The sequence below is a fragment of the Ensifer sesbaniae genome (assembly GCF_013283665.1).
GTDB lineage: Bacteria > Pseudomonadota > Alphaproteobacteria > Rhizobiales > Rhizobiaceae > Ensifer > Ensifer sesbaniae.
Genome location: NZ_JABEKU010000004.1, coordinates 173,015 through 230,685, shown reverse-complemented (window position 1 = coordinate 230,685; position 57,671 = coordinate 173,015). Strand labels below are relative to the sequence as shown.

Annotated in this window: 51 protein-coding genes and 2 pseudogenes (2 of these 53 running past the window's edge); 21 read left to right on the top strand and 32 right to left on the bottom strand. The window is 58.0% G+C overall.

Annotated features, from left to right (window positions below; all coding sequences use genetic code 11):
• From BHMPCIPO_RS32105 to BHMPCIPO_RS32050, 11 genes are all read right to left on the bottom strand, one after another.
• Window positions 1-578, bottom strand: the 5' portion of a protein-coding gene (locus BHMPCIPO_RS32105; protein ID WP_173520810.1) for a beta-ketoacyl-[acyl-carrier-protein] synthase family protein. 631 nt of this gene lie to the left of the window's left edge; only the first 578 of its 1,209 coding nucleotides appear in the window; it begins with the start codon at window positions 576-578; the stop codon falls past the left edge of the window.
• Entirely contained in the window at window positions 579-860 is a 282-nt protein-coding gene (locus tag BHMPCIPO_RS32100; protein ID WP_173520809.1) for an acyl carrier protein, read from the bottom strand.
• Between the two features lie 445 nt (window positions 861-1,305).
• Window positions 1,306-2,511 (bottom strand): glycosyltransferase family protein, encoded by a 1,206-nt coding sequence (locus tag BHMPCIPO_RS32095; RefSeq protein WP_173520808.1) that lies wholly within the window; start codon window positions 2,509-2,511, stop codon window positions 1,306-1,308.
• Window positions 2,508-3,245 (bottom strand): SDR family oxidoreductase, encoded by a 738-nt coding sequence (locus tag BHMPCIPO_RS32090; RefSeq protein WP_173520807.1) that lies wholly within the window; start codon window positions 3,243-3,245, stop codon window positions 2,508-2,510. The genes BHMPCIPO_RS32095 and BHMPCIPO_RS32090 overlap by 4 nt, the downstream gene beginning before the upstream one ends.
• Complete coding sequence (locus BHMPCIPO_RS32085) at window positions 3,242-4,567, bottom strand: FAD-binding oxidoreductase (RefSeq protein ID WP_173520806.1); 1,326 nt, start codon at window positions 4,565-4,567, stop codon at window positions 3,242-3,244. Before BHMPCIPO_RS32085 ends, BHMPCIPO_RS32090 begins: the two co-directional genes overlap by 4 nt.
• Entirely contained in the window at window positions 4,564-4,986 is a 423-nt protein-coding gene (locus tag BHMPCIPO_RS32080; RefSeq protein ID WP_312033093.1) for a GtrA family protein, read from the bottom strand. Before BHMPCIPO_RS32080 ends, BHMPCIPO_RS32085 begins: the two co-directional genes overlap by 4 nt.
• The gene (locus BHMPCIPO_RS32075; protein ID WP_173520804.1) at window positions 4,983-6,146 is read right to left on the bottom strand and encodes a UbiA family prenyltransferase; all 1,164 of its coding nucleotides are present in this window, start codon (window positions 6,144-6,146) and stop codon (window positions 4,983-4,985) included. Before BHMPCIPO_RS32075 ends, BHMPCIPO_RS32080 begins: the two co-directional genes overlap by 4 nt.
• A 1,485-nt stretch (window positions 6,147-7,631) precedes the next feature.
• Window positions 7,632-9,620 carry an acyltransferase family protein gene (locus BHMPCIPO_RS32065; RefSeq protein ID WP_173520803.1) on the bottom strand — a complete coding sequence of 663 codons (1,989 nt, stop codon included), beginning with the start codon at window positions 9,618-9,620 and terminating at the stop codon, window positions 7,632-7,634.
• Window positions 9,621-9,713: 93 nt separating this feature from the next.
• On the bottom strand, window positions 9,714-10,637 hold the full coding sequence (locus BHMPCIPO_RS32060; RefSeq protein WP_173520850.1) for a LysR family transcriptional regulator: 924 nt from the start codon (window positions 10,635-10,637) through the stop codon (window positions 9,714-9,716).
• Window positions 10,638-11,364: 727 nt separating this feature from the next.
• Entirely contained in the window at window positions 11,365-11,799 is a 435-nt protein-coding gene (locus tag BHMPCIPO_RS32055) for a DoxX family protein (RefSeq protein ID WP_173520802.1), read from the bottom strand.
• Window positions 11,800-11,827: 28 nt separating this feature from the next.
• On the bottom strand, window positions 11,828-12,436 hold the full coding sequence (locus BHMPCIPO_RS32050) for an FMN-dependent NADH-azoreductase (RefSeq protein ID WP_173520801.1): 609 nt from the start codon (window positions 12,434-12,436) through the stop codon (window positions 11,828-11,830).
• Window positions 12,437-12,548: 112 nt separating this feature from the next.
• On the opposite strand from BHMPCIPO_RS32050, the gene BHMPCIPO_RS32045 reads away from it, so the two are divergent.
• Window positions 12,549-13,442, top strand: coding sequence for a LysR family transcriptional regulator (locus BHMPCIPO_RS32045; protein ID WP_173520800.1), 894 nt, complete (start codon window positions 12,549-12,551; stop codon window positions 13,440-13,442).
• Window positions 13,443-13,499: 57 nt separating this feature from the next.
• On the opposite strand, the gene BHMPCIPO_RS32040 is transcribed toward BHMPCIPO_RS32045, so the two are convergent.
• From BHMPCIPO_RS32040 to BHMPCIPO_RS32000, 9 genes are all read right to left on the bottom strand, one after another.
• The gene (locus tag BHMPCIPO_RS32040) at window positions 13,500-14,543 is read right to left on the bottom strand and encodes a GlxA family transcriptional regulator (RefSeq protein WP_173520849.1); all 1,044 of its coding nucleotides are present in this window, start codon (window positions 14,541-14,543) and stop codon (window positions 13,500-13,502) included.
• Between the two features lie 103 nt (window positions 14,544-14,646).
• Window positions 14,647-15,324, bottom strand: coding sequence for an energy-coupling factor ABC transporter permease (locus BHMPCIPO_RS32035; protein WP_173520799.1), 678 nt, complete (start codon window positions 15,322-15,324; stop codon window positions 14,647-14,649).
• Window positions 15,325-15,346: 22 nt separating this feature from the next.
• Window positions 15,347-15,691 (bottom strand): nitrile hydratase accessory protein, encoded by a 345-nt coding sequence (locus BHMPCIPO_RS32030; RefSeq protein WP_173520798.1) that lies wholly within the window; start codon window positions 15,689-15,691, stop codon window positions 15,347-15,349.
• Between the two features lie 8 nt (window positions 15,692-15,699).
• Window positions 15,700-16,317 carry a nitrile hydratase subunit alpha gene (gene nthA / locus BHMPCIPO_RS32025; RefSeq protein ID WP_173520797.1) on the bottom strand — a complete coding sequence of 206 codons (618 nt, stop codon included), beginning with the start codon at window positions 16,315-16,317 and terminating at the stop codon, window positions 15,700-15,702.
• 20 nt (window positions 16,318-16,337) lie between these two features.
• A complete protein-coding gene (gene nthB, locus BHMPCIPO_RS32020) occupies window positions 16,338-17,081 on the bottom strand; it encodes a nitrile hydratase subunit beta (protein ID WP_173520796.1) in 744 nt (247 codons plus the stop codon).
• Between the two features lie 33 nt (window positions 17,082-17,114).
• Window positions 17,115-17,615, bottom strand: a complete 501-nt coding sequence (locus BHMPCIPO_RS32015) for a DUF1097 domain-containing protein (protein WP_173520795.1) — start codon at window positions 17,613-17,615, stop codon at window positions 17,115-17,117.
• Between the two features lie 31 nt (window positions 17,616-17,646).
• A complete protein-coding gene (locus tag BHMPCIPO_RS32010) occupies window positions 17,647-18,618 on the bottom strand; it encodes a CobW family GTP-binding protein (protein WP_173520794.1) in 972 nt (323 codons plus the stop codon).
• Window positions 18,619-18,963: 345 nt separating this feature from the next.
• Window positions 18,964-20,586 (bottom strand): MFS transporter, encoded by a 1,623-nt coding sequence (locus BHMPCIPO_RS32005; protein ID WP_173520793.1) that lies wholly within the window; start codon window positions 20,584-20,586, stop codon window positions 18,964-18,966.
• Window positions 20,587-20,598: 12 nt separating this feature from the next.
• Window positions 20,599-21,426, bottom strand: coding sequence for an alpha/beta fold hydrolase (locus tag BHMPCIPO_RS32000; RefSeq protein ID WP_173520792.1), 828 nt, complete (start codon window positions 21,424-21,426; stop codon window positions 20,599-20,601).
• A gap of 259 nt (window positions 21,427-21,685) precedes the next feature.
• On the opposite strand from BHMPCIPO_RS32000, the gene BHMPCIPO_RS31995 reads away from it, so the two are divergent.
• Complete coding sequence (locus BHMPCIPO_RS31995; protein WP_173520791.1) at window positions 21,686-23,038, top strand: sigma-54 interaction domain-containing protein; 1,353 nt, start codon at window positions 21,686-21,688, stop codon at window positions 23,036-23,038.
• 76 nt (window positions 23,039-23,114) lie between these two features.
• Here BHMPCIPO_RS31995 and BHMPCIPO_RS31990 read toward each other — a convergent pair whose 3' ends face one another.
• Together BHMPCIPO_RS31990 and BHMPCIPO_RS31985 are read right to left on the bottom strand one after the other, a co-directional pair.
• Complete coding sequence (locus BHMPCIPO_RS31990; RefSeq protein WP_173520790.1) at window positions 23,115-24,311, bottom strand: trans-sulfuration enzyme family protein; 1,197 nt, start codon at window positions 24,309-24,311, stop codon at window positions 23,115-23,117.
• Window positions 24,312-24,332: 21 nt separating this feature from the next.
• Window positions 24,333-24,956 carry a helix-turn-helix domain-containing protein gene (locus tag BHMPCIPO_RS31985; RefSeq protein ID WP_173520789.1) on the bottom strand — a complete coding sequence of 208 codons (624 nt, stop codon included), beginning with the start codon at window positions 24,954-24,956 and terminating at the stop codon, window positions 24,333-24,335.
• Between the two features lie 43 nt (window positions 24,957-24,999).
• Here BHMPCIPO_RS31985 and BHMPCIPO_RS31980 point away from each other — a divergent pair, with 43 nt between their 5' ends.
• The 14 genes from BHMPCIPO_RS31980 to BHMPCIPO_RS31915 all read left to right on the top strand — a co-directional run bounded on the left by BHMPCIPO_RS31980 (window position 25,000) and on the right by BHMPCIPO_RS31915 (window position 37,901).
• Window positions 25,000-25,686: a B3/B4 domain-containing protein gene (locus BHMPCIPO_RS31980; protein WP_173520788.1), complete on the top strand. Its 687-nt coding sequence runs from the start codon at window positions 25,000-25,002 to the stop codon at window positions 25,684-25,686.
• Between the two features lie 185 nt (window positions 25,687-25,871).
• Window positions 25,872-26,654, top strand: a complete 783-nt coding sequence (locus BHMPCIPO_RS31975; protein ID WP_066868702.1) for an ABC transporter ATP-binding protein — start codon at window positions 25,872-25,874, stop codon at window positions 26,652-26,654.
• 37 nt (window positions 26,655-26,691) lie between these two features.
• On the top strand, window positions 26,692-27,453 hold the full coding sequence (locus tag BHMPCIPO_RS31970) for a transporter substrate-binding domain-containing protein (protein ID WP_173520787.1): 762 nt from the start codon (window positions 26,692-26,694) through the stop codon (window positions 27,451-27,453).
• A 67-nt stretch (window positions 27,454-27,520) separates the two neighbouring features.
• A complete protein-coding gene (locus BHMPCIPO_RS31965) occupies window positions 27,521-28,243 on the top strand; it encodes an ABC transporter permease (RefSeq protein ID WP_173520786.1) in 723 nt (240 codons plus the stop codon).
• 11 nt (window positions 28,244-28,254) lie between these two features.
• A complete protein-coding gene (locus BHMPCIPO_RS31960) occupies window positions 28,255-28,944 on the top strand; it encodes an ABC transporter permease (RefSeq protein WP_173520785.1) in 690 nt (229 codons plus the stop codon).
• 38 nt (window positions 28,945-28,982) lie between these two features.
• Entirely contained in the window at window positions 28,983-30,194 is a 1,212-nt protein-coding gene (locus BHMPCIPO_RS31955; protein WP_022557279.1) for a trans-sulfuration enzyme family protein, read from the top strand.
• Between the two features lie 90 nt (window positions 30,195-30,284).
• Window positions 30,285-30,605: a DMT family transporter gene (locus tag BHMPCIPO_RS31950; protein ID WP_022557280.1), complete on the top strand. Its 321-nt coding sequence runs from the start codon at window positions 30,285-30,287 to the stop codon at window positions 30,603-30,605.
• A gap of 109 nt (window positions 30,606-30,714) precedes the next feature.
• Window positions 30,715-31,626 (top strand): ArgP/LysG family DNA-binding transcriptional regulator, encoded by a 912-nt coding sequence (locus BHMPCIPO_RS31945; RefSeq protein ID WP_173520784.1) that lies wholly within the window; start codon window positions 30,715-30,717, stop codon window positions 31,624-31,626.
• 194 nt (window positions 31,627-31,820) lie between these two features.
• Window positions 31,821-32,882, top strand: a complete 1,062-nt coding sequence (locus BHMPCIPO_RS31940; protein ID WP_173520783.1) for a homoserine dehydrogenase — start codon at window positions 31,821-31,823, stop codon at window positions 32,880-32,882.
• Complete coding sequence (locus tag BHMPCIPO_RS31935; protein WP_173520782.1) at window positions 32,879-34,300, top strand: aldehyde dehydrogenase family protein; 1,422 nt, start codon at window positions 32,879-32,881, stop codon at window positions 34,298-34,300. The genes BHMPCIPO_RS31940 and BHMPCIPO_RS31935 overlap by 4 nt, the downstream gene beginning before the upstream one ends.
• A gap of 43 nt (window positions 34,301-34,343) precedes the next feature.
• Window positions 34,344-35,222 (top strand): 4-hydroxy-tetrahydrodipicolinate synthase, encoded by an 879-nt coding sequence (dapA, locus tag BHMPCIPO_RS31930; RefSeq protein ID WP_173520781.1) that lies wholly within the window; start codon window positions 34,344-34,346, stop codon window positions 35,220-35,222.
• Window positions 35,223-35,230: 8 nt separating this feature from the next.
• Window positions 35,231-36,646 carry an aspartate ammonia-lyase gene (locus BHMPCIPO_RS31925; protein WP_173520780.1) on the top strand — a complete coding sequence of 472 codons (1,416 nt, stop codon included), beginning with the start codon at window positions 35,231-35,233 and terminating at the stop codon, window positions 36,644-36,646.
• A 9-nt stretch (window positions 36,647-36,655) separates the two neighbouring features.
• Window positions 36,656-37,441, top strand: a complete 786-nt coding sequence (locus BHMPCIPO_RS31920; protein ID WP_173520779.1) for a homoserine kinase — start codon at window positions 36,656-36,658, stop codon at window positions 37,439-37,441.
• 13 nt (window positions 37,442-37,454) lie between these two features.
• A complete protein-coding gene (locus BHMPCIPO_RS31915; protein WP_173520778.1) occupies window positions 37,455-37,901 on the top strand; it encodes an Lrp/AsnC family transcriptional regulator in 447 nt (148 codons plus the stop codon).
• Between the two features lie 200 nt (window positions 37,902-38,101).
• Here the strand turns inward: BHMPCIPO_RS31915 and BHMPCIPO_RS31910 are convergent, their stop codons facing one another.
• The 4 genes from BHMPCIPO_RS31910 to BHMPCIPO_RS31895 form a co-directional block, all read right to left on the bottom strand.
• The gene (locus BHMPCIPO_RS31910; protein WP_173520777.1) at window positions 38,102-38,731 is read right to left on the bottom strand and encodes a glutathione S-transferase family protein; all 630 of its coding nucleotides are present in this window, start codon (window positions 38,729-38,731) and stop codon (window positions 38,102-38,104) included.
• A gap of 97 nt (window positions 38,732-38,828) precedes the next feature.
• On the bottom strand, window positions 38,829-40,292 hold the full coding sequence (locus BHMPCIPO_RS31905) for an L-lactate permease (protein WP_173520776.1): 1,464 nt from the start codon (window positions 40,290-40,292) through the stop codon (window positions 38,829-38,831).
• 41 nt (window positions 40,293-40,333) lie between these two features.
• Entirely contained in the window at window positions 40,334-41,233 is a 900-nt protein-coding gene (locus BHMPCIPO_RS31900) for a dihydrodipicolinate synthase family protein (RefSeq protein WP_173520775.1), read from the bottom strand.
• A 50-nt stretch (window positions 41,234-41,283) separates the two neighbouring features.
• Window positions 41,284-42,519 carry a trans-sulfuration enzyme family protein gene (locus BHMPCIPO_RS31895; protein ID WP_173520774.1) on the bottom strand — a complete coding sequence of 412 codons (1,236 nt, stop codon included), beginning with the start codon at window positions 42,517-42,519 and terminating at the stop codon, window positions 41,284-41,286.
• An 81-nt stretch (window positions 42,520-42,600) separates the two neighbouring features.
• On the opposite strand from BHMPCIPO_RS31895, the gene pdxR reads away from it, so the two are divergent.
• From pdxR to BHMPCIPO_RS33345, 5 genes and pseudogenes are all read left to right on the top strand, one after another.
• Window positions 42,601-44,088: a MocR-like pyridoxine biosynthesis transcription factor PdxR gene (pdxR, locus tag BHMPCIPO_RS31890; protein ID WP_173520773.1), complete on the top strand. Its 1,488-nt coding sequence runs from the start codon at window positions 42,601-42,603 to the stop codon at window positions 44,086-44,088.
• A gap of 215 nt (window positions 44,089-44,303) precedes the next feature.
• The gene (locus BHMPCIPO_RS31885; protein ID WP_173520772.1) at window positions 44,304-44,795 is read left to right on the top strand and encodes an MOSC domain-containing protein; all 492 of its coding nucleotides are present in this window, start codon (window positions 44,304-44,306) and stop codon (window positions 44,793-44,795) included.
• A 27-nt stretch (window positions 44,796-44,822) separates the two neighbouring features.
• On the top strand, window positions 44,823-45,752 hold the full coding sequence (locus tag BHMPCIPO_RS31880; RefSeq protein ID WP_312033092.1) for a PDR/VanB family oxidoreductase: 930 nt from the start codon (window positions 44,823-44,825) through the stop codon (window positions 45,750-45,752).
• A 13-nt stretch (window positions 45,753-45,765) separates the two neighbouring features.
• Window positions 45,766-48,162 (top strand): thiamine pyrophosphate-binding protein, encoded by a 2,397-nt coding sequence (locus tag BHMPCIPO_RS31875; RefSeq protein ID WP_173520770.1) that lies wholly within the window; start codon window positions 45,766-45,768, stop codon window positions 48,160-48,162.
• A gap of 663 nt (window positions 48,163-48,825) precedes the next feature.
• A pseudogene (locus BHMPCIPO_RS33345) lies at window positions 48,826-49,013 on the top strand (helix-turn-helix domain-containing protein).
• A gap of 159 nt (window positions 49,014-49,172) precedes the next feature.
• Here the strand turns inward: BHMPCIPO_RS33345 and BHMPCIPO_RS31870 are convergent.
• From BHMPCIPO_RS31870 to BHMPCIPO_RS31845, 6 genes and pseudogenes are all read right to left on the bottom strand, one after another.
• Window positions 49,173-49,787: a hypothetical protein gene (locus tag BHMPCIPO_RS31870; protein ID WP_173520769.1), complete on the bottom strand. Its 615-nt coding sequence runs from the start codon at window positions 49,785-49,787 to the stop codon at window positions 49,173-49,175.
• Window positions 49,788-50,035: 248 nt separating this feature from the next.
• A pseudogene (locus BHMPCIPO_RS31865) lies at window positions 50,036-50,492 on the bottom strand (transposase).
• Window positions 50,493-50,871: 379 nt separating this feature from the next.
• Complete coding sequence (locus BHMPCIPO_RS31860) at window positions 50,872-51,039, bottom strand: transposase (RefSeq protein ID WP_312033091.1); 168 nt, start codon at window positions 51,037-51,039, stop codon at window positions 50,872-50,874.
• Between the two features lie 116 nt (window positions 51,040-51,155).
• Window positions 51,156-51,833, bottom strand: a complete 678-nt coding sequence (locus tag BHMPCIPO_RS31855; protein WP_312033090.1) for a 4'-phosphopantetheinyl transferase family protein — start codon at window positions 51,831-51,833, stop codon at window positions 51,156-51,158.
• A 119-nt stretch (window positions 51,834-51,952) separates the two neighbouring features.
• Entirely contained in the window at window positions 51,953-53,305 is a 1,353-nt protein-coding gene (locus tag BHMPCIPO_RS31850) for an MATE family efflux transporter (protein WP_312033089.1), read from the bottom strand.
• Between the two features lie 17 nt (window positions 53,306-53,322).
• Window positions 53,323-57,671, bottom strand: partial view of a non-ribosomal peptide synthetase gene (locus BHMPCIPO_RS31845; protein ID WP_173520766.1) — the 3' portion only. 2,122 nt of this gene lie beyond the right edge of the window; the window shows 4,349 of its 6,471 coding nt (coding positions 2,123-6,471); its start codon lies off the right edge, out of view; the stop codon is at window positions 53,323-53,325.

Genomic DNA, 57,671 nt, shown 5'->3' with positions numbered 1-57,671 from the left:
AGCGGCGCATCGCTGCCGCCGGCAAGCATGATGTCGGCCCGTCCGAGCCTGATCTGATCTACGGCCAAAGCAATTGCGTGATTAGCCGACGCACAGGCGGACGTGGCGCCAAAAACTGGACCGCGCAGACCGAAATGCATGCTGACCTGACCGGCAGCTGCGCCAGGCATTACCCTTGGCGCCGTGAGGACTTCAGCCCGTTTCGCGCCATTCAAAAGGAGTGCGCGGTAATTCTTTTCGATCGCGTCCCAGCCGCAGACACCGACACCCACGGCGGCACCAAAGCGGTACGGATTTTCTTCATCACCGGAGAGCCCGGCCTGTCGCATCGCTTCGCGCGCGGCAAGCACTGCGAGAAGGCTGAATCGGTCCATGGAGGCGAGCTGCCTTCGACTGATGTCGTGCTCCGGCAGCGTCTTGATCTCGGAGCCAATCACACCCGCCAGCTCGTGCAGCTCAGGATTGGCGATCGGCCCGATGGCAGAAACGCCTGTGCACATCTCACGCCAGATAGAGGCGACATCGGTACCGAGTCCGCACAACCCACCAATTCCGGTGATAACGACGCGCCCATCCATTCAAGCCTCCTTGGCCAGCAAGCTTCGGACAGCCACGACCACATCGCCGACCGTCTGTAGGTTCGACCAAGCATCCGCCGTATTCATCTCGATCTTGATGTTGTAGGCTTGCTCAAGGTCCCAGAGGATATCAGCGAACGCAAGAGAATCGAGGCCGAGCGAAGTCAACTCCGTTGCCATAGTCAATTCGGCGCTAGGAGTCGCGGTTGTCGACTCACCTTGCTCCGCTAGCGCCCGATTGTTGATTGTGGCAATAACCTCCCTAGTAAGTTGATCAGACATACTGTTCCTTTCATCATAGGTTTCAATTTAGACGCCGCCTGATCCTGAACTCGTTGCTGAATTGCACCCAGCAAGCTTGTGCCGCCGATCAAGCCGATTGTGAATGGAAATCGGATGTGAGCCGGCCGGATCTTGGCTGAGCATCGAGAACATCGAGGGTTGCCATCGCCCTGAGCGTCAGTTGCTGTTGCTATGCAGCATTGATTGGTATGAGAAAAATCTATTGTTTCGATTGCAGCCATCCATGCCCTGGATGGAAGGATCTCTTTGTTGAGGCGGATGGAGCGGATGCGCGCATGCTAATAGTCGCTTGGTTTGCATTAGCTGTCACGGCGGCAAAACGTGACGGCGACATACGGCAACAAAAGCCTCTCCTTTCGCCCAAGCTGCGGTTCCCGACGGAAGATGGCCCAACTCATCAACGCCGAGGCGTCAAAGCCACAAGTTACTCCAAATGACCTTCTAGTGGCTCAATTAGTCTCCTTGACATCGCCAGAACGATCCATATTCCCAAGACAACCAAGGCTATAGTGGGATGTCCATAGTCGGGAAACTGAGCAAAGAAGCCTGAGATGTCCTTATTCGGCCCTTCGGAGATCGGCTGTTCATACTTGTGGAGCATGTGATTTGTGAGCAGCCAGCCAAAGCAGGAAAGAACAAACGATGTCAGGCTTGATACTCTGAAGCACTTGATCAACAAAGGTACATAAAAAGGGAGAAAACTATAAAATATCCTGGTCACGTCCGATCCGCCAACTATTGATAAAAATCCAGAGTATACTGATGCTACTATCGAAAATATCAAAGTGTCGTCCGATTTAATGCTTTTAAATGTCTGCTTATCCAAAACAACGTATAGGGGTCCGAGGGTAAGCGATATAGCAGCGAGCGAGCCCAAGACATGAGCAGGCTCAGATAGAAAGCGATAGAACCAAAAGAGTGCCGTAATGAGTTGCGATTGGGACTCGCAATCAGTTATAAAAAGCATCAGCTCTTTTAGAGCGTACCCATACATGAGAATAGATATAGATGTCACCCAAGCAACGTTGCTTCTTTGTGCGTCTTTGATATAGAATCCTAGAAGCAATGGTAGAAGATAAAAACTAGCTTCCCTGAATGGAATTCCTGCCATGCATATAATGCTTGCGAGAAGATAGTTCTTTTTTATGATGAAAACTAGGCAAAACGAAAGGATAAGGAGAAAAGGGGGATCCATGTAAGCCGGATAGAAGTTTGCAAACTTTATCGGCGCAAAATAGAGGAAGGACGACGCAGCAATCACTGCTGTCAGTCCTTTTATGCTCCCTTGCCAGAGTGAGTGTGTTGCAAGAAGCAAAGTGGCGGAGAACAACCCCGAGGCGACCAAGTTGAACCCATAAAAGCCGACGCGATTGTGGAAAACGTTTACGAGGATCCAAGGTGTGCCGACGCGAGCACAATATGGAAAGGCTATGCGCGACCCCAGGCTATCCTCAGCAGCTAAGAACCGAAGAAGTCTTTCATAGTATACCGCATCCCATCCCGAGCCATTAGGCATCCGGAACGGTTCCTGGGCAATGAAAATCCACATCACGCCGAACATTCCTGCAATGATGAAAGATCCAGCAATAAAGTATTCTATTTGCTTTTTTGTAGGAACGAAGCGGATCACAATCTTAGCCTCTTGAAAAACCCCTCCGGGATAAGTCTGATGATCAGCATGGTCATACGCCAGACCGGCCGAACGTAGATGACGTCGTTCTTTCGCTTGACGGCGACCACGATCCTTTCAGCAACGTCACTTGGTTGCGCCGTGAGCCTTGCGGGCAGATTCATGCCTTCAGTCATCTTGGTCGCAACATAACCCGGTAGCACAGTCACAACATGTACGCCGCGTTTCGCCAAACGATTGCGAAGCCCGGACAGAAAGGCGGTGAAGCCCGCCTTCGCGGAGCCGTAGACGTAGTTCGTCGCGCGTCCGCGCTCTCCAGCGACCGAACTGAGCCCAACCAGAGTGCCGGATCCGCGTTCTTCGAACCGGTTGGCCAACAATGCCAGGATATTGGCAGGCCCTTCGTAGTTGCTACGCATGATGCAACTGGCGAGGAGATGGTCGCGCTCGCTTCGTTCCTGGCTTCCCATCAAGCCGACGACGCTTACGGCGACCTCGGGCAACTCGGGCAACATGGCCAGGAACTGGGCGTGAGTTTCCATCAGAAGTGCGTCGAATTCGTGTAGGGTTACTGGGACTCCATATCGGAGCTGCAAATCAGTCTTTTCGGCGTCGAGTGTTTCTGATTGCCGCGCGGCTAATTGGATCGGGTGGCCGAGCGCTGCAAACTTGTGTGCCACGGCTTTGCCTATATCCGAACGTGCACCCAAGATGAGAACGGACCGCTTCGTCACAGGACAAGTCTTTCCGCTTGCGCCGATTGAAATGAGCTTTTCCAGCCGCTCTCCGCCCTCATTTGGACAAAGCTTCCGACCCGGTCATCGGAGGCACGTAGTGTTTCAGCAGACATGCGGCTGTCCTTGGCGAGATAGAAGCGGCCGCCGTGCTCGATTGTAATTCGGTCAAGGTTTGGCCAAAGGTGGGAGTTTTTGGTCGTGATGGGAAAATCAAGAGCAAGGGAGTAGCCTTCCATCGGGAATGAAAAGCGGCTCTCCTGCGGACCGAACCGCTTGAGAACGGCCAAGAACGATCCAGCGCCTGCCTTGGCGACTGTCTGGAGCAAGGCCGAGAGCCCTTCTTCCGAGCGGTTTAAGGGAATAGCGCACTGGAACTGGGCGAACCCCTTGCGACCGTAGATCCGATGCCAGTCGGCAACCGCGTCAAGGGGATAAAAGTAGCTATCCCAGTCAACGAGTTGCTGACCTCGATTCCAAACGCCAACCCGATAGTATAGCGAGTTGAAGGCCCGGAGGCTAAACCGATTGAGAGCAAAGCATGGAAAATTGAAGGGAACCGAAAGTTTGCGTTTTGCCGGAGTAGCGAAAGGGTGCAGAGAGCGATAAGTTGGAAGATCAGAGGCGTTCGCGTGATCTCCCAGGAAGACAAGGGAGCGCCCCAGGTTTCCCCCCGTCCCAAGGCAGTCAATCCACGCTACTGAATAAGTCGAATCTTGTGCCCGTTCTAGAGCTGTCATCGCTGATTTGAGGTTCGGCGCGGGTATTGTTGTCTGGCGGATCCATCCGGTTTCGACTGCGCGCAATCGGACCGCCGCCCGCAAAATGATTCCGGTCAGCCCCATGCCGCCGAGAGTGTGCTCAAAGAGCTCTACGTGGCTTTTGCTTGAGCAGCGCTGGATTGAGCCATCGGCCCCAATTACATCGATCCAGTCCACGCATCCCCGAAAACTTCCATGCTTGCGATGGTTCTTGCCATGAACGTCGGCGGCTATCATGCCGCCCAACGTCACGAACTTCGTGCCCGGTGTGACCATCGGGAACCAACCTCGGGGCAGGAAAGCCGCGATGATGTCGCAAAGGACAACTCCAGCTTCCGCGATCAACTGCCCCGTTTTCGGATCAAAGGCCAACATTCGGTTCAAACGCCGCATATCAATTGTTGCAGATGAATTGATGGCGCTGTCCCCATAGGCCCTACCGCAGCCGCGCGCGATCACACTCGGCTTTGAAGCTAAAAGCTTCTGGAGGGCTTCGAGGTCACGGGGCACAGAGACTTGCGCGTCCACGAGCGGAGACCTTCCCCAACCCGAGAGCTTCATGGGGCAATCCTCAATCGGTGACCTGCAAACACGAAGCGTTTATCTAGCTGGTACTTGACCAGATAGCCGATTGTCAGACCAATGGCAGCACCCAAGTCACGCATCAGCTCAGTTCTCCAGACCCACCAGGAAGCCGCCTCAGCACTCCAGAAAATGATTGTGGTGAGGGCGCCCACTGCCGTATAGAGTGAGAACTTCCGCCCATCGTTTTTGAGGCCGATTTCCTGATCGTCGAAAATCCAAAACTTGTCGAGCAGGTATTTGATCATCAGCCCGGCAATGGTGCCCAGGCTCATGGCAAGCACAAAAATGGCGCTCGTATTCCCGAACTGAAGGACGGAATGTTGCATGGTGACATTGACCACCATTGCGATGGCGGCGAATGCCGCATAGCGTAACGCTAGACCCTGCCGTTTCACCTCAGCACTCCGCCTGCAACGAAGACCAGAATAATCGCTAGGCATACCTGGCTGGTCCGATCCTTCGCGGCGTAGATCACCGGGTCGTCATGCATGTTGCCACGGTGCGACACCATCACTGTGCGGGTGATCCAATAGAGCAGGATTGCACAGACACCCCACAGCATTTGAGGATGGGGATAGAGCTCCATTACGACAGGCGAATTCACATAATATGTCATCACCAGCACAGATACGTATCCCGCCCCAACCGCGATCATGGAGATGATTGGCAGGTCGTTGACGTGGTAACCTCGGCCCGTGGCCTGCAGACTGCCACGCTCGGCGCCGTCAACCAATTCGCTTTGTCGCTTCACCGCGGCTAATGACAGAAAAAAGAACACTGAAAAGGCAATGAGCAAGACCGATAACGGAGTTGATGTCGCGATTCCACCGGCAACGATGCGAATGGTGTAGAGACCTGCGAGAATACAGATATCGATGACGATGCGTCGTTTCAAATGCATGGAATAGGCCGTGGTCACAAGGAAATAGCCCGCCACCACCAGGAAAAAGCCCCAGCCGATGAACATTGCTATCAGTCCGCCTGGAAGAATGAGCCCCGCTGCCATCCAGGTTCCGTGTGCGGTGGGGATGCTGTGTGAGGCAAACGGACGGTACCGCTTGCGCGGATGCGCCCGATCTGCGCAGACATCAAGGAGATCGTTCATGACATAAACGCTAGAAGCCACCAAGCTGAAGCAGACGAACGCTTCCAGTGATAAGAGGAGCGTCGGCCAATCGATTTTATGTGCAGCGAGGGCCGGCAAGAACACCAACACATTCTTTAGCCATTGGTGCGGCCGAAATGCATTGAAGTAGTGCTTGAAGGAGCTCGCTTCAGCTATAGGCGTTTCCGACACTGTCTGGCCACCCTCGCAATGGGTATCGGCGAACCCATCGCAGGCATCAGACTTACCGTCGAGCGTTGCGGCAACATCATTTGGCCGGGCGTTCTCAAGACCATAGGGCGCGACGGTAAACACCCGCGGCCGAACTGTTCTCCTGAATACCGTGGAGTCAAATGCGTGGTGGGTGATGCGGGGCTCGAACCCGATGGTCCCAGTGTCACCTGGACTCGGGTGTACATGAGCCTTCTCGTCTTTGCTGCCGCCACTCATAGTATCCTCTTACTTTGAGCCAAAATGGCATCAAACTGGCTTGCAAAAAACATCCAGTTGAGCACCATAGAAATGGTCCAGTCGGAAGGCCGATCCGAACTCAGTATCTGCCTGGTTGCGATGAGACCAACTGGTTCGACGGGGCGGCCTCACCACATTAGAAGCTTCTGCTATGCAAGATTGAACAGAATCAGGAAAATTGATTGTTTGGATGCTTGGCATTCATACTATGGATACGATCGAATTGTTTTCAGCACGGAACTAGCAGTTGAAGGGAGCGAAAATGGCCAGCGACCGAGACCACTGGACTACTTGATCTGGCGGATCTTCGGATTGATCAGTTCGGCAACCGGGCCAGCGGGGCCGGAAGTTCTAAGAGTTTGCTCAATCAATAGTGATCCTTTCTGGGCTCGCGCGATTTGCTCTTGCCGTTTGCCGGATTGATGCGATCAAGAGCCAAGCCTCGGATGGGCGATTGACGCTTCCCAGTCCTCGTCGAGCTGCAGGCACGGCCCAGCCATGCGAAGTCCGCTCCACGATCCAGCGCTCGGGCAAAACGGCGAACTCCTTGGCCTTGTCCGAGCGCTTCACGATTTCAAGGACCAAGCCCTCGATGGGGCAGCGCGGTTTTCCGGATCTCGCTGCATAGCGCTGTCGGCAAAGAGCTTTTCCACCGTGGAAAGCTCGTTGTGGCAATCTCGATCGGGCCGGGTGCGCCGTCGGAGTCCTGAACGCTCGCCTCGTGCGCGATCCCCCTCGAGTGTTGGCCGCCGTAACGGTGACGAGTGGCGCTTGCGCCCCTTGATCTTCTTGCCTGCATCAAGGCCGCGCGCGCCGCCGCCAGTCGCCTTCACCGAGTGGCTGTCGATAATGCCGGCGTCGGCTCGCATTTCCAGCCCTCAAGCAAGCGGCTAGCGACAACCGGTGACTTGTTGACCAACGCAAGCAGACCGCAGTCGCGGCCAGCGCTAGAAACGGCGCTGCACCGTCGTAAACGGCGGAAAATCCCTGGGCAGAAGCCGCCATTGACAGCCCGACGCGGCAAGACACTGAATTGAATTCCATATCTTACCCAAATCGTCCCACACACACATAGACGTCCGACCTTGCAGCAGCGTGCCAGAAAAGGGGCGGCGATCGCCATGTCCCGTGGGTGCAGTCACTTGCACGACATAGTTCGCGCTTGTCTTATGAGGCAGAGTGGTTTCGGGTCCAGGGCATCCGATTCCCCGCAGTCTTTGCTAACCGCAGCGAATTCCCACCAGCCGAAATCACTCACTTTAATTTTCGGTCAGGCTCTAACGATCCAATGGACACTTCCACTTCCCTCTCAAAGCACGGCGACGCGGCGGGAAGGGTGTGCAGACGAGCCGGAGCCCGATGTTGCCTGATCTACGACCGCCTCATCCGCACCGGGAGGAGAAACAGCCCAACTACGGCGGCCAGCACCCGCGGCTCTCGACCGCAGGCTGCGTGTCCCCTGCCTCAGTTGATCGGTGTGCCGGCATTCATCGTTCCAAAGAGCGCCCGCTGAAGCGGCGTGGCAAGCGTCGCCGCAAAAGGGGTCGCGATGTGGTGGCGGTCGCGGAAAGTCAGCTTGCCGCCAATCATGGCGGGGCAGGTCGTTCTGTTGCAGAATAGGTCGGTGATGTCGACGTAAGAGGCATTCCCGATATCCGAAATCGCCTTCCTTTCCGCGTCCGGGATCGTCTCTTCCATCGCCCCGCTGCGCGGCGTGTCACAGGCCTCAGTCCCCCTTTTTTGCCAGAGCGCGCGCGCAACGCATTTGTCGAGATAGGTCTTGTGCACGGGCCCATCCCGGAGCACGACGATCTTGGTGACAGGGCTTCCCAGGGCGTCCACGGTCCTGCGGAGCCCCCGAGCCCACGCGCCGGCGTCGATCTGGTGGGCAGATATGACGTTGATGTCATTCTTGACGTAGGCCGAGGAATATTCCGAAATGATCACCAAGTCGGGCTTCCGTGTGGCAATCTCGCGCATCGCGAGCTGCCGCCACCGATCGCATTCCTCGTAATTCCGCACGAGCATAGAATTCCAGATCGTGACGTCCGCCGCCGGGCAGGAAGATTTCAGATAGGTGACGAGTTGCCACCGGTTGCTTTTGACGATGCTGATCAGCGGCGTCGACCAGTGGTCGGCGTGTGAATCCCCGAAGAGAACGATCGTCTTACCGGGGTTTTTGGCGCCGAATTCACAGGCTTTGGGCTGCACGTGTTGGGCGTTGAGAAGACAGCCATCGTCGAACTGCCGGGCGGACGAATCGCGCTCAGCGCTTCGGAGGATAAGATTCTGCTGGGGATCGATGTTGTGATTGGCCACCCGCGCGCTTCCATAGGCTGCCGCTGCGCCACACGCGGTCAAAAGCGCGGCAAAACCGAGGGAGCGGCTCGTCCTTGCCAACAGCCAGGGATTCCTCCGCATCGGGTTTTCGACGACCCGGTAGCTGAAGACTGAGAGGCCTATGACAAGCACGAGGCAAAGGAACCATTCGAAGATAGTGAGCTCGGGCTTCAACATGCCGGAATAGACGATCACCGGCCAATGCCAGAGGTAAAGCGAATAGGATATCCGTCCGAGCCACTGCAGCGGCGGTAGCGAAAGAAGGACTTGCGGTCCCGCCGGGCTCGGCCGTGTACCGCTGAGAAGCACCATTACCGTGCCGGCCACCGGAACCAGAGCAGTCAGTCCTGGAAAGGGCACGTCCTCTGACATGCCGAGATAGGCCGTCACGATCAGGCCGATTCCGGTCCAGCCGAAGACGGGCGTCAGCCGAAAGCGCTTGGCCGCTTCTTCGGAGATGATCAAAGCGAGTCCTCCGCAGGCGAACTCCCACGCCCGGAACGGTGAAAAGTAAAATGCCCACGGTTGGGATATGGCGGTATAGCGCCAGCAGAAGGCGAAGGAGATGACGCCCACTAGCACCATTGGGAGGAAAAGCCCGTATCTGCCGGGGCGGAACCGCGCGAAAAGCAGCAACAGGGCCGGCCAGACGAGATAGAATTGCTCCTCGATCGAGAGCGACCAGAAATGGATGAACGGATTGTTAAGCGCGTCCGGAGCGAAATAGTCGGCGGCCCTGCTGATAAGCCACATATTAATCAAATAGGCGGACGCGTAGAACGACTCCTTGGAATAGAGCTGCTGCTCGGGCGGCGAAAGAATGAAGTAGCCGAAGAAGAGCGTCGCCAGGATGACGAAACAGGATGCAGGAAGAAGCCGGCGAGCTCGTCGCGCGTAAAACCGCAGGAGGTCGAGCGAGCCGGTTTGCTCGATTTCCAGCTGGATGTGCCTGGTGATGAGATAGCCAGATATGACGAAGAAGATATCGACACCGACAAACCCGCCGGGCACACTGGTCATGCCAAAGTGAAATGCGATTACTCCCGAAACGGCAAGGGCACGCAGCCCCTCGATATCCATTCGGAAATGATGTGGTTCAGTTGGTGTAGCCATATCGAAATTTGAATGCCGTATGTTGCGGTCTCACCGGATCAGTACCGACAAAAAGTACAGATCTCGATGGCCAGCATGTGAAGGCAGGCTCCCCTATGCATTATCCGGAACCGCCATGCGTGACGCCTCCTCGACCAAAATCTGGCGCATCCAGATACTGGCCGGATCACCGTTATGAAGTGCGGGCCACTGAACTGCTTCCGTGAAAGCAGGAAGCGGCAGCGGAAGATTCATGATCCGCAAGGGTATCGTTTTCGCAAAATACTCGACTAATCGTAGGGGCATAGTGGCGATGCGGTTTGTGCCGCTCAGCACCTGTGGTATCAAGCTAAAACCTTGCACAACGACTTCGACGCGTCTCTTGATCCCATGTTCGAGCAGGTACCATTCTTCGATCGAGGGCCTCAACGAACGCCCGAACATAACTGCGGCGTGTCCCATCGACATGTATTGCTCGAATGTGAGCTCCCGCGTGGCCGCGTTATTGGTTGGACAACTCACGCATACGAGTTTCTCATCGAAGAGCTTCGCGGTAGGATGCGCGTTCGCCATAAACAGATCTGGTAGCAGGAGAAAATCAACTTCACCGCGCCGGAGGAGCTCGTTCGGGTCATTATCGAGAGACAGAAGTTCGAAACTGACGGCAGGTGCTTCACGAGCTACACGGGCGATGACTCTATCAAGAAAGACAAGCGTCATGAAATCCGAAAGAAGGATCCTGAACCGACGGTCGGATTGAGCTGGGTTGAATGGCTCCCAAGAAATAATTGAGCATCGAATTTTCAGGAGAACGTCGCGGACCACCGGGGCGAGTCCTTCGGCTCGCGGTGTGAGGCAAAGTTCGCGACCGTTCATCGTGAACAGGTCATCGCGAAAATATTCTCTTAGCCGGCCGACGGCCGCGCTCATGGCGGGCTGACTCAGATTGATGCTGCGTGCCGCCACCGTAAGATTCCGTTCGGTCATCAGCGCGTCGAGCGCGACGAGAAGATTTAGATCAAGGCCTTTGAATCGCACGTTTGAAACCATCCATGTTGTGGATCTTTTTCGGCTACCAATTTCATGGAGATGCCATTGACAGCAGTCGCTGTTGGCCAGCGCTCCGAACGCGACCGAAAACAAATGCGACGACCACGGCTCCCGTTACAAAGTCATGGTGGATGCCGGCCCCAGCCGCACGTCGATCGTCTCCTCTCTGCTTTGGCCCAGATTGGCATCATACTGGCTGGCAAGAAACATCCAGTTCGGCAGAAAGAAGATGGTCCAGTCGGAAAAGCAAGTGGCGACCGGGCGCGCGTCCGCGGGTGACGGCATTGTAGCTGCGACAGCGCCCGCGAGACATTAAGGCTGCCGCTCTCGCGTTTGATATGCTCACGGCGCGCTTGATAACACTCCATGCTCGTACACTCAATTCTGGGTACAGGCGCTCTTCACCTCTGGTCGCTCGATCACACCCCTCGTGATCTCCCGCACCTGCAGCTCGCTGATGAGGTCCAGGCGCCTCTGCATCCACTGTCATCCACTGGAAACGGTCTGATCCCGATCGGCCACACGCTGCATGATCGCCGACCTCAGTCAGCCATCGAATGTGTTGATCTGCAGATCAACACGCACGGGCGTAAAGGCTAGTCCGGCTTCGCGAAGGACAGTATGCGAGGCAAGCGAGCAAACGCCGGGGGAAACGCGAAATAATAGCTGCGATGATGGCATCGAGCACGAGAATGTTTCCGTTCAGGCATGTCACTTATCCGCGCGTCGCGAAGGGCGCTCTCTTGCCGCGGCCCCACAGGATGAAGGCCACGAGAGGAAGCAGAATAAAGTTGAGCGGCAGGGCAGCAAATTCACCGCGCGTGGCATGGAAGATGATGGCGCAGATTTGCAGTATGGTGCAGCCCAGCGCCGCAAGCACGGTGAGGCGCGGCTGGATGCGGGTAAGAGCAGGCAAGATCATGCCGATCCCACCCGCCACATCGATCAATCCGGTGAAGCGCAGTAGCGTTGGATACTCGACAGGCCATTGAGTCTGCCACATCGAGGCGAGCGCCTCAGCGGGCATGAAGAGCTTCTGTGAACCGAACAGAATGAAGGCGGCGAAGATCAGCGTCTGAACGCTCCAGAGGCTGATCTGCAGTGTTTTGCCGGCAGGCTGGTTCGAAGTGGAGACGATGTCTGCTTGCATGTAAGACTCCTGTTCCAGTGAGGCGGTTTCAGGCGGCGATCCGTGCGATCTGCGCCCGCGCGGCGGTGACGGCATTCGCGGCGCCATCGGGGCCACGGTTCACGCCTTCGACACGGATTACATCGACGTCTGTGATTCCGATGAAGGCAAGCACCGACTTCAGGTAGGGCGTGGCATGATCGAGAGCCGCCGCCGGGCCTTCGGAATAGATCCCGCCCGAGGCCAGCACGATGTAAGCCTTCTTGCCTTTGGCCAGCCCCTCGGGGCCGTTCGCGGTGTATCTAAAGGTCTTGCCGACCCGGCCGATATGATCGATCCAGGATTTCAGGTTCGAGGTGATGTTGAAGTTGATAAAGGCGGTGCCGATCACCAGCGTATCCGCCGCCAGAATTTCTGCCACCAGTTCATCCGACAGGCGGATTGCAGCGGCTTCCGCAGCGTTCAGGGCTTCGGCGGGTTTGTGGATTCCGGCCGCGAAGCCGCTATCCATATGCGGCAACGGGTTGGCGGCGAGGTCACGGTGGACCAGGGCACCTACAGGATTGGTTGCCCGTAGCCGCTCGGCAAGCTCGACGGCGATCTGGGTCGAGAAAGAGCCGGGGCGGGGGCTGGCGGTGAGAAGCAGGATGGATGACATGCAGTTCCCTTCGAAAGAATGCGGCAAGTGAGTTGGCGAAGACATAAAGCTTGAGAGTCATCGCGAAAACTGGAATAAGTTCGAACAAACATATCGATAGGATCGATGAGATATGCAGCCCCATCCGACCTTGGATCAATTTCAGGTATTCCTTGCCGTAGCGGAGAAAGGCAGTTTCTCGGCCGCGTCGCGCGCGCTCAATCGCACGCAATCGGTCGTCAGCTATACGATCGCCAATCTCGAGGCGCAGCTCGGAGTGGCGCTCTTCGGCCGTTCCGGGACGAAACGGCCGCAACTTACCGAGGCTGGCAGGTCCGTCCTCGAGGATGCGCGCCGGCTGCTTGGCGATCTCGACTTGATGCGGGCACGCGTGAAGGCGCTGAACGACGGGCTTGAGGGAGAACTGCCCATTGCCATCAGCAGCGCCGTGCCTTCGGACATCGTTGTCGATGTGCTGCGCGCCTTCCGAAGCGTCTATCCGACCGTGTCCTTGAATGTCACGGTCGGCACACTTGGGATCGTGATGGATGCGGTCATCAGCGGGAGGGCGACCGTCGGCTTCGGCGGTTCGATGGCGACGGGCAACAATCAGATCATTTCGGAACGGATCGGCCATTCGGCGATGATACCAGTCGCGGCCCCGGAACATCACCTTGGAATGCTGGGCCGCACAATAAGCCTTGCCGACGTCAGGGACGAGACGCAACTCGTCGTTTATGACGCGTCGGGGCTGACGAAGGGACGGGACTTCAACGTGTTTTCATTGAAGACCTGGCGGGTCAGCGACAACGCGACGAAGCATCTGTTTATCCGAGGGGGATTGGGCTGGGGCGGTCTCCCGGCATCCTTGGTGAGGGATGACCTCGCCAGTGGCCGCCTTGTCCCCCTTGCCTTTCCCGCTTTCGACCAGGGCGAGTATCCGATCTACGCCATTCACAACGTCGCCAATCCGCTGGGGCCTGCTGGCAGGTGGCTTACCTCCGAGGTGCGCGCAAGGCTGTCCTAAGAAATCCTCGGATCGAGTGGTTTCAGTTTCGATGCGTGACGCCAGGCTGCTTGCTTCTTAGCCCACAACAGCAGGTTTCGCCAGTTTGTTAGCGCCAAGAAGCTGCGCTGCAAGAGCCTTGTCCGATGTGCGGAAGGCAGACCTATGGTCGCGCAAAATTTGAAATCGGGCGCGGTACTCGTTGGGCGTGACCCCGATAGTTTTGGCGAAGGCCCGTCGCATGGCTGCGAGATCTCCAAAACCGCATGTCTTGGCGATTGCCTGAAGCGGCCGATCGGTGTCCTCCAGGAGCCGGCGGGCAGCATCGGTCCTCGCAGCGATGATGAAGTCGAGCGGGGTGATCCCGAGTTCATGTCTGAATACGCGACCAAAATTCCGTGTGCTCATGCCTACGCTCTTGGCGATTGCATCGACATGCAGGTCCCTTTCAAGGTTGGCCAGTATGAAGTCTTGCGCTTTTTGGATAAATGTCGTTTCCGACATCTGGCCGGCAAGATGTGCGCTAAACTGAGACTGTCCCCCCGGCCTCTTCACGAACATTACCATATATCTGGCCACGGCTAGGGCGATTTCGCGCCCAAGATCCTCCTCCACAAGTGCGAGAGCAAGGTCGATGCCAGCTGTTACACCGGCGGCAGTGATAAGCTTGCCGTCACGGATGTAAATTGCATCCGGTTCCAACTCTATCTGAGGATATTGCTTGCTGAATCTCCCCGCACATTCCCAGTGGGTCGTCACGCGCTTGCCCTCGAGTAGCCCAGCGGCGGCAAGCAGAAAGACGCCGGTACAAATCGAACCATAGCGCTTGACCGTGGGTACTCGGCGACGAAGCCATGAGATGACACTCGTATCGATGACCTGGAAGGAAGGGTCACCGGCTACCAGCAGGGTATGGATGGGCTCATCCTTGTCGAAGATAGTCCGGTCGGCCAAGAAGCGCAAATGACCGGTTCCGCCGATCGAGGCCTGACCAGTCGACATGATTTGAATATCGTATCGGCTCAAATCCCCGCAGCGGCGAGCGGCCTCCCAAAAGACTTCAGCTGGACCAACAATATCCAAGGACTGAACACCAGGCGGTGCAAGAATGACAACGCGCATCGACATACCCTCGTGGTGAACGGTGGCCTTTGCTTTAGAAGAATGCAAGATACCTGTCAGGTCGATCACCATGTCAAGACGCATGCTGGTCGACCATATAGGCTCAAGCCGCTGACATCAGCCGACCGGTGAACAGGCCGCTGCGTGCTATGTCTCTGGCTGATTTTGCGGCCGCGAGCACCATGACATCGACGAGCGGTTCCACCACGATTACTGCCATGTAAGCAAAACCGAAGCTACCGATGGACAGCAAGTTCTCAACCGTGAAGCCATGACCGTAAAGCGCCCAGAACGCGACCCAGGAAACGATACTACCCTGATAGGCCGCAGATAGCGCCAGCGTCTGCCGATATTTCAAGTCGACATAGGGTGTATTCGGCGCGACGACCTTGCTTGAAATGACTTGCAGCGCAAAGAGCGGCACGAGCAGGGTAGTGACATTCATACCATATTGGGGCAGGTCGAACGGCGCGAAGAAGATTCCCTGGAGCAGCAAGCCTGCCGGAAGCCCCATTGGCGCCGGTGCAACACCGAACAGCAGGAAGAGCGTCGAACCGAGGATCAGATGCACCTCTGACACGCCGACCGGGTAATGCGGAAGGATTTCGAAGAAGGAGAATACGAGGCCCGTAGCAAAGGCGCTTCGTCCGAGAAGCGAGGACAGGCCCCGACGCCGGAACTCGTCGCGCGCAGAGTTGAGGGTGAACAGCGCGGCGCCTGAGGCGGTGGCATAACTCAGGACGATCTTGGCGCCGTCCACGATACCAGGTTCGATATGCATGTGGATGTCTCCGAGAAAGCTGTTACTGGCTGGCTTGATTGCCGAGATCGAAGATCTCCCGCAATTCCGAAGTGGTCAGCAGGTTCGTCTTGACGACGGCGCTCTCAAGCGCCGTCAGAAACTGTTCGTAGTAGTTCCATGATGAATAATCCGAGGGATGATCGTCTTCCCAGGCTCTGATCGAGGCGATCAGTTCATCGCGAAAGTCGTCCCATTCGAAATAGCCCTCCTTGGCGAGCGCAAGAGCAATGCCGAAAGAGGTGCGCTCCCAGTCGGAACCGAAACAAAGGGTGCCGTTTGCCCGAGGTGGACTGTCAGGCTTGCCCATCATCTCTGTGACCGCGAAATGCTCGAATTGCGTAAGCATGATCTATCTCACGCCGCCTTGGCGACGGCGACGCCCATCATGGCTTCAGGTGTGACAAGAGCCTCAAGCTCCGTCTCCGAAAGGCCCTCGGTCCCCGCCGGCCGCTCAGGCACGACGAACCAGCGGATCTGAGCGCTCGAATCCCAGACCTTGACCTCGACGTCCTTCGAGATCGGCAGGCCGAACTCGGCAAGCACTGCACGCGGCTCGCGGGCGGCGCGGCTGCGGAAAGTTGGATCCTTGTACCAATAGGGCGGCAGCCCAAGAACCGGCCAGGGATAGCAGGAGCATAGTGTGCAGATGATCAGATTGTGGAGCCCTGGAGCGTTAGCGACGGCACGCATGTGCTCACCTTCGGCGCCGGCCATACCGTCAGGCAGGTCCAGTTCGGCGATCGCCTTTGGCGTATCCGCGACAAGCCGTTCCTTGAAGGCCGGATCGACCCAGGCGCGGGCGACGATCTTTGCACCGTTGAAGGGGCCCATCTTGGTCTCGAAAAACTCGAGCACCGTATCGACGGTCCGGTCGGTGATGATGCCCTTCTTGATGAGCAAGGCTTCGAGAGCCCGCACCCGCGCGGCACTGTAAACTTCGCGGTCCTCGCGATATTTGAAGCGTTCAGACATTGGTCTCTCCCGATGGTTGATTAGGCAGCCTTGACGGACACCGAAACGTCCGCTGAGGCGACGTAGCGGGCATAGAGGTCGGCATAGAGGCTGAAGTTCGGTTCTGCATTGCCCGGCCACAGATCGTTCGGGTCGAAGCGGACGCAATAGACGGTCATCGCCGGACCAATACCGTCCGGGCCGGTGTCGCAGAGATAAGTGTAAGCGCCGGGATAGACGGTCTCGATGACCCCCGTCTTGTTGCGCAGGAAGCCAGGCAGGCGGGTGTGCTCGACGCTCGGCACGTCCTCGATCCTGACCAGATCCCCGACGGAGAATTCGGCTGTCACGGCTGCGTCGCGCTTCGGACTGTCGCCTTCCACCAGATACTGAACGACACGGTCGTCGATTGCTGCGTCGCCGGCACTTGGTAGGGACTTCGAGGGGTCCCGATAACACTCCTCCGTCAGAGCATCGAGCTCCTCTTTGGTAATGTAGCCATGCTGAATAAAATAGCCCGAAATCCCGCCCAGCCACTTCTCGTAGTAGCGATACTTGAAATAGTCGAAGGGATTAAGGCTTTCGGCCCCCTTGCGCAGATCGGCCCAAGTCCAGATCGTATGGAAGGCCGATGGCGTTTGGGGAAGCGGCAATTGAGCCGATAGAGCCATCATCGCCGTGTGGATCCCGAAAATTCGCGTTTCCCAGGGTTCAACAAAGACCCTTGTTTCGGTACTGACCGGACCCAGTCCTTCCAGTCCGCCGAGATAATGCTGGAGTTTCATGGTGATCTTTTCCTTATTTGAGAAGGCGATGAGTTAGGCTGCCATCGCCTTTGGGCCGGTGAGCAGGCGCGTGCAAAGCTCCGAGACGAACCCGAAGATTCCTCCGAAGAGCATGGCGGCCATCGTCACCAACGTTAGATGGGACAGCCCGGACGTGACGATGGTGGTGTCGGTTGCAGCCGACGTACCGACGAGGCATGCAAAGCCGAACACGACAGCAGGCGTAAAATTCAGGATAGGCACCGCGGAGGCGAGAACCATGACGGACGTTCCAGCACCGACGAGGATGGCTGCGAACAGGGGATGGGCGGGGCCAAACTCAACGATCAGCAGGGTGATGGAGGCAATTGCGATGCCCGTCCAGTTAGAGGCGACCGATTTGATCAGTCCTGCTTGACCGCCTCCACAGACGAAGAAGGATGCCCAGGCAATAAAGGTGACCCAGACGGGCACCGGGAACAGGGTTGCCGTGATGTAAGTGTCGAGCGCACCAAGAACACCGAGACTGATCATCGCAGCGACAAGAGGTAGCATGAGGCGTCTCCTTGTTGTGGTGACGGACTTCTCAGGTGGCCACGGCCAGGCCGCAAAGAGCACAACTTTCGAGGCCGCGGCGAAGCTCGGCCTCATCGAGGTTTCGGCCGATGAAGACGATCTCGCTCAGGCGGGGATCGCCCATCCATGGCTTGCCCGGACGGCCCTCAAGCGTCATATGGACGCCGTGGAACACATAGCGGCGCGGTTCGCCGGCGAAGTTCACCACCCCCTTCATCCGTAGGACGTCGGCACCCCTGGCCTGTACGAGGCGGTGCAGCCAGCTATTGAAGGCTGCCGGGTCCAGAGGTTCTGCACGCCACAACGCGACGCAGGAAATGGACTGGTCATGTTCATGCTCATGGTCTTCCAGGATGGCCGGGTCGATCGACAGAATGTTCTTGAGGTCAAAGGCGCCGAGATCGAGAACCGTGCTCATCGGAACAGCGCAGTCTTTGGTGTGAACGAGCCGAGCCAGCGGGTTGAGCTGCCGGACACGTCTCTCCGCCACGGCCAGCTCATCGACGGACACCAGATCGGTTTTGTTGAGCAGGATGAGATCGGCAAAGCTGATCTGCTCGACGGCTTCAGCCTGATCGAGCTGCTGCTCGACGTGACGGGCATCGACTACGGTGACGATCGCGTCCAGTTGAACATGGCTCGACAAGACCTCGTCCAGGACGAAAGACTGGATGACAGGCGCGGGATCGGCAAGACCCGACGTTTCGATGACGATGCGATCGACGACGCGATCTGACGCCAGAAGATCGCGAAGTGCGCCGATCAGGTCGTCGCGCACCGTGCAGCAAATGCAGCCGTTGTTCAGTTCGACGATGTTCTCTTTTGTTTCGATGACGAGCTTACCGTCGATCCCGACTTCGCCGAACTCATTGATAATGACTGCGATGCGTTCGTCATTGAGTTCCGTCAGAAGACGGTTGAGCAGCGTTGTTTTGCCGGCCCCTAGAAAGCCGGTCAGAATGGTCGCTTTGAGTTTCTTCATGATCGTCTCCAAGCTGAAGGCAACACACGACGAGCCAGATCCTGACGGATCTGGAAAAATGGGTTCGCCGCGTTGCGGGGCAAGATGATTACAATACGGAGCCGTACGGCTTACAACGGCCACATCAGTGCAGTTTCAGCCAAATCACCTGCAGAACGCGCCAAAATATGAACACAATATAGGCAAGCTCAAATCTTAGGCATATGCTGGCGAATTGGCATCTTCATCGATCACCACAGAGGCCGCGGCATGTTTTACGTCTCGGGGCCTGATGCGTTCAAGGAGCCTGGGGAAGGTGCCCGGGCTCCTCAGGTCCGCGTCGCAGAATGGCGCAGTCTCCGTGGCTCAAGTGCTCAGATCGCGACCGCGTGTCTCGGGCAGGAGAAGCGCACCGATCACGGCGGTCAGTCCGGCAAATGCTACGGTATACCAAAGCCCACCGAAGATGTTGCCGGTTGCGATCACCATGGCCGTCGCGACGAAGGGCGCGAACCCTCCGATCCATCCATTCCCGAGCTGCAAGGCAACGGAAACACCGCTGTAGCGTATGCGGACTGGAAAGAGCTCGACAAGAAGCGCTCCGAGGGGTCCATAGACCATCGTGGCCAGGAACACCAGGCAGAACAGAATGCCAATCACCAGAGGCCCGTTCGGTTTGACGGGTGCTTTGGGATCGGGCATTCCGCTTGCGGTCAGAGCCGCGAGCAGCTCAGCTTCGTTGTATGGCTTCGCCTCGCCACCGTTTAGTTGAACACGCAGGGGTTCCGCGTCGGTCTTGACCGCGTACGGAACTGCCCGGGCAGTCAGAAGCGCCTTCACCTTCTGGCATTCAGTGGTCGCCTGCGGGCTGAACAACTGCCCAACGAACGATTGGTCGTGGTCGCAGTCGTTTCCAACGAGCGTGACCGAAGTCTTTGCACGGAACTCGGCAAGGACAGGGTTGCCGTAGGTCCCCAGCGCCTGGAACAACGGCATGATCAGCAACGCCGACAGTGCGCAACCAGTCACGACGATCCCTTTGCGTCCGATCCGGTCGGAAAGCCAGCCGAAGAACAGGAAGAAGGGCGTACCGAGCGTCAGCGCGATCAGGAGGTAGAAGTTGGCCTGATCATGCGTCATCTTCAGTGTCGTCGTCATGAAATAGAGACTGTAAAAGTGGCCCGTGTACCAAATGACAGCCTGACCCGCGACGACACCAAAGATCGCGACCAGAATCAGACGCAAATTGCGGGAATCGCCGAGCGTCTCGGCGATCGGGTTCTTCGAGCCCTTACCCTGTGCCTTCATCTCTTGGAACACAGGCGATTCATGCAGCTTCAGCCGGATATAGAGGGAAAGAACCAGAAGAATGATCGAACCGACAAAGGGCAGGCGCCAACCCCAGCTTGCGAAGGCCTCCGGCGACATCGAGCTGCGGCACAGGACGATCACGATGAGCGATAGGAAGAGACCCAGCGTCGCTGTGATCTGGATCCAACTGGTCGTCAAACCCCGGTGATCGTGATCGGAGTGCTCGGCAACATAGGTAACGGCACCGCCGAACTCACCACCCACAGCTAGTCCTTGGAGGAGGCGCAATGCCACGAGCAACGCAGGAGCTGCCCAGCCGATCGTTTCGTAGGTCGGTAAAAGGCCGATGGCAGCCGTTGCAAGGCCCATGACCAGCATGGTCACAAGGAAGGTCTTCTTCCGGCCGACAAGGTCGCCCAGCCGTCCAAAGACAACGGCACCGAAGGGTCGAAGGACAAAACCGGCACCAAAAGTCGCAAGTGCCGCAAGAAGTGCCGCGGTCTCGTTGCCCTTCGGGAAGAACAGCGTGCTGAAGAATGCGGCCAGCGACCCGTAGATGAAGAAGTCGTACCACTCGAATACAGTCCCGAGCGCTGCAGCGAAGACCGTACGTTTTGTGTTGCGGTCGAGGCCTTCGGTACGCGCAATGGTTCCGGATGAAATTTCATGAACAGACATGTCGTACCCTCCCTAGATCGCGTGTTGCGAAAGGCCTTGGCCCCTCGCCTGAGAAACAGGATCCGCGCAAGCAAGCAGGAATGCCGCTAGCGTTTCATTGAATTTGTGAGGCTGCTCAAGCATCGGGAAGTGCCCTGCATCCGCGACCACCTCCAATTTGCTGTCGGGGATGCCTTCAGCCAGTACCACCGACTCCGCCGGCGGCGTGATGATATCCTCGTTTCCGACGACCACCAGGGTCGGGACCTTGATGTCACCAAGTCGCGCACGACTATCGGATGCATTCAAAGACGCGATCGCTTCGCGCGCCACGAAATCGGGGGTCTGCGCGACCTCCTGCCTGGCAAAGTCCAGGAGTTCCTGGCTGGCCGCACTGCCGAAAGATCGATCGATGACGTTCTGGCTGGCCTGGACAACGCCGAGATCGTCGACCGCCTTCAGAACGTTATCGACATTGACGTCCTCACCGAGCCCGTGCGGTGTCGCTCCGACGAGCACCAGGGCCTGCACGCGCTCCGGATGCGCCAGCGTGAAGCTTTGCGCGATCGTTCCTCCCATGGATAGGCCGACGAGGACTGCCTGTTGAATGTCAAGTCTGCGGAAGACTTCCAGCACGTCGTTTGCGAAGGCTTCGATCGTATAGCTGCGGCCGGAAGGCCTTGGCGACACGCCATGTCCTGGCAGGTTGATGCGGATGACTTTGTGGCTGGACGAGAAGGCCTCGACCTGCTCGCGCCAGAATTCGGCGGTCGTCGTAAATCCGTGCACGAAGACGAGCGGTTCGCCTGCGCCTGACACCCGGACGATCATATGGCCAACCTCTATTGTTTCTGTATGCATGATATCTGCTCCCCTTTTCGGTTTTTGCGTTAAGGACCATCGCAAACCATGGGCCAGATCTCCGCACGCAAGCGCTGCGGCACGTAATGTTATGAAACAGCAACGGTTTATAGGAGGCCCCTGAAGCGCTCGACAGTTTCGAGAGCGGCCTGTCTCTCGACAGACGTCTCGAATCTGCTACATGTTGTGTCTCGTATCTGAGACAAAACGCCGTATGATGCGATCTGACGATGACCCAGGAACAATCAGGCAGATTGAGATGACGCTTCCGGAATGGCTTGCAGGCTCCTCAGAAGAAGCTGGATTTCTCCGGCTTGTCCTCGACCATGTTTCCGACTGCCTTGTTGCTGTCGATACGGAAGGAACGATCGTCCTGATCAACGAACCGTATTGCCGCCTGCTTGGCGGTGAGGCCGAGGAATTTCTCGGGCGGCATATAACCGACGTGGTTGGGCCGCAGACTAAACTTCATTTCGTAGCGCGCGGTATCGGCACCCATGTCGGCTATCCGCTCGAAGTGCGTGGCCACAAGCTGGTGACGAAACAGGTCCCGGTGCACAAGGATGGAAGGATCATTGGCGCGGTGGGTCTGGCGCTGTTCTCCGACTATGACGCCTTGAAGAAGACCTATAGCCGGATTTCCAAAGCGGAACTCGCCATCCCCTCGAAACCGAGAGCCTGGCAGTCGAAATTCGGCCTCGACGACATCATCGGGACCGGCCCGGTGATGGAAGCGCATCGTGATACCCTCAAACTGGCGGCCGCCTATGATCTGCCTGTCCTGATCTGCGGTGAGACAGGCGCTGGCAAGGAATTGGCCGCTCAGGCAATCCATTCCTTGTCGGAGCGCAGTGCCGGGCCCTTCGTGTGGGTCAACTGCGCATCTATTCCAAGCGAACTTATCGAAGCCGAGCTTTTCGGCTATGAGGGCGGTGCTTTCACGGGCGCTCGCAGCCAGGGCAAGCCCGGAAAGTTCGAGCTGGCGGGAGGCGGCGTGCTCTTCCTTGACGAGATCGGCGACATGCCGCTTGCCCTGCAGGGCAGTCTGCTGCGCGTGCTCCAGACCGGCGAGATCGTCCGCGTCGGTGGCACCAACCCGATTGGCATTGAGCTGCGCATCATCTGCGCGACCAACAAGGCACTCGTCGAACTGGTGCGAGCGGGGCGTTTTCGAGAAGACCTCTATCATCGGCTGAGCGTGCTGCCGATCGAGGTACCGGCCCTGAGAGAAAGAGACAATCTGGCTCGATTTGCTGAACAACTCCTTGGGCGCATCGCCAGCCGGCTCTCAATGCCGGCACCAGCGCTGACGCCCGAGGATCGCGAGCTGCTTGTCGCTCATAGGTGGCCAGGCAACGTTCGGGAGTTGGAAAACGCCCTGACGCGGATGATTGTGACGGGAAAACTGTCCATTCCGTCGCTGGATGATACCCACCTACCACCCTCTGCGAAGGTGGGGAGTGACTTGAAGAGCCGCGTGCAGTCCGAAACCCATGCCGTCCTGCGCAACGCCCTCCAGCAGGCGGGAGGTAACAAGCGGCGTGCAGCCGAGATGCTTGGCATTAGCCGGGCCCAACTCTATCGGCTATTGAAAGAGCGAAGCTCCGCGTAGGAAACAGCATTTGTGCCGCGCAAGAGGTTAAGCCGCTGACCAGCTATTTTGCGCCCGAGATCTGGTCGGCAACACTCTATGCAAAGTCGAGAGCCACAAGAAGATCTTCAACGAGATCCTCGGCGTCCTCGAGGCCGACCGAGCATCGTATGAAGTCCTCGCCAAGGCTGGCGCAGAATTCACTCCCGGCAAGCGACAGATGACGGGCATGCGTGAGACGGGCCGAGCCGCAAATGAAGCTGCCGATTTCTGCAAGATTCCCGCCCGACTTGATCAGCCTCAATCTCCTCGTCATTGCCGTGGCGCCTTCTGCGCCCTTGTGCAGTCCAAAGGCAAGCATCCCAGACCCGCCCGACATCTGACGGCGCGCAATTTCATGATCTGGATGGGAATCAAGGAAGGGATATCTCACCCAGGCCACGTATGGATGGGCCTCCAGCGTCAGAGCAAGCGCGTGTGCGGCATTGCAATGCTGATCCATTCTGAGCGCCAAAGTATTCAGGCCGCGCAGGATCAGGAACGAGGCTTGCGGTGAAATAGCCGTTTCGTGACGATGGCGAAAGGCTTCTTCCCGCAATTGTCGAATAACCGCAGCCTTCCCAAGCAGCGCCCCGCCAACCGTGTCACCGTGGCCGTTTATGTATTTCGACAGCGAGTGGAGAACGATGTCGGCCCCGTGCTCAAGCGGGCGTTGAAGGGCCGGCGTTGCAAATGTGCTGTCGACCGCCACCATCAGACCGTGCGCGTGCGCGCGTTCGGCGATCGCCGCAATATCCAATATATTGTTCAGGGGGTTAGTAGGGGTATCAAGGTAGACAATCCTCGCCCGAGCCGTGATCAAACGGCCGATGACTTCTGGATCCGAAAGATCCACCGGCATCAGCCTTGCACCGACCGCCGAAACGATCTCCCGGATCAGGTGAGCTGTGTCGGTACAGACCGGCCTGTGAATGATCATTTCGTCTCCGGCGGCGAGAAATGATCGGACAAGAGTGCGAAAGGCGGCCAAGCCCGACGAGAGGACAAGGCCTGCCTCCGCTCCTTCGAGGCGAGCAAGTTTGTTTTCAAGCTGCCAGGTCGGGGACAAATCTCCGTCCGCACCGCTCGGCCGCGGGGTGCGGCCACAATTTGACGATTGCCGCGCGCTATGGACGACACCGGCCGGAGTTGACGGGAATGGCTCATGGATTGTTCGGGTTGAAAAACCGAAATGGTTGAAGTCTGCCTCGACTCCTCTTGCATCCGGCCTGCCCTGTGTTGGCTTACTGTTCATCGGCACACCGATCGACGATCGCTAGAGACCCGTTCGCACCCGCGGCCGCTGCAGTTCCGCGACCGCCATGACAAAACGCAGTTCATCTTTTCCGCAATTCATGTAGGCGTGCTTGTCCTCGGTCCGCGCCAGAACGGACGAGCCCGCCTGCACCAAGTGCTCGCTATCTCCAAGCTTCAGCGTGAGCTCACCCGTTTCGACGTTAAGGAGCTCGAGTGTGCCGGGCGAATGGCCGGGAGATTCAAAAATCTCGCCTGGGAAAAGCGTCCAGCGCCACAGCTCGATCTCGTCCGGCCCGTTGGTTCCCACCAGAAGTGTGGCGCTTCCGCCCTTCGGACCGTGCCACAGGGTCGATGCGTCTTGCGGTGGGACGATGCGAACAGGAACACTCGACGCGACGCCAACGAAATCTGCAACCGACACGCCCAAGGCGGTGGCGGCCCGGCAGAGCGTGGCGATGCTGGGATTGGCGCTTCCCTTCTCAATCTCGACAAGCATGCCCTTGCTCACACCGGACTTGCGGGACAGTTCATCGAGCGTCAGGCCGCTCTGGCGCCTGAAGGTTTTCAGGTTCTGCGAGACGGTGGCGCTGACGCGCTCGACATCAGCGACCGCTTCGGTCGATATATTGACTTTCTTTTCCATGGTCGGTATTATAGACTAAATTGGTCAATAGGAGCTAGAGGGTATGTTGGATTTTCCGCTCGTCGACAGGTCTGTCGCAGAAATAGCGCCGGATTTTCGTGCTATCAGCATCTTGGTTGATGCCAGCGATCCAACCCGCGGGCCAATGGCGCGCGACGTCCTTGGGGAAACCTGTGACTTCGTCCGCGCCGGTGGACCACAATGGGGCGACGCGCATCTTGCCAGTTGGGCAGACGTCTATAGCCGTTTCGGGGCCAAGCCCAACCGGACGCCATGCTCTGCACAGGCGCTGAAGAAGCGGGTTGAAAAGGACGGTCGCCTACCCTCCATCAATCCGTTGGTCGACCTCTATAATGCCGTCAGCCTGCGTTTTGCTGTGCCCGTCGGCGGCGAGAATTTTGATGCCTATGTCGGCAAGCCGCGGCTGTCGATTGCCGACGGCACGGAAGCCTTTGACACGGTCGCGAATGGCGAGGCGATCATCGAGCATCCGTCCGTTGGTGAGGTGATCTGGCGCGACGATATCGGCGTGACATGCCGCCGGTGGAATTGGCGGCAGGGAACGCGCACGCGGCTGGATTCCATCGGTGGTCGGATGTGGTTCATCCTGGAGAGCCTCGAAACGATGCCGGAGGAGGCGCTTGAGGAGGCGGCCAACATGCTGGTGAATGGTCTTCGGCAACTGGCGCCGGGGTGCGAAGTATATAGGCAAAACCTTCTGGCGGCGTAGGTAGCGCCCGCAGAGCAAGTGACGAAAGTCAGTATATTGACTGCTTACCCCAGACTGTGGGCAAGCGCCAGCTAACAAGTGGCGTCATTCGCTGACAGATCGGACAATTTTTCGTCGCGGCGACGCGGCGGCGGCGAAGCTTTGCCCGGAGGAGCGGGCGTTCACCGTATCGCAAAGGAGGAACAATGCGCACTGAGAAACACGCGCCCGCTCTGGTCGTGAGTGATGTTCACAAGAGCTACGGAGCCCACAAGGTCCTGAAGGGCATTTCCCTGTCGGCCGAGAAGGGCGATGTCGTCTCGATTATTGGATCGTCAGGTTCGGGCAAGAGCACCTTCCTGCGCTGCATCAACTTCCTTGAGATTCCGGATTGTGGTTCCTTCCGCATCAATGGCGAAGAAGTCGCGTTCCGAAGCGGGCGCGGCGGAAAATCGCAACCCGCGAACTGGCGCCAGATCGAAAGGCTGAGAACCGGCCTGGGCATGGTCTTCCAGAGTTTCAACCTGTGGCAGCACATGACCATCCTTGAGAACGTCATCGAAGCGCCGGTACATGTGCTCGGGGTCGAGCGGGTCGTAGCCATCGAGAAGGCCGAAGCACTACTGGCCAAGGTCGGTCTTTACGACAAAAAGGACGCCTACCCGGCCTTCCTGTCAGGCGGACAACAGCAACGCGCGTCCATCGCTCGCGCACTCTGCGTTGATCCCGCCGTCATGCTGTTTGATGAGCCGACATCGGCTCTTGATCCCGAGCTTGTCGGGGAGGTGCTGAAGGTCATCCGCGGCCTCGCCGAGGAGGGCCGCACCATGATCATGGTCACCCACGAGATGAAGTTCGCTCGCGATGTCTCGACACGCGTCATGTTTCTGCACCAGGGCCAGGTTGAGGAGGAAGGTTCCCCCGCACAGGTCTTCGGCGCGCCCACGAGCGCTCGCTGCAAAGAATTCGTTGCAGCCGGTTCGCACTAACCACTCAATCTTTTCAACAGCAAAAAGGGGAATGCAAATGAAGCATCTGGGAAAAGCTCTGGCTATCGGCATGTTCATGATGGCGGCAAATGCGCATGCCGACATCCGCTTTGGCATCGTCAACGAGGCTTATCCGCCTTACACGACCAAGGACGCCTCCGGCAAGGCGATCGGCTGGGAGATCGACCTGATGGACGCCGTCTGTGAGGAGCTGAAGGAGAAGTGCACGATCGTCGACGTTGCCTGGGATGGCCTCATCCCGGCGCTGGAAAGCAAGAAGATCGACGTGATCTGGTCCTCCATGTCGATCACCGACGAGCGCAAGAAGCGGATTGATTTTACCGAAAAGTACTATTCGGCGCTGGCGGGGATGATCGGCCCGAAGGACGGCGCCATGGGGGTCACGGCCAAGGAGCTGAAGGACAAGACGGTGGGCATTGCCGTCTCGACCACCCAATCCGCCTATTTCAAGAAACACTTTGCCGACGTCGCGAGCGAGAAGAGCTATGCGACGGTCGATGAGTCCTTCCAGGACCTTGCCTCCGGACGCATCGACTACGTCTTTGCCGACACCGGCCCGCTCAAGGAGTTCCTGAAGACCGACCTCGGAGAGGAGTGCTGCGAGTACAAGGGCAATGTCGAGCCGGACGACACCATCCTCGGAGCGGGAGTCGGCGGTGGTGTGCGTAAGGGCGACGACGCGTTGCGCGAAAGACTGAACGCTGCCATCAAGGCCGTCAGGGACAGCGGCAAGTATGCCGAATTCAGCAAGAAGTACTTCGACTACGACCCCTATTGAGAGCGAAGCGGCTGCAGATCGCCACACAGCTGTGTGGCGATCCCCTGCCCTGACTGGAAGGCTTCCCATGAACCCCACACATTCAGCGCTGGATCTTCTGTCCATCGCTCCTCCCGGCTGGGGAGGCGTGCTCCTTGCGGGTGCCCTGGCCACTGTCCTGATCTCGTCCGGAGCATATCTGGTCGGGATGCTAATCGGACTGTTCGGCGCGCTCGGAAAACTGAGTGGGTTTCGGCCGCTCCAATTCCTGCTCAATGCCTATACCACGATCATTCGTGCCGTACCCGAGCTGATACTCATCGTTGCCCTCTATTACGCTGGAACTGACGGCCTGAACCGTATCCTCGCCTGGGCGGGACTGGGACCTATCGAAATCAACGGTCTTGTCGCGGCTGTTGCGGTCCTTGGCTTTGTGCAAGGTGCCTACATGACCGAGGTGCTGCGCGGCGCAATCCTTGCAATCCCTGTCGGGCAACTGGAAGCCGCCAAGGCTTTCGGAATGCGTCCGGCGTTGCGATTCCGCAGGATCGTTCTGCCGGGTCTCATCCCGAACGCGCTGCCGGGCTTTGCCAATCTATGGATGTCGGTCATCAAGGACAGCGCATTGATCGCCGTCGTCGGCTACCAGGAACTGGCGCTTGCCGCGCGCGTCGCAGCAAGCAACACCAAGGAATACATGGTGTTCTTTCTGGCTGCTGCGGTGCTCTACCTCGTAATCACCATAGTCTCGAACATGCTCTTCGCTACGCTGGAAGCCTACTTCCGTCGCGGACAAAGACCGGTTGTGTAAGGGAGCCAGACATGGATTTCAGCTGGATTTTCCCCTACCGCGATCTCATCCTGCAGGGTGCTTTCCTCACCTGCCTGCTGCTCGTGATCTCGGTGACCTGCGGCTTTGGCCTGGCGATCTTCCTTGCGATCGCCCAGGTGGGCAAGAACCCCGTCGCACGCTGGCTTGCGAAGGGGTACTGCACGTTCTTCCGCGGCACACCGCTTCTGATTCAGCTCTGGCTCATTTACTACGGCCTGGGCACGTATCTGCCTTACGTACCGGGACTGAGGACAAGTTTCCTGTGGCCGATATTGCGAGAAGGCCTGTTCTTCGCCGCCCTTGCGCTGACGCTGAATTTTGCAGCCTATCAAGGTGAGATCCTCAGAGGCGCCATGTTGGCGGTTCCGAAGGGTGAATTGGAGGCTGCTCGCGCCGTTGGCATGTCGCCTGCCATGATCCTGCGCCGGATCTGGCTTCCCCGTGCAATCCGCATCGGCTTGCCGACCTTCGCCGGAGAAGTGGTCCTTCAGCTCAAGGCCACGCCGATCGTGTTTTCGGTGACGGTCATGGACCTCTATGGCGCCGCCTACAAGATCCGCCAGGACACGCTGCTCGTCTATGAACCGCTGCTCCTCGTCACCCTCTTCTATGTCGGTCTGACCTTTCTCATCACCCAGGCCTTCCAGAAGCTCGAAAACGCTGTGCCGACTCGCCGCTAGCGCGGCCCTCAAACCCAGAAAAATCAGAGGCCCACGACATGTCCAGACCAGACAAACACGAGCTTTCAACGCTCTCCTTCAACACGCTTTCGGTGCATGGTGGCAACGAGATCGACAAGACCTCCGGCGCGATCCGCACACCGATCGTCATGGCCAATTCCTATCTTCTGCCCTACGACCCCTCGACTATGGACTGGTCGGACACGGAGGCGCCTTCCTATACACGCAATTCCGGTCATAACCAGATCTGCCTGCAGCGCAAGCTGGCGGCCATGGAAGGTGGAGAGGACGCAGCCGTCTTCGCAACCGGTGTCGCTGCCCTCCACGCCGTGTTCTTCACCTTTCTGAAAAGCGGCGATCATGTGATCGTCGGCGATGTCACGTATGAAGCCGTCTGGCGGCTCTTCGCCGAGCTCTTGCCTCAGCGCTACAAGATTGAGGCAACCTTCGTCGACATGGGCGACATGGAGGCAGTCAGAGCCGCTGTTCGGCCTAACACGAAGCTGATCCATACGGAAACGATCGCCAATCCGACCACAAAGGTCGCCGATATCGCGACACTGGTCTCCATAGCCAGGCAGGCTGGCGCGCTTCTGTCGGTCGACTCCACCTTTACGCCTCCCCCCTTTTTCCGGCCGCTGGCGCTCGGCGCCGATCTCGTCATCCACTCCCTGACCAAGTACATCAATGGCCATGGTGATGCGATGGGCGGTGTGGTGGTCGGTTCCAAGGAGCTCATCCATCATGTCAAGGCGGACGCCCTTGTCGATCTCGGCGGAACGATCTCCCCCTTCAATGCCTGGCTGATCACCCGCGGCTCAGTCACGCTTCCATTGCGCCTCAAGCAGCAGTTCGCGACCGCACAGGTCGTTGCGGATAACCTTGCGCGGGACGAGCGGGTTGCCTACGTCACTTATCCCGGGCTCGAAAGCCACGACCAGCACCAACTCGCACAGGCTCAATTTGCAGGCAAGGGTTATGGCGGCGTCATGGCCTTCGCGGTCGAGGGGGACCCGGACGCCCAGAACCGTTTCGTTTCCAATCTGAAGGTGATCACCTCAGCGGTCTCGCTCGGCCACGACGAAACCCTGATCGTGCACGTCGGGGGGAGCGGCCGCGGAGGCGCCGAACGCTATCCGCTGAATTTCCAGAAATATGGACATCTGCGTCTTTCCATCGGCTTGGAGGATCCCGAGGACCTCATCGCCGATATCAAAAACGCTCTCGACGAGACCTTCGGCCAGTCCTGAAGACGCGAATTCAGACGCCCCGGTGCAGCGGGAAGCCCTCTCCTTGGGATCTTCTCGCTGTATCAGCGACGTTCTCAAGGAAGACACACTATGCATTGGATTATTCTGCTCATCGCCGGGCTGCTCGAAGTGGTCTGGGCCTTCTATATGAAAAAGTCCGAAGGCTTCACACTGCTTGTTCCGTCGGCAATCACGGTCGCCGCAATGATCGCAAGTGGTGTGCTGCTTTCATTCTCGATGCGCGTTCTTCCGCTTGGCACGGCCTACACTGTCTGGACTGGCATTGGAGCCATCGGGTCGTTCCTGCTTGGCGTCCTGGTCTTGAACGAGCCAGCTGCCCCAATGCGCATTCTCGCCGGCGCCATGATACTCTCCGGTCTTCTGATGATGAAGCTGTCGAACGCCGGATGAAAGAAGGTTTGCGACGGTCGATCGCGCGCTCCGGTGTCAGCGATTTTGCGCGCCAAGCCCAGACAAGAACACACTTCGCCAACCATCAAACGCAGACTGGACTCGAGCCATGATAGACTACCAGGCAGTCAAGGCCGTCGTTTCTGTCATCAGGTTGGGCAGCTTCGACAGAGCTGCGCGCGAACTGAAGGTTACGCAATCAGCTGTGTCGCAGCGGGTCAAGCAGTTGGAGCAACGTCTCGGCGTCGCGTTGATCGTCAGAGGAAGCCCGTGTTCCGCCACCACGGCGGGTGCTCAGCTCGTCCACCATTTCGAGCGCGTCGAACTGCTCGAGCGCCAATTGGCCTCCAGAATGCCCGGTCTCATCGGTCCTGGCTCACTGCCTGAACGCATGACCATCAGGATTGCCGCCAATCCGGAATGGCTCGGGAGCTGGATCCTGGATGCTGTCTCCAACTTCGTACGATCCGCACCGTTTCTCGTCGACCTGGTTCTGAATGAGACCATCCCGACGCTAGAAAGGCTGCGAGCCGGCGAGGTTGTCGCTGCGGTCACCTTAGGCGAGGAACGGCTTGAGGATCACGACAGCTGTTCGTTGGGCAGCCTGCGCCTGGTAGCCGTGGCAACACCGGGCTTTAGCAGCCGCCATTTCCCACAAGGCGCAAGCCCCGAGGCGATGGCCAAAGCGCCTGGTCTGGCCATGGGGTCGACGGACCCCTTTCCGAAGCGATGGGTCAAAGTTGCGCTCGGCGATGGTGTCGAGTCTCCGGTGCATCGGCTACCCTCGCGCGCAAGCATCTTCGATGCAGCCCTCGCAGGCATTGGATGGGGCGTTGTCCCGGCTCACCTTGCGGCGGCCCATCTCAAGTCCGGCACTCTGACAGAATTGATCAAAGGGACAGGCGTCGACTTGCCGGTGCAATGGCAGGTTCATCGCGTAGCGGTCCAACCGCTGGAGGGGCTGACTGCGGCCATCATCCGCCTTGCGCAGCAAAGCCTCAAACTGGACGGAATTTCATAGATGTCAGTGTTGTTGCAGGACCTCCAGCAGCTCGCCGGATTGCTCGCAAGAGAAGCAATGAGCGCAAGCATCGTCACGCAGGCACTTTGGGCGAAATGCCTCCTCCTTTGGCCGATTTGCGCCGTTCCCACTGAGCGGTCTGCCTCCCATTCTCGGCAAGCAGAGAACATCATTGGTGTCATTGGAGGATTGTCATGACCGTCTACAACATTGCCCTCATCGGCTTTGGCGGCGTAAACCGCGCTTTGGCCGAGCTTATCGCAACAAGGAACACGCTGTGGGAGCGGGAGCTCGGGTTCCGTCTGAACATTGTCGCTGTGAGCGATCTTTATCTGGGCTCCGTGATCTCACCAAACGGGCTCGACGCGAAGACGCTGATTGACGCCAAGTTCACCAAAGGGGGGTTCGGCCAACTCTCAGGCGGCAGTGCGGAAGCGGACAACGAAACGATCATCAGGACCGCGCCGGCAGACATTGTCGTAGAGGCAACGTTCACCAACCCAACGGACGGCGAGCCCGCAGTCTCCCATTGCCGTTGGGCGCTTGCAAGCGGCAAGCATGTGGTCACGACAAACAAGGGCCCGGTGGCACTCGCCGCGTTGGAGCTGAAAGCTCTCGCTGAGGCAAATGGCGTCCGGTTTGAGTACGAGGGTTCCGTGATGAGCGGAACGCCGGTGATCCGAATGGCCGCGAAGACGCTCGCGGGCGCTGAGGTCGATGGTTTCGAGGGAATCCTGAACGGCACTTCCAACTTCGTTCTGGGACGCATGGAAAGTGGCCTGGATTTCGATACCGCCGTCCGGCAAGCACAGGAGCTCGGCTACGCGGAAGCCGACCCCACGGCGGATGTGGAAGGCTTCGACGTCCGCCTCAAGGTCGTCATCCTTGCCAATGAGCTGCTTGGTGCGCAGCTCAAGCCGGATGACGTCACCTGCAAAGGCATTTCGCAGCTTTCGCCTTCTGACATCGGGGATGCAGCCAAGACCAACAGCCGCTGGAAACTCATTGGTTCCGCCTCCCGGGGGGCAGACGGCCGCGTCGTCGGAAGCGTCATGCCGAAGCAACTGCCGTTGGAGCATCCTCTCGCCGCCGTCAACGGTCCAACCAATGCAGTTTCGTTCAACACGAAGCTGCTCGGTTCTGTGACGGTTACCGGACCAGGTGCGGGGCGAATTGAGACCGCCTATGCTCTTCTGTCCGACATCGTGGCAATTCACACCCAAAGCACCTCCGCCATTGCAAAGGAGGCCGCATGATGCACGGCCTCGCCCTGAACGCACCCTTTTCAAGCGACGAGATCGTCGTGCGCAACCCTTTCGACGGATCGGTCGTCGGAACCGTTCCAAGCAGCGATGCTTCTTGCGTGAGCAGCCTTATTGAACGCGCGCACCGCGGAGCGCAGGCCGCCAAAGCTTTGCCGCGCCACAAGCGAGCTGCAATCCTCGAAAAGGCAGCCGCCTGCATTGAGGCGGCGCATGAAGAATTCGCGCTTCTGATCGTCAACGAGGCCGGCAAAACGATAACGCAAGCCCGCAAAGAGGCGACCCGATGCGTCAACACGCTAAAACTCTCGGCCGATGAGGCCAAACGCAATGCCGGCGAAGTCATTCCGTTCGAGTCCTATGCTGGGTCCGAAGCCCGGCAGGGCTGGTACACGCGAGAGCCGCTCGGGATCATTACGGCAATCACCCCTTATAATGATCCGCTGAACCTGGTCGCCCATAAACTTGGGCCGGCGATTGCCGGTGGAAACGCCGTGCTCCTGAAGCCGTCTGAGCTTGCTCCCCTGTCGGCGCTCAAACTGGTCGACGTTCTGGTGCAAAGCGGCCTTCCGGAAGAGATCGTTACGGTTGTCATTGGTGGCGCGGATCTTGGCAAGGCACTCGTCGTGGCAAGAGACGTGCGAATGATTTCGTTCACGGGCGGGTTTGCCACGGGGGAGGCAATCGCCAAGGCTGCAGGCATCAAGAAGCTGGCGATGGATCTGGGAGGCAATGCACCAGTCATCGTCATGGAGGACTGCAATTTTGTCGCTGCGGTCGACGGCTGCGTGTCTGGAGCCTACTGGGCGGCCGGTCAGAACTGCATTGGCACCCAGAGGATCCTGATCCAGCGCTCCATTTATGAGCGGTTCAAGTCGGAGTTCGTTGCAGCCACAAAAATGCTCAAGACCGGAAACCCACTTGAGCCTGACACTGATGTCGGCCCGATGATTTCGGAACGTGCCGTTCAACGCGCAGCGGCGATGGTCGACCGCGCCATTGCTTCTGGCGCCGACCTTCTTTGCGGCCACAGCCCGGCGGGCACCCTTTACCCGCCGACGGTCTTGGAAAATGTTCCCTTCGGTTGCGACCTATGGAGCGAAGAGGTGTTCGCCCCGATCGTAATCCTCGAACCCTTCGATGCGCTCTGGGATGCCATCCGCCTTGCGAATGCGCCAGACTACAGTCTGCACGCCGGTATATTCACTAATGACCTCGAGGGAGCCCTCGAGGCGGCCAGCGGGATTGATGCCGGAGGGATCATGATCAACGACTCTTCCGACTACCGGTTCGACGCTATGCCGTTCGGCGGCTTCAAGTATGGCAGCATGGGCCGCGAAGGGGTGCGCTTTGCTTTTGAAGACATGACCCAACCAAAGGTCGTCTGCATCAACAGGCTGAAACGGCAATAGATCACCAGCCAACAAGCCCATCAGCAACATCAGGAGTACCATTTTGTTCAAAGGTTCCATCACCGCACTTGTTACACCCTTTGCTGATGGGCGTGTCGATGAAGGCGCGCTGCGCGCCCTTATCGACTGGCAGATCGAGGAGGGATCATCCGGGCTGGTCCCATGTGGAACGACAGGCGAAAGTCCGACACTCACGCATGCCGAGCACAAACAAGTTGTCGAGATTACGGTCAAAACGGTCGGCGGCCGCATCCCGGTCATTGCAGGGGCAGGCTCGAACAGCACGGCGGAGGCAATCGACTTCGTTCGCCATGCACAGGAAGCCGGCGCCGATGGATTGCTGGTCGTCTCGCCCTATTATAACAAGCCGACGCAGGAGGGCATCTATCAGCATTTCAAAGCCATAGATGCCGAGGCCGAGATCCCGATCATCGTCTACAATATTCCGGGTCGCAGTGTGATCGACATTCAGGTCGAGACGCTGGCGCGCATTTTTAGCGACTGCAAAAATGTGAGCGGCGTCAAGGACGCCACCGGCAATCTCCTGCGACCTTCACTGGAGCGCATGGCCTGCGGCAAGGACTTCAACCTGCTGACCGGGGAAGACGGCACAGCCCTCGGCTACATGGCCCATGGCGGGCACGGGTGCATTTCTGTGACCGCCAACATTGCACCGCGCCTGTGCGCTGAATTCCAGCGCGCCTGCCTTGGAGGCGACTTCGCCTCGGCTTTGGAGATCCAGGATCGTCTGATGCCATTGCACCGGGCGCTCTTCCTGGAAACAAACCCCGCTGGACCAAAATATGCCCTGGAGCGGCTGGGACGCATCCGTGGAGACCTGCGATTGCCTCTTGTTCCCGTAAGCAGCTCGGTTCGCGAACAGATCGACCGGGCGATGCTCCACGCTGGCATTTTGAGTTGAGGTCACCGATGAAGATCGATCGCATAGAAACTGACCTCATCGGGCCTCTCTCCATTCCTGCGGGTAAGCTGTTTGGCGTGCATACTCAGCGCGCGGAGGAGAATTTCAACGTCACAGGCTTCCGCCTGAGAGACTTTCCCGAGCTAATCCAGTCGATGGCGATGGTGAAGCAGGCTGCGGCGCTGACCAATATGGAGCTTGGACTGCTGTCTTCTGAAAAAGCTCATGCGATCGCAGAGGCGTGCGACGATCTCATCGAACTAAGAGCGATTGATGACAATTTCCCAGTAGACATGATGCAGGGCGGAGCGGGCACCTCGACCAACATGAACGTCAACGAGGTTGTGGCCAATCTTGCTCTTCTCAAGCTGGGCGCCAGCGTCGGAGACTATTCCACGCTTCACCCGAACGACGACGTCAACCTCTCGCAGTCGACTAACGATGTCTACCCGACAGCGATCCGGTTGACCCTGTTGCGCACCTGCGACGCGCTCATCGCCGCGCAGGTCAATCTTCGGGACACATTCCGTCGGAAAGGTGCTGAATTCGCGGATGTCATAAAGGTTGGACGCACTCAGCTCCAGGACGCCGTGCCCATGACTGTCGGCCAGGAGTTCGAAGCCTTTGCGGAGCTGATCGACGAGGACATCATCCAGGTGCAGTCTGCCAAGAAAATTCTTCAGGAGGTCAATCTCGGCGGTTCTGCAATCGGGACCTCGATCAATGTGCCGCCGGCCTTTCCGAGCGTTGCGTGCAGGAAGCTCTCCGAGATCTCCGGTCTGCCGCTCATGACAGCTCGTAACCTGGTGGAAGCGACGTCGGATACAGGCGGGTTTGTCGCCTTCTCAGGCATTCTCAAACGGATTGCCGTCAAGATGACGAAGATCTGCAACGATCTGCGGCTCTTGAGCAGTGGCCCAATCGGGGGATTGGGTGAGATTCGGCTGCCGGCGATGCAGGCTGGCTCCTCAATCATGCCCGGCAAGGTCAATCCGGTCATCCCGGAAATGATGAATCAGATCGGATTTCAGGTGATCGGCAATGATCTGACGGTGACGCTTGCCGCAAGCGCCGGACAACTGCAACTCAATGCGATGGAGCCGGTCATTGTCCTGAACATCCTGCTGTCAATACGCATGCTGACCAGAGGGATGGAAATCTTCGCCAACCGATGTGTGGCGGGGATCGAGGTCGATAAGGATCGTTGCAGGGCGTTGTTGGACCAGTCTCTCGTTCTGGCCACCCCGCTAGCAAAGCTGATTGGCTACTCCAAGGCGGCTTTGCTGTCGAAGAGAGCACTATCTGAAAAGAAAAGTCTGCGCTCCATCGTCGAGGACGACGGATGCCTGACCAAACGGCAGATCGAGGAAATCTTCAGCGACTACGCGGCGTTTGCGAACGTCCCGCAGCGCACGTCCGCTTGAGGGGAAGCCATGGCGGTATTTACCGAACTGTCTGACGAAGACCGCCACGCGATCGTGGAAGCTTACGGCTTGACAGGTTTGTCCTCCGTGATCGGCATCGCCGACGGCGATCGTGAAACGACCTATCTGTTCAGGTCTGCCGAAGGGGAGTTCATCGTGACCCTGTTTGAAAACGGGGCTGAGCCGCTTGATCTCGAACGCGCTTTCACGACGATGGAAACGCTGCATCGGGCGGGCGTCCCCTGCCCCGAACCCAGGCGCACTGTCGACGGCAATGCCACGTTTCAGGCTGCGGGTCGGCTCGTAGCCATCGTAAGCTTCGTGTCAGGATCATCGACGAGTGACCCGTCGCCAGCCAAATGTGCGAGTGTGGGCCGCGTTATGGGCCAGATACACAGGAGCTTGCAGGGTGGGCTCAACCGCCAGCCCGACTTACCATCAGGCCCCATACATGGTGCATTGGTCTTTGCGAATGTCTTTTTTCTTGGCGAGGAAGTCAGCGGTGTCATCAATTTCAGGCTTCGCCATGATGACGCCCTCATCACTGAGATAGCCGACGTTCTCGTTGACTGGACAGGCGGGCTCGACGGCGGTTTGGACCGGCGCAAAGCCCATGCGCTCTTGAGCGGTTATCAAACCATCAGAAAGCTTTCGGGAGCAGAAAAAGCAGCTCTGCCTGCGTTTGTTCTTGCCTCAACAGCCAAGCGCGCCGCTGCGGGCGCGCGAATGACTTCGGCCCCTGAGTGCGCCCTTGTTGCCTATCATTCGGTCACGCCAGATATCTTCGACCAATAGAGGCGGCAACGGGATGAAATATCTTCTGGATCGAATAGATGAACTGGTACTTGCCGAACTTAAAAACAACGCCCGCATTTCGCACGCGGAATTGTCGGCAAAGGTGAATCTGTCCCGAAACGCCGTGCGGGTGCGCATCGAACGGCTCGAACGAGAAGGTTTCATCAAAGGTTACACGATCGTTACCGGTGAAGGCGGAAACGCTCAACAGGTCACCACCGCACTCATGTTCGTTTATCGCCATGACCGCATGCGAGGCGGTGACGTCGTCAACGTTCTGCGTAGAATCCCGGAGGTTGTCGCCTGTGACGTGATGACCGGCGATTTCGACCTGGTGGTCAGAGTCGAGTCTTTGCAACCGGACCGTATTCGCCAGATCTGGCAGCAAATATCCGAGCTCCCAGGCGTACGTGACACACTGACCGCGTTCGCCCTTTCTTCCATCGTTCGAAAGGCCTGACCGGACCCAACAAGGGCAGGTTGATTTCTGTCTCAAGCGAGTAGAAAGCCCACCAACAAGAAATCAGGAACTGGATCGCAACTAACCTCGCCACCAGGGGGATCGAGGTCGCGAGCGGTAGTTCAAGCCATAGGGTTGCGTCAGGCTTCGCAGAGGCCTTAGCCTCGGCAGGCGAGCTGCGCCTCGATCGGGACGGTGCGCTATAGGGATGTTGAACCAGGCATCAGATCATATGGGTGCCGCCATCCCGACAAGTTTCGGATCCTGTCCTTCCACTTTGCGATGTGGGAAAACTCACTCTCGGGCATGCCGGTCTCCTCCGGCATATAGACGTAGCCCGCAAGTGAAAGGTCCGCAATTGTGGGACGCCCGGCCACAAGGAACGGTGTTTTTCGCAAGTGGTCGTCTACGATGCGGTATGCGGCGATCGCGCGCTCCCTTAAGAAGGCCGTCACGGGCGTCTCTCCGGTCTGCTTGATGCCATAAAGAAAGCGTAAGGTGGCATAATAGCTCGTAAATTTGTGGTTATCGAACAACATCCACCGCCAGATCTCCTGACGCTCCTCGGGATTGTTGGGACCGAATTTGCCGGTCGTTTCGGCCAGATAGTCGAGAATGAGCGCTGACTGGCTCAGCTTTGTCCCTTTGTGCTCGAGAACCGGTACTTCTCCCACTTCGTTAACCTCCTGCCGCCATTGCTCTTGGTGCGTTTGCCCACCGAAGTAGTCGACGAAAACCGGCTCCCAATCTTCTTCCGCCAGAGCGAGGAACAATGCGACTTTGTACGAGTTGCCCGACATTGCGAAGCAATGCAGCTTGAATTCTGACATACGGATCTCCTTGACTAGATTTTCAATTGGCCGTCTTGTCGCCTTCGCTGCCTTCGAAGTTGGGCTGCGCCCGCGAACAAGGGGACAGGCTCTCCCACTAAAGCACACGATGAGTGATCATCAGCGAGCCCATCAGCAACACGGCGACGACCGCGGCCGCAAACGGCAACATGGCGCGGTAGATTGCTCCCTCCCGGCCGCGGAACCCTGTTAGGCTGCAAACGATTGACATCCGAACTGGCGAGATCAGGTTGAGCGCCAGAGCGGCCGTGTGTTGCAAGGCGATCACTGCTGCGACATTGAGGCCCGCTTCTCTCGCAAGACTGACCTGAGAAGCCATGAACAGACCGTTTGCAGCGTTACCACTGTTTGCAAGTGCTCCGAACATTGCCGAAATGAGGGCGAGACATGTTATCGCGCCTCTGCCGAACGTGGAATTCATACCCTCTCCCAATGCCGCAGCGATCCCGGAGCTTGAGATCAGCTCCGCCATCATGGAAAAGATCATGATGGCGAGAACCGCAAGCCGACCGGTTTTCCAGGCTGCCGCCACTTGCGCTCCCAAGCTGGAAACATGGCCGTAGGAGAAGGCGCTCAGAACGGCACCTACCCCCAACCAAGTGCCGGCATGGAAGAGCGGCGACCAGGCCGGCGCTCCGACGAAAGGCTCCAGCCGCCCTGCTTGCTGCAAGAGTTCGTTCAGGGGCGAGAGCAGGCGACTGACCAGGAGCCATCCGATAAGAATGGCAAAGGGCGCCATCCTGCTGATAGCGCAGAGCAGTTGCTGAGAGTCGGGTCGCTCGTCGACAAGATATCGCAATACGATAATCGGTCCGTAGGCGCAGAGCATGGCGACTTCAGGACCCAAAGCTTGCGTTGCAGCAATGAGCAGCAGGATGCTTCCGCCGAGCCACATAATTTCGCTGAGATGCTCGCGGAATGAGGCCACGACGCCTGCTCTTTCAGCCATCCGCCAGTAGAGCGGCAACCAGAGCGCATTCAGGGCGATTTGGAAGAAGCTGGCGTTGACAGCAAGCGCGGTCGGATCGGTTCGCGAGAAGGCACCGGCGACAATTGTGCCATTGCCCATGCCGCCCCACAGAATCATCGTCTGGCTCAGCAGGCTGAGGGCCATCAGATAGACCGGTTGCAGGTCGAGCCTGCGCAGCAACAGCATCGTCCCGACGATCCCGACACCGAAGCCGGTTGCGGATTCGGAAAACGGGCCGATCAGGAAGCATGCTGCAAACAGTAAACGCCGCCTGGCCTGCATGTTGGGCTGCAGGCTTTCCACCGGCATCGCGGCATCTCCTGGCCGAATTGCCATCTGCCAGAACAACAGCCCGCCCAATATATAGGGCACGACAATCCAGCCGATCCATGCTCCGCGCAAAAGCGCGCTGGCCCCATCGTACAGCTGGAACTCGCCGGGCGCAGTGCTCAATGCAACGACTATGGCCACCACCAATCCGATGATCGCAGCAATAAGTGTGGAGGCGCGACCGCTTGCAAGCAGGGCGATGACGATGAGCGCAGGCAATGCCCAGACGATATAAAGCAATGCTCTCTTGATCCTCCGGCGGCGCCAAACCGTGCTTTGCCTCAGGCAAGATCCTGCTCAAGCAAGGTCAGGCCGTGAGCGACCTTCTCCTTCGCCGACGGAGGCAGGGGGAGAATGGGACGAGGCGGTTCGGCCCGGCAGACGCCGAGCAGATCGGCCATGGTGTAGACTGTCCGAAGACTGGAGAACTGTTTGAATATCTCCCAGATGGGGGCAAGACCCGCATCCAGGCGGCGTGCCTCTTCAACATTGCCGCTCTGTGCTGCTCTGACGATGCGCAGGCAGACGTCCGGAAGGATGCCGGCGAGAACGCTATACCAGGTATCGGCTCCGCAGATCATGGCCTCGGCGGCATTCCAATCCCCGCTGTAACCGATCGAGAAGCCGTTGGGCGTCGTGGCTCTCTGCTGCGCCAGATGCCCCGCGATCTCTTCGGATTTTTCCGTCGGGTTCTTGATCGCTACCATGCCAGGCACTTGAGCCAAGCGCTCCACCAGGTAAGCGGTGAAGCGAAAATGGGTGGTCCCCGGATTGTCGTAAATCACAATCGGAAGGCCGCTGTCGCGAGTAACGGTGGAGAAGTGCTCGAAAACCTCATCCTGCGTGAGTGGCGCATACGAAACAGCGGCCAGCAGGCCCGCGGCGGCGCCTGCGGCTTTCGCGTCCTGCGCCAGCCTGACCGCCTCATCCGTCCGCATGGCCCCGACGCCCACCACGACCGGTATGCTCCCGTTGGCTTCCTCGATGGTCGCGTCCAAAGCACGTCGCCGCTCTTCCCGGGACAGATACATGTAGGTTCCGGTGCTGCCGAGAAGGCCGATGGAATCGACGCCTGCGGTGCAAAGCCTCGCCACAAGCCTTTTGAGTGCGGCAGTGTCGACGCGGCCGTCTCTGTCACTTGGCGTGATGGGAAATGCGGAAAGCCCGCTCAGGAAGGCCATTTGATACTCCGAGTCCGGTGTTTCTGTATCCGCAATCGTCGATAGGGGCGTCACAAGGCCCGGAGTGCCTGGTGTATGTCGCCAATCAAATCATTCACGTCTTCAAGTCCGACCGACAGCCGGATGAGGTCGTCTCCAACGCCCGAGACCATGTGGGCGTCTTTCCTGATCGATTGCCGCGCCCGTGTGATGCTAGCCGGATGATAGATCAGGCTGTCCGTGTCGCCGAGGCTCACCGCGCGTGTCATCAGTTGCAGGCGGTCAAGCATGATTCTGGCGCCATCGAAACCGGCATGAAGTCCAAAGGCCAGCATGCCGGACCCTTGCGCCATTTGCTTGCGCGCGACGGCGTGATCGGGATGCGAATCCAGGTAGGGATAGCTCACCCAAGACACGGCGGGATGCGCTTCGAGCATTCGGGCGATCGCCAGAGCCGAGGCGCTGTGTCGCTCCATTCGAAGCGACAGCGTCTTCAGGCCGCGCATGATCAGGAAGGCCGAGTGCGGGGCCAAGGTCGCGCCGGTAATGTAGCGCAGGCCCGTTTCGTGCAAGAGGTGAAGCGTTTCCGCGTCGCCGAGCAGCGCGCCACCTAACGTATCGCCGTGCCCATTGATGTATTTCGTGAGCGAGTGCAGGACGATATCGGCGCCATGTTCGATCGGCCGCTGAAGTGCGGGAGAAGCAAAGGTACTGTCGACGGCGACTTTCACCCCATGCGCGTGAGCGCGCTTAACGATCGCCTCGATCTCGAGAATGCTACTCAACGGGTTAACGGGTGTCTCGAAATAAACGAGCTTGGTCTTTTTCGTGATCGCCGCTTCGAGGTTTGATGGCTCGGACAGATCCACGGGAACGACCTTGATGCCGAAGCGAGGCAGACCGTGCTCCACCATCGCGACGGTATTGGAATAGAGCGTCTTGTGGACCACGAGCTCATCGCCCTGCGACAGCAACGAGAGAATCAGCGTGCCGAAGGCAGCCATCCCGGTCGATACCACGAGGCCCGCTTCAGCCCCTTCCAGATTCGCGAGTCTCTGCTCTAGGATCTCTGTGGTCGGGTTATATTCACGCGCATAAAGTCTGCCGCCGAGCGCTGCTGCGGCGTCATTGGCCTCGACGCTCTCGAAGCCGTAGGTCGAGGTCAGGAAGACTGGCGGCTGGACTGCCCGTTTGAAGTCCACCGGGCTGAACGCATGATGAATGGCGCGCGTGTCGAAGCCGAAGCTTGCCGCGTGAAAGTGGTCAGATTGTTTCTGACGTTTGTCATGCTCGCTGCCGCCTGTCATAGCTGGATCGTATCCTCTTTGCTTTGGCCCAGACTGGCATCATACTGGCCGGCATGAAACATCCAGTTTGGCAGAAAGAATATGGTCCAGTCGGGAAACCAAGCGGCGGCAGTACACGCCCCGAGGATGGGCGCACGCAGGATTTACGAGGCGCTCAAGAGTCAGATCCTTAGCCGTGTCTATGAAGCGGGAAGTCAACTGCCATCCTCACGCAGCCTGGCAAATGAACTGCATGTCTCGCGAACGACGGTCACGGTTGCCTATGAACAGCTTGCCGCTGAAGGCTTCGTGGAACTGCGCCAGGGCGCGCGCCCGCGGGTGTCAGCGCTGCAACTGGAACAACGCCCACCAGAAACAACGGCTGCGCGGGAGGCGTGTGGGCCGCTCTCGGCTTACGGCGAAAGACTTCGCGCGCTTCCACCGTGGCTCGACTACCTGTCCAATACCCTGTCGGTCGATTTTCGGTACGGCGATCTTGCCCCATCCGATTTTCCAGCGCTGGCGTGGAAGCGCGCTGTTAATTCAGTGATTGCTCAAAGACCGGGACGGCTGGCCTATGAGGACCCGCGAGGATCCCGGCGCCTGCGGCAAGCCCTTCAGGGTTATCTTTGGCGGGCACGGACATTGCAATGCGATCTGGAGCAAATCATCGTCGTCAACGGCTCCCAGCAGGGCCTGGACCTCTGCGCGCGGATCCTTCTAGACGCGGGAAGCTCCTTCGTGATGGAGAATCCCGGCTACCGGATGGCCCGCCAGATCTTCTCAAGTACCGGAGCCTCCGCCGTGGCTGTGGATGTGGACACGGACGGCTTGAAGACCCCGGATTTGTCAGGAATCGATGCCCGGATGGCCTATGTAACCCCCTCCCATCAGTTTCCCTTAGGCGGTGTCATGCCGATTAGCCGTCGCCACCAGCTTCTCGACTGGGCCAGAGATCATGACGCCTACGTGGTCGAGGACGACTACGACAGCGAGTACCGGTACGACATCAGCCCGGTTCCGCCGCTCCAGAGTTTGGTGAACGGGTGTAACGTCATTTATCTGGGCACTGTTTCGAAGACACTGTCGCCGATGATGCGCATCGGCTACCTCGTGGTGGCAAAGCAATTGCAGGAGGTATTCGCAACCGCCAAGCAATTGATCGACCGGCATACACCCATGACCGAGCAGGAAGCTCTTGCCTCCCTTATCGAAACCGGCGCCTATGAGAGCCATGTGCGTCGCGTCAGACGACTGAATAGGGAGCGCCGTGAGACATTATTGAGCGCTCTTGAGACTGCATTCGGCGACCGCGTCACGGTCGAGGGTGCCGATGCCGGATTGCATGTCGTCGTCTGGTTCAATGAGCTGCCGGGATCAGCTGAGATCGCCCTGATGGATGCCGCTCGCCAACGCGGCGTCGGCCTCTACGGTATTTCACCGCTCTACTATTCTGCACCAGGGGCAACTGAGGCGCCACGAGAGCGGCTCGGATTGGTGATGGGCTATTCCGCGTTGACACCGAGGCAGATCGAGAAGGGCATTCAACTTGTCGTTTCGGCCGTCGATGCGGTGAAGGGTGCGGGCTGACAGCAAGACCCGGCTCGCCGAGCATTTCATTGCATCCTCTCGTGGCAAGCCTCTCACGTTCGCCGAACTGGACTAGGAACATGCTGGTAAACTGGCACTGTTGACGAAGCCAGTTTCACGGCAGATTTCCCCATCAGCCGGGACTGGTGAGACATGCAGGCCACCGGCGCGGAGATCCATGTCGATCAAAGGCAAGGCATTGCGGGAGCCGATACATGACTTGGCAGGGGAGTCTGCTCCACATTCACATTGCGCCGGCCGCTTCCTACGAAATGGAAGAACTCGCCGAGGCGCAACTCATCGCTGGCCGCGGCCTTGCGGGCGACCGCTATTATCTCGGGACTGGGACTTATTCGCCCAAGCCTGACGTCCGTGAAGTCACGCTGATCGAGGTCGAGGTACTCGAGGCGATTGCCAAGGGAGAGCCGAAGATTCCCGGGTTCAAGGGCACGCTCAAACCCGAAGATCACAGGCGCAACCTGACGACCCGTGGCGTTCCGCTCAATCATCTGGTCGGCAAGCGCTTCCGGGTCGGCGAAACGGTTTTGCGGGCGGCACGGATGAACTTTCCCTGCAAATACATCGAGGAGCTTCTCGGCATGTCGGGCCTCTACGAAGGACTGCTGAACCGTTCCGGTCTCAACTGTTCGATCGAGGTCGGTGGTATCATCCGCCCTGGCGACCCGATCCTGCCAATGGACGAGTGACGCGACATGGGATCTCCACGTATCATCATGAAACTGATTGTTGCCGGCGTCCACGACGAGCCGGGCGACGTCCGCGTGATCGAGCTGAGGCACCCACGCAAGCCTCTTCTGCCGCGCTTTGAACCAGGATCGCATGTCGACGTCCACCTCCCCGACGGGAAGGTACGCCAATACTCGCTCTGCGGTGACCCGGAAGATCTCAGCCGCTACACGATAGCGGTGAAGCGCGAAACCGGTGGCCGGGGCGGCTCGGCATGGATCCACGATACTATTGCACCAGGCGCCGAGCTGCCCGTATCCGCCCCGCGCAATCATTTCCCGCTCAGGGAGTGTGACGGGCCGGTCCTTTTGCTGGCAGGAGGCATAGGGATCACACCTATCCTTGCAATGGCGCGGGCTCTCTGTCGGCAGCGCAAGACTTTTGAGCTCCATTATTTTTCGCGGAGCCGAAGCCTGGCACCGTTGCTGGGAACTTTGGAGAAGATCATCGGCTCCGAAAGCCTGAGGCTCCACTTCGACGATCAAGTCGAAACCCGGCAGGACATTGATAGCCTGTTGTTGGCGCGGCCCCGTGGTGCGCAGCTCTATTACTGCGGGCCTCCCGGCTTCATGGCAGCCGTTGCCCAGGCTTCAGGACACTGGCCGGATGGCACGGTCCATTTCGAAGCCTTTCAGCCGCCGGCCCGGGATGATGCTCCACCCGAACCGTTTACGATTGTGCTTCGTAACGGGACGGTTGTTCCGGTACCTGCAGACGAATCAGCGCTATCGGCCATTCGCGCCGCCGGCGTGTTGCTGATGGCGTCCTGCGAGAACGGCGTCTGCGGAACCTGCGAGTGCGGGTATTTGGCAGGACAGCCAATCCATCGCGATGCAGTGCTTTCAAACGACGCGCGTGACCGTCGGTTTATCCCGTGCGTATCACGCGCGACGGGCGTTCTGAAACTCGACTTGTAAAAGAGGGGGAGTGATGAACTCCAAGATCAGCTATCTGAACGAAATTGAACGCTGCGTTTCCTGGCTTGCCGCTTGGACGATCCATCACGCCAACCATATCCGCGAAGCGGACGAGGTGAAGGTTGGCGGGCACCAGGCTTCGTCAGCGTCGCTCAGCACCATCATGACCGCGCTCTACTGCTCGGCGCTTCGTCCCCAGGATCGGGTCGCGGTCAAACCCCATGCAGCACCGATATTCCATGCTCTCCAATATCTGGCAGGTAACCAGACCCGCGAGAAGCTCGAAAACTTTCGAGGTTTCAAGGGCGCACAGAGCTATCCGTCACGGACCAAGGATGTCGATGACGTCGACTTCTCGACCGGCTCGGTCGGTCTCGGCGTGGCGCAGACGCTGTTTTCTTCATTGGTCCAGGACTATGTCTCGGCACATGGATGGATGAACGATCGGCCTGAAGGGCGAATGGTCAGCTTGATCGGCGATGCCGAGATGGACGAAGGCAATATCTATGAGGCCCTGATTGAGGGTTGGAAACATGGCCTGAGAAACTGCTGGTGGGTCGTCGACTACAATCGTCAATCGCTGGACGCGGTCGTTCGCGAAGGCCTCTGGGAGCGGTTTGAACAGATATTCAGAAACTTCGGCTGGGACGTCGTGATCCTGCGCCACGGCTCTTTGCAAGAGGCTGCCTTTGCCGAGCCGGGCGGGGACAAGCTGCGGCAGTGGATCGAGACGTGTCCGAACCAGCTCTATTCCGCCCTAACCTTCCAGGGTGGCGCGGCATGGCGAAAGCGGCTGCTGGATGAGATCGGTGATCAGGGGCCTGTGACTGCCTTGATAGAGCGACGTTCGGATGAGCAGCTGCAAGCGCTCATGGGCAATCTGGGAGGACATGATCTGCCGAGCCTGCTCGAAGCCTTTGATCAAGCTTCGCAGCACGACCGTCCGGTCTGCTTCATCTGCTATACGATCAAGGGTTATGGCTTGCCGTTAGCGGGCCACAAGGATAATCACGCCGGTCAGATGACCCCCAACCAGATGGAGGGCTTCCGCCAGCAGATGGGGGTGAAGCCCGGCCAGGAATGGGAGAAATGGGCTGCGGCTACCATGCCGGCTGGTGAGCTCGATGCGTTCGTCGCTCGGGCGCCGTTCTTCAGCAAGGGCCGCCGCAGACTTTCCGCACCGGCAATCCCCGTCCCACCTACCCTTTCCTCGCCCGGTCAGCCAGGCAAGCTGCTGTCGACCCAGATGGGTTTTGGACAAATTCTGAACGACATCGCGCGTGCTGACACACCGCTTGCAGAGCGTATTGTCACGACCTCGCCGGACGTGACAGTGTCGACCAATCTCGGCGCTTGGGTCAATCGCCGGGGTCTCTTCGCCCGCGAAAGCATGGCCGACATCTTCAAGGCGGAACGGATTCCGTCGACCTACAGCTGGGAGTTCGGTCCGAAGGGTCAACATCTCGAACTGGGGATCGCTGAGTCCAATTTGATGATCATGCTCGGTGCACTGGGTCTTTCGCATTCGATCAACGGCGCTCGGCTCCTGCCCATCGGCACCGTCTATGATCCGTTCATCTACCGCTCGGCCGACCAGTTGAACTACGCCTGTTACCAGGATGCACGTTTCCTGCTGGTTGCAACTCCGTCCGGCGTGACGCTAGCTCCGGAAGGCGGCGCGCACCAGTCGATTGGTACGCCATTGATCGGTATGGCGCAGGACGGGCTGTGCTCGTTCGAGCCTGCCTTCGTCGACGAGCTTTCGGTCATCATGCGCTTCGCCTTCGACTACATGCAGCGCGACGGCGAAGGTGACCCCGATGAGGCGACATGGTTGCGCGATCAGACGGGCGGATCTGTCTATCTCCGCCTCTCGACACGCCCGCTGGAGCAGCCAGCACGCCAGATGGCGCCTGACCTGGAGCAAGACATCATCAATGGGGCCTACTGGCTGCGCCGGCCCGGACCGAATGCCAGCGTGATCATCGCCTATCAGGGTGTCGTTGCGCCAGAGGCGATCGCGGCAACGGGTCTGCTCGCCGAAGATCGACGGGATGTGGGCTTGCTGGCGATCACGTCAGCAGATCGACTTAACGCTGGCTGGCAGGCTGCTGAAAGGGCCCGGCAGCGCGGAGCGGCCGGGGCCATGAGCCACATCGAACGCCTGTTAGCGCCGGTGTCAAGCGATTGCGGGATCGTCACAGTCATCGACGGACATCCAGCAACGCTCTCCTGGCTTGGCGGCGTCTATGGCCACCGTGTGAAGTCACTGGGTGTCGAACACTTCGGGCAGACCGGCACGATTGCCGATCTATATAGGCATTATGGTCTGGATACCAATGCTATCATGCATGCGGCTCAAGCTGTAAGCCACGGACGGACCGTTCGCTATCTCCAAGCGCTCTTATGAGACCGGAACCTCGGACGTTGCGGAATGGCACCTCCGCAACGATCCTGGGTTTCACATCATGTGTGGCCGGCTGCTTGGTCGTGAGAACCTGCAGCGTAGTCTCCCTAAGGAAGCGCCACAAGCTGTTGCTGTCCACCATCCTGGAGCGGTATCGCGCAACTGGCGCTGGCGCAGATCGCGACGAGCATTGGCTTCACTCGCGGCCGGGCACCCTGCTTGGAACGCAGGGACGAGGTGCCGAGATGAGCGAGGAGCAAGGCGCGACCAGACACGAGACGACGCTGTGCGCGCATTGCAAGATCCGGGCAGAAGTAGGGTGGCTTACGTTTTCTGTCGGCAGACCGCGCCGAAGTGTCTTTGTTTCGTGCCTCTCCGGAAGCGGCCATGAGCCACAGCCGCCACTTAGAACCGAATGCTGGAACTGACTAATGGAGGCCGGATATGCGTCCCGATTAAATGTCCGACGCTGTAGCAGATTCCTTGTAACGCGATTTTTCGGGCCGATATTGCGGTGCAACATCATTGATCTGGTCAGGTCGACATATCGAGGGCTGCAGGCTCCCTTTAACGAGAAAAAGCGAGCGCTCGTGAAGCATTATCGAAGAAGTCATTTCATGAGCTACAAGCAACTTCGACGTTGCCAAGTGTCGGGGCCGCGTCGATATGGGCGGCGCTGTCAAGCATTGTCGCGAGGCAATCGGATATATAGTGTCGAGAACCTCTCCTTGACCTGCGGTCTCACCGGCGCCGAAATTACAAGGATCGAACTGGGTGCCGATGTCGACCCCGCCAGGCTCCCGCGGATCGCCGCTGCACTCCAAGTGCCAATCTCCACGTTCGGCCTCGGTTAGTAGTGTCGGGTTCTCGCTTCCTTCAGACAGGATCCCTTCAATAAGTGCTAAGCCGCAAAACCGGCAGGTGACATCGAGGTAGCGCAGCCTGTGCTCGGCTATCCGCGGAACTCGCGCCTCAGCGGGTTTCTTGGCCCGGACGCCGGTGGTCGCGACTCGCTATTCGGCAGTAAAGCGTGCAAGCATCTTCTTGAGCCAAAGGTTCTGTTCACGAAGCCGTTCAGCCAGCAACCTCTTGAGGCGCTTGTTGTCTGTGTCCAGCGCGGCAAGCTCGTCGAGGGAGATCGGATTGTCGACAGTCCCGGTCTGCGCCTGTCGATCCTCGTGCCCAACGTTCGAGTTGAGCGCGATCGTCTGGACGGGTGCGCGCTTGGCGCGCTTTCGAGAAGTGTCGGTTGATGTCGTTCGACGCTGCGATGCCGTTTGGATGATCTTCTCTACTTGCACAGCCGCTTCGACCGGATGGTCGGCCTCGTGGTACTTCGAGATTTCGACCTCCGCGCCGTTGGCAAATGGTATCGCTGCTAGTGCAACGTTGACATCGTCGGCACGTTCATTGACAGGCTCTGTATTGATCGGGTCAGCCGGCCCAGTATCACCCGAGTCCGGTGTTCCAGGTCCTTCATTTGAATTGAACAGATGCGACGCTGAATCTTCCGCTTCGCGGGCCAAAGCCTTGAGATCTGTGTCTCCCCAGATTGAGTTCGTCTGGGGTTTTGGCTGTCGTCGCCGCGACTTGAATTCAACAACGAATCTCCGTTGTGGTATCTTCATCTACTTTCGATCCCAAGCAAACGTCAAACATGCAACGTCGATTGGCGCCGCTGCATTCCTGCAGGCGCACCAATACAGCCCTTCCTCGCGCGCTTCAACTGCTCGTCGTCCTCGCAGCTGGCGCGCCTTTCACCGGCAACAGCAGAGCTTCGTTTGCCGCGGCAACGCCAGATGGGGGAGCAATATAAGCTTCGGGCGCAACACGGATGACGCCGAAGAAACATCGCCCGGCGCATTCCCGGTCACAGTTAGCCCAGGCCGAGCCTCTTGCGCAGCTCGGCATTTTCTGCTCGCAGCTTCTCCGCCAGTAGCTTGCGGAGCCTCTGGTTTTCCTCTTCGAGCTGGACAAGATCTGCCAGTTCATCGCCGGCCGGCAGGGGCTTGGTGCTCTTGGTGCCCTTTTGCTCGGCAGGCTTCGCGGCACCTTTCCAATGATAGTAGGTTTGCTCTGATATGCCGGTGCTCTTGATAGCGTCCTTGAGCGTGCTGCCTTCGCTGACTTGCGTCTCGATCAGCTTGAGCTTATCGCTCTTCTCTTGCTCGGTATACCCCCTGCGTTTAGCGGCCGGCTTCTCTGATTGAGCTGGTTCGGAAGCCGCCTTCTGAGGCCGTGGCGACCTCCGCTTCTTAGCCGTTGGTGGTTTCACTTCTGCGTCCGTCGTTACGGCCGCAGTACCTAGTCCCGCATTTACTCTCATCAGCCATCAGCAATTCCCTCCTCTAGCCATCGCCTGTTTTCGGCTGAGTGCTCCACAGAGTCAACACATCCATGATAGTCCTGCTTTACGGATAGTTGATGTTTGGGTCGCGCCTGGGAGCCTGAGATCGACCGTGAAAGGCTCCCAGCTTTCACCTGAATAAATGATCCCTGCTCACCACTATCCCAAATTTAGGATCGGGGCGACCCTTCGCGCGAGCGCGAACGGTGTTGCAGTATGATGCCGCAGGGCATTGCCTTAATGCGCTCGTCACGGCAAAAGCGATGTCATGCTTCAATTGCTTGGCCAGATCTACTTCTTATTTTCGATCGACGCGCTCATGCCGCGGAACTCCGCCGGTTGAACGGCCTCTCTGATGTCCGCTGTCAACGCTGTAGACACGCCGAATCTCTCGTTCGCCGTCGAGCAACCGCCGAAATGTTTGCTCCCGGCCTCGACGCCTCCTCGACCGCAAAGGCCTTGAACTCTTCTGACCAAAAACGCCGCAACAGACGAGGTGAAACCTCAACGCGTTTCGGCGCAGCCTCAATCACAGGGATGTTTCCTGGCTAAAGGCGCAGACATAAATGCTCACACTCTGTGAAATCGTCAGCGCTCCATAAGGCGCCAATCGCACGTAATCGGAAAACGCCAAGTTCCGGCGTCGAGGCTAACGCTGCCCCGCAATGAATACTGCAGTTAGTATCAGTCCATTTGCGATGCTGAAGCGGCCGCGGAGCTCCCACGCACCATTGCGGGTCGGCATAAGCGTGTTCGGAAGCTGAGCAACAAACGTCCCGCCGTCCGGAATGAAAGTTACCACCGCGTCCTCGAATCCCAACCATTCACGCGTGAGCGGAAACCAAGCCTTGAAGATGCTCTCCTTAGCACTGAAGAGCAAGCGGCCCCAATTCAAGCGCCGTGGTGCGTTGGTCAGCCACTTTCGTTCCTCGTTAACCGAAACGAGCTCCAACACGCCCGGCGGCAATTCCTCGTCGACTTCTGCATCGATTCCAAGCGTAACGTAGTCCTCCTGCAAGGCCACAGCGGCCGCACAGAATCCAGGACAATGTGTTATGCTGCCGACTATGCCAGACGGCCACAGTGGCTCCCGGTCAGGTCCACTTGGGATGGCGCACGGAGGAAAGCCAAGCTTGGACAATGCCGATCTGGCACAGGCCCGCCCGATGGAGAATTCACGCCTTCTGCTTTCGATCGCCCGGGCCACGGCACTCTCTTCCTCGGCCATCACTTTGGTGCCTTCACTTGTTCGAGAGGTGTGCACGGCTATATTTGATGGAAGCAGCGTCCTTATCACCGAGATTTCCTCTCGCTTGAGCACAAGCACTATCGATTACCTCATTGAAAGTCATGCTCCCGGCTGACCGCGTTCGCGGCCATGCCGATTTCAAGAGGTTTGAGCATTGGCAGCCAAGAGTAAGCACGACCTCTCGATTGCATTCCGCTTTAGCGATGCGCGAGCATTCCGTTGAGATTGTTGAACTGCTTAACCGCTACAACTACGGCAAGCAGTCCTGCCACCAGCTCAGCAGCAGCCTGGCTGACCAATAATCCCGTGAATCCCCAAAAACGTGGAAATAGTAATATCGCTGGCACGAAGAGATATCCTTGCCTCGCGAAGGAAACGACCGCACTCAGGCGTGCTCTCCCGAACGACTGAAGCATGGTTATTACCACGTATTGGACGCCAAACAGCCCGAAAAAGAGATGGAACATAATACAGGTGGAGACCGCGATTTGGGTCACATCCTCGCTGTCGCTGAACAGGCAGACGATTGGCCGGGCGAAAATCACCACCACGGTAGAAAAGCTGACTGAAAAGGCGCAGACTGTGGAAAGCATGAAACTCGCCGCCTTCTGCACACGAGCGAAATCCTGTGCTCCCCAACTGAAACCAAGAACCGCCTGTGAGCCGATACAAAAGCCAACGACCGGAAGTGTTCCGATTGTTAGCAATCGTGCGGCTATACCAACAGCCGCAATGGAATTGTCACCGAACGTAGCAGCAGCCCTATACAGGAGCATGAATGAAGCCGCACTCAATATACCGGTGATTGTCGCTGGGGCTCCAACGGCAGCGATCTGCCTTATTCGGTCGCCACTAAAAGTGATATAGGAAGCTCTGAAACGGACGATCCCATGTTGCTTCACGAAATATATGACGTACATGCTGGTGGCGACGATCTGAGACAACAAGGTTGCCAGCGCCGCGCCGCGAACCCCCAGATCCAGCGTGAAGATTAGAATCGGATCGAACAAGGCATTCAACGTAAAAGCCGTAATCATGGTCCACATGCTGAATTGGGTGTTACCTTCAGCCCTTACGATGGATCCATTGACCATGTTCAACAGGATGAGGGTGTAGCCAACTAGGAGCGTCGATGCATAGTCGAGCGCGGCTGGCATGACCGTCGGACTGGCGCCGAGCAACGCGAGAGCATCGCGCAAACTGAAAATGAGGGTGACAGTAAGCGCCACTCCGATCGGAGTTGCGATAGCGAGTGCCAAGCTCGCACCCCGACTCGCCTCCAATGAGTTGTCAGCGCCAAGATTGCGGGACACGAATGATGCTGTACCGGCCCCGATGCCCTGCCCCACCGCGGACAGCAGCACCACGAACGGCAAAGCAATGCTGACGGCGGCGATTGCCTGTGGTCCAAGCTTTCCGACAAAGATTGCATTCACGCCCTGTTGAAGCCCATTGATCGACAACCCGATAATCGAGGGAATGGCGAGGCGCATGATAAGACGGGAAGCCTTGCCGTCCGCCAAACCGATGTGCTCTGCCGGCGATGCCATGCGTACGTCTTCGCCTGTCATAAGCGGTCCAACGGCCTTCCGTTGGCCGGTTGCCCGAACTCTTCAAAAGCATCGACAGTCCGTAGCAGCTCTTCGTGCAGCATTGTGCAGAGTCTGCGGGTGGATTCGTAGCCCACTTGTCTTGGATCGTATCTCACTTCAATTTGTAGTTCGCCCGATTGGTATCCGACACGAAACCAAAAGAGATAGTTCATAACTGACTGATTCATATCTTCGCCGATCCACAGTGGGTGTGGATCTCTGGATAGCAGCCGGCGCGGATAATGGCGTTGGAGTCTCGCTCGATAGTTCACTCCGATCCGGGGTAACGGCAGACGATCGATCCGCTCCCGCACGGCGGGATGCCGATTCAAGAACTTCAAAGCTCGGAAACCTATGCCCTTGCGCGGCAAGGAGCTGCGTTGCTGATATATAGAGCGAGCGCGGTCTAAATGAGACTCCGTTCCTGTAACGAACAACGGCAGCGGTACCAGCTCACCGATGTAGCCGATAATTTGCGACGGATCGATGTCGTCGAATAGACCTCCCCGGGTCGACGTAAGACTATCAATCCAGAGCGAATAATTTCCAAAAGCGCGGCCAAATGCCCCCGAGATAGCCGCAAGCAATACGTCAAAATCTTCGCAATGCGCAGACGTCGGCGCAATCTTGAGAAGGCATGTCGTCTTCTCCTCACTGAGTCTAAGATGATATGTAGCCTGATCTTTCCACAGCGGCCTCCAGAATTTCTCATCAACTGGCTCCTTAAAGCCTGCATAGTGGAGCCACCTTGCAGTTTCAGCTGAAAATCCCGCCGCACATGACGCGTCGTCGCGTACGCGAATATCAAACAAGTCGTATGGCAGGCTCTCCCAATGCTCGAGCTCGGCCGGCGCTTCGCCATTCGCGTAATCATTCAATCGGCCAAGCCATTGAGACAGGGGCGTGGTCTCTGGATATGCAGCGGTTTGGCCCGCAGCAAACGAGCTATAGGCTTTATCGAGCGCATTCAGGAACAGTCTGTATCCAACCCCGTCCGCTACAAAGTGATGCAGCAGAACAAGCAGATAGTAATCGCCGCTCTCTGATGTCCGGAAGGCTGAAACTTTGACAAGAGGCGTCCGGCCGTCAAACCGAAAACTATGCTGACGCTCCGCACAGGCGCGCTCAATGACGGTGAGTTGCTCTGATGTGTGCACACCGACAAGGTCTACTTGCTCTACGGGGGAATCTCCTACTGATCCGATTACTTGAGATAGGCCCCCGCTCATTTGGTCGATACGGAGCCTCAGTCCTTCCTCCTGACCGATGACGTGCACGAGGGCACGCTCAAGAATGGAGATATTCAAGAGGCCGGCGGGCATGAAGAAAAGATCGCCAATGTTGTAGTGCTCGCCGATTCCGACAACACTGTTCCAATGTGTGACCGCAGGGGTCATCGGCAGCGCTCCCTTGGAAGCCGCACCCGTCGTGACCGGCATTTGGTGCATTACCAGTTGCCGAATTGTCGGCGTCCGGTGCAACTGTCCGACCGTCAAGTTTAATCCCGCATTGCGCGCCAGCGTGACGCACCGCACGCTCAAAAGTGAGTTTCCACCGATCTCAAAGAAGTTGTCATCAACGCCAACAGCTTTGGTGCCCAGCAGCTCTTGCCAGATCGCGGCGAGGAGTTGCTCCCTCTCGGTACGCGGTTCAGCCGATCTGGTTTTTCGGATCGGGCAGGACGACATAGAAGACACACGAGCCCGATCAATTTTCCCGCTGGGTGTGAGCGGCAAACGGTCGACCATCCGAAAATCGGATGGCATCATGTAAGATGGGAGTATCTCCCGCAGGTGGTTCACGATATCTCCTGAGGTCAGATTTTTGTGAGCTGGGACCACAATGGAAACTAGTCGCCGATCATCATCCACACCCTCTACCACAGCGGCGGCTTGCGCGACGCTAGGATGAGATTCAAGCGCCGTTTCAATTTCCTCCAGCTCAATTCGGAAACCCCGAAGCTGAATCTGGTTGTCCGCTCGACCGCAAATCTCCAGAAGGCCTTTTGCTGAGATGCGGGCGATATCGCCACTGCGATAAAGGACGCTGTGTTGGCCCTCATCGTATGGGTTTGGCACGAAAGAGTGCTTTGTTCGCTCTGGGTCCTTCCAATATCCCGAGCTCACACACCGTCCTGTCATGCAAAGTTCACCTGAGACTCCGACGGGAACCCGCTTCAGCTCTGCATCAAGGACATAGACTTTCACATTATCGATCGGGCGCCCAACCGGAACAACTGATGAGCCATCATCGGCGTCCGTTGTTCGGTACACTGCCGAATTAGATGCGCACTCCGTAGCGCCATAAAAATTCCATAGCGGCACATCTGGAAAGCACTCTCGCCAACGAACAGGAAGCGATGACGGCATCGGCTCAGCACTGCTTGTAACCAGGCGCAAGCTGGTCGTTTCCGGCTGCCGCTTTTGAGAGGCGATTAGACCGGTTAAAATGGACGGAGAGGCAAACAACCGCGTCACGTGATGCGTTGCCAATGCCCCCAACAAGAGGTCGGGGTCGAGCAACTGCTCATGCGTAAGGATCAGCGTTGGGATCCCCTTCAGGAGCCCTCCAAAATACTCCCACACTGCAGCAACAAGTACCGCTGACTTCTGAACAACCATCACGTCGGTGCCATCGAAAGGAAAGCATCGCCACATCCAGTTCAATCGATTTAGAATTGCAGATTCCGGTACAAGAACGCCCTTCGCCTTACCCGTGGACGACGAAGTATATATTATGCTCGCTGCACTCTCCTCGAGTGGCGCGCCAGTCCGGCTCAAGACCCGGCCAGAGTCGTATCCAGCTAGCAACGCAGACAGATTGACGCAAGGCAAACCGAAAGTGGCTTCTTCATCCGCGATCGCGTGAACAAGGAGGTTTGCGCTGCTATCCCTTATGATGTGGCCGATCCGTTCCTTCGGGAAGCTTGGTGATATGGGTACAACGATCGCCTGCAAATTCCAGATCGCCAAAGTTGTGGCCGCTACGTCCGGCGACCGGTCGACCAGCATCGCGACGATGTCACCCGCACCCACCCCGCACGTTCGCAGAACGGACTGGATCGTAGCCACGCGTTTGCGCAACTGGCCAAACGTGACTGCACCGAATTCGCCGAAATAAGCCACCTGATCGACAGTTGAAGCGCTCACTTGATTAAATGCGTCCACAAGCGAAGGCTCGTCCTCACACAACGTCTCATCGCCCTTTAGCGCGTTTAGAAAGGCGACTTCCGATGGGCTAAGGCCGCTCAGGGCGACAATCGGTTCGTCCGGTCCCTCGACACAGGCAGCAATGAGATGGCGAAAATTATCGGCCATGCGAACGATCACATCGCTCGAAAAAATGTCGTCGGCATAAGCCAGTTGCAACGCAATTGCATCGCCTTCGTCTTGCGCGTACAGGGTAAGGTCAAATTTTACATAGCCTGTATCATATTCGCGGAACGTCATTTCCAAATCGCGGTTTGAGGGTGGCTCGGGAGGCTCGGAGTACATGTTGAACATGACTTGGAAGATAGGCGATTGACCGGGCTCGCGGTAGAATCGAGTATCCCGGACCATCCAGCTAAACGGGTACGCCGAGTTCGCGATAGCATCGCTTATAAGGCCCTGCACGCGAGTCGCGTGCGTCACAAAGGATTCATTGGCATCGATCGTGGTTCGGATTGGCAGCATGTTGAGGAAGAAGCCCACGATCTTCTCGGTGCCTGGTTGGTCACGGACCACATGCGGTATGCCAACGACAACATCGTTTTGTCCGCTATACATCCGCAACAACAGCTTGAAACATGCCAGGAGAACCGTAGAAGTCGTGCATCTGTGCCGGCGTGCAAAGTCTCGCAGGTGATCAGATAGGTCGCCCCCAAGGAAAAACCCATGCGAGCTCCCACGGAAGGAGTTTTCTTTCGGTCGCAGTCGCCTGCTCCCCAACGAAAGCACCGGAGGATTGTCGCCTATTTGCCGACGCCAATACCGCCCCTGCTCATCGAGCGACTTTGGTGTAATGTGTACACTTTCCCAATGAGCATAGGTCGAGAGGGATGCGCGTTCCCCTGGAGAGAAGGCAGCGGCGTTGGAGTATCTTGTCTGCAAATCTCTGAGGAGGACAGAGATCGACCACGCATCTATGATGATTTCGTGCGCGCTTATAAGTATGAGATGGTCATCCGCGCCGAGGCGGATCATCCGTGCACGAAACAAACGTCCTTCGTTGAGGTCAAAGGTGTCGTCGAGTTCCGTGCGCCGCAGCTCCGCCACTAGTTGATCGGCTTCCTCTTGGGTCAGGTGAGTGGCATCCACCAACTCTAAATCGGAGCCCCGCGGAT

What these genes read in the sequence shown, in the direction of transcription:
- BHMPCIPO_RS31985 (WP_173520789.1), bottom strand. Translation starts at nt 24,956, where the DNA reads ATGGAAAAGAAAGTCAATATATCGACCGAAGCGGTCGCTGATGTCGAG.
- BHMPCIPO_RS31900 (WP_173520775.1), bottom strand. Translation starts at nt 41,233, where the DNA reads ATGGCCTTCCTGAGCGGGCTTTCCGCATTTCCCATCACGCCAAGTGAC.
- BHMPCIPO_RS31880 (WP_312033092.1), top strand. Translation starts at nt 44,823, where the DNA reads ATGAAACTGATTGTTGCCGGCGTCCACGACGAGCCGGGCGACGTCCGC.
- BHMPCIPO_RS31910 (WP_173520777.1), bottom strand. Translation starts at nt 38,731, where the DNA reads ATGTCAGAATTCAAGCTGCATTGCTTCGCAATGTCGGGCAACTCGTAC.
- BHMPCIPO_RS32050 (WP_173520801.1), bottom strand. Translation starts at nt 12,436, where the DNA reads ATGTCATCCATCCTGCTTCTCACCGCCAGCCCCCGCCCCGGCTCTTTC.
- BHMPCIPO_RS32075 (WP_173520804.1), bottom strand. Translation starts at nt 6,146, where the DNA reads ATGAGTGGCGGCAGCAAAGACGAGAAGGCTCATGTACACCCGAGTCCA.
- BHMPCIPO_RS31940 (WP_173520783.1), top strand. Translation starts at nt 31,821, where the DNA reads ATGACCGTCTACAACATTGCCCTCATCGGCTTTGGCGGCGTAAACCGC.
- BHMPCIPO_RS31925 (WP_173520780.1), top strand. Translation starts at nt 35,231, where the DNA reads ATGAAGATCGATCGCATAGAAACTGACCTCATCGGGCCTCTCTCCATT.
- BHMPCIPO_RS31935 (WP_173520782.1), top strand. Translation starts at nt 32,879, where the DNA reads ATGATGCACGGCCTCGCCCTGAACGCACCCTTTTCAAGCGACGAGATC.
- BHMPCIPO_RS31870 (WP_173520769.1), bottom strand. Translation starts at nt 49,787, where the DNA reads ATGAAGATACCACAACGGAGATTCGTTGTTGAATTCAAGTCGCGGCGA.
- BHMPCIPO_RS31850 (WP_312033089.1), bottom strand. Translation starts at nt 53,305, where the DNA reads ATGGCATCGCCGGCAGAGCACATCGGTTTGGCGGACGGCAAGGCTTCC.
- BHMPCIPO_RS31915 (WP_173520778.1), top strand. Translation starts at nt 37,455, where the DNA reads ATGAAATATCTTCTGGATCGAATAGATGAACTGGTACTTGCCGAACTT.
- BHMPCIPO_RS31885 (WP_173520772.1), top strand. Translation starts at nt 44,304, where the DNA reads ATGACTTGGCAGGGGAGTCTGCTCCACATTCACATTGCGCCGGCCGCT.
- BHMPCIPO_RS31970 (WP_173520787.1), top strand. Translation starts at nt 26,692, where the DNA reads ATGAAGCATCTGGGAAAAGCTCTGGCTATCGGCATGTTCATGATGGCG.
- BHMPCIPO_RS32045 (WP_173520800.1), top strand. Translation starts at nt 12,549, where the DNA reads ATGCAGCCCCATCCGACCTTGGATCAATTTCAGGTATTCCTTGCCGTA.
- nthB (WP_173520796.1), bottom strand. Translation starts at nt 17,081, where the DNA reads ATGAAACTCCAGCATTATCTCGGCGGACTGGAAGGACTGGGTCCGGTC.
- BHMPCIPO_RS31875 (WP_173520770.1), top strand. Translation starts at nt 45,766, where the DNA reads ATGAACTCCAAGATCAGCTATCTGAACGAAATTGAACGCTGCGTTTCC.
- BHMPCIPO_RS32000 (WP_173520792.1), bottom strand. Translation starts at nt 21,426, where the DNA reads ATGCATACAGAAACAATAGAGGTTGGCCATATGATCGTCCGGGTGTCA.
- pdxR (WP_173520773.1), top strand. Translation starts at nt 42,601, where the DNA reads ATGGTCCAGTCGGGAAACCAAGCGGCGGCAGTACACGCCCCGAGGATG.
- BHMPCIPO_RS32100 (WP_173520809.1), bottom strand. Translation starts at nt 860, where the DNA reads ATGTCTGATCAACTTACTAGGGAGGTTATTGCCACAATCAACAATCGG.
- BHMPCIPO_RS31955 (WP_022557279.1), top strand. Translation starts at nt 28,983, where the DNA reads ATGTCCAGACCAGACAAACACGAGCTTTCAACGCTCTCCTTCAACACG.
- nthA (WP_173520797.1), bottom strand. Translation starts at nt 16,317, where the DNA reads ATGTCTGAACGCTTCAAATATCGCGAGGACCGCGAAGTTTACAGTGCC.
- BHMPCIPO_RS32065 (WP_173520803.1), bottom strand. Translation starts at nt 9,620, where the DNA reads ATGGCTACACCAACTGAACCACATCATTTCCGAATGGATATCGAGGGG.
- BHMPCIPO_RS31990 (WP_173520790.1), bottom strand. Translation starts at nt 24,311, where the DNA reads ATGAACAGTAAGCCAACACAGGGCAGGCCGGATGCAAGAGGAGTCGAG.
- BHMPCIPO_RS31975 (WP_066868702.1), top strand. Translation starts at nt 25,872, where the DNA reads ATGCGCACTGAGAAACACGCGCCCGCTCTGGTCGTGAGTGATGTTCAC.
- BHMPCIPO_RS31980 (WP_173520788.1), top strand. Translation starts at nt 25,000, where the DNA reads ATGTTGGATTTTCCGCTCGTCGACAGGTCTGTCGCAGAAATAGCGCCG.
- BHMPCIPO_RS31960 (WP_173520785.1), top strand. Translation starts at nt 28,255, where the DNA reads ATGGATTTCAGCTGGATTTTCCCCTACCGCGATCTCATCCTGCAGGGT.
- BHMPCIPO_RS32030 (WP_173520798.1), bottom strand. Translation starts at nt 15,691, where the DNA reads ATGCTTACGCAATTCGAGCATTTCGCGGTCACAGAGATGATGGGCAAG.
- BHMPCIPO_RS31995 (WP_173520791.1), top strand. Translation starts at nt 21,686, where the DNA reads ATGACGCTTCCGGAATGGCTTGCAGGCTCCTCAGAAGAAGCTGGATTT.
- BHMPCIPO_RS32085 (WP_173520806.1), bottom strand. Translation starts at nt 4,567, where the DNA reads ATGAAGCTCTCGGGTTGGGGAAGGTCTCCGCTCGTGGACGCGCAAGTC.
- BHMPCIPO_RS32055 (WP_173520802.1), bottom strand. Translation starts at nt 11,799, where the DNA reads ATGCAAGCAGACATCGTCTCCACTTCGAACCAGCCTGCCGGCAAAACA.
- BHMPCIPO_RS31895 (WP_173520774.1), bottom strand. Translation starts at nt 42,519, where the DNA reads ATGACAGGCGGCAGCGAGCATGACAAACGTCAGAAACAATCTGACCAC.
- BHMPCIPO_RS32010 (WP_173520794.1), bottom strand. Translation starts at nt 18,618, where the DNA reads ATGAAGAAACTCAAAGCGACCATTCTGACCGGCTTTCTAGGGGCCGGC.
- BHMPCIPO_RS32040 (WP_173520849.1), bottom strand. Translation starts at nt 14,543, where the DNA reads ATGCGCGTTGTCATTCTTGCACCGCCTGGTGTTCAGTCCTTGGATATT.
- BHMPCIPO_RS32015 (WP_173520795.1), bottom strand. Translation starts at nt 17,615, where the DNA reads ATGCTACCTCTTGTCGCTGCGATGATCAGTCTCGGTGTTCTTGGTGCG.
- BHMPCIPO_RS32005 (WP_173520793.1), bottom strand. Translation starts at nt 20,586, where the DNA reads ATGTCTGTTCATGAAATTTCATCCGGAACCATTGCGCGTACCGAAGGC.
- BHMPCIPO_RS32035 (WP_173520799.1), bottom strand. Translation starts at nt 15,324, where the DNA reads ATGCATATCGAACCTGGTATCGTGGACGGCGCCAAGATCGTCCTGAGT.
- BHMPCIPO_RS31965 (WP_173520786.1), top strand. Translation starts at nt 27,521, where the DNA reads ATGAACCCCACACATTCAGCGCTGGATCTTCTGTCCATCGCTCCTCCC.
- BHMPCIPO_RS31945 (WP_173520784.1), top strand. Translation starts at nt 30,715, where the DNA reads ATGATAGACTACCAGGCAGTCAAGGCCGTCGTTTCTGTCATCAGGTTG.
- BHMPCIPO_RS31920 (WP_173520779.1), top strand. Translation starts at nt 36,656, where the DNA reads ATGGCGGTATTTACCGAACTGTCTGACGAAGACCGCCACGCGATCGTG.
- BHMPCIPO_RS31950 (WP_022557280.1), top strand. Translation starts at nt 30,285, where the DNA reads ATGCATTGGATTATTCTGCTCATCGCCGGGCTGCTCGAAGTGGTCTGG.